Here is a 57,671-nt window from a genome sequence, read left to right as displayed (position 1 = left end):
GTGATCCGACCCTCGATCTTAGCAATTCCAGCAGCAGACGCATGGCGCGAATTTCCTGGAGCCGGCCGAATTCAAGGATATCCTCCCGGATCAGATCGGTATAATACTGATTCCGCCAGCGCGCCGCCTCGGTCTCGGAGCCGGACAGGAACGGCTCCGGAAATCCACCCAGACGATTCAGTTGCGCCAGCGCTTCGTCGGGCGTCAGTTGCCCTTGCAGTTCCCTCATGGAGATCGGATGCAGACGAAAATGGAAATAACGGCCGGCCAAGGATTCGCCGACCTGCCGGAACGTATCCAGCCGGGCACTGCCGGTTATCATGATGGCCTGATTTTCGGGACGGGTGTCATAAATGCCTTTCATGAACATCTTCCATCCGTTCATCTTGTGGATTTCATCCAGGACAAGCATGTCGGCATTGAGCGGCCAGGAGTTGGCGCGGATGATCCGGGCATCATCTACATGGTCATAATTCAGATACTGGGGGCGCTGGAATTCGGCCATGAGTTCCTTGGCGAGCCAGGTTTTCCCGATCTGCCGGGGCCCCGTCAGGATGACCATTTTTCGGGGCAAGTCCGTTTTGATAGGATCGTAGAGATAACGCTTCATGGGCGACTATTTAGCAACGCTTTGCGCGATAGTCAAGACTTTTCCGCAAGGTCATGCGTGTTTTTTGTTAATGTTTTGGTTCAATCTGCAAGATTGAACCAGCCAGAGCCCCGCAGGTCATTCCGGCGGAGGCCGGAATCCAGAAATTTAAATGTGTTACAAGCGCGCTGGACGCCGGTTTTTCCCCATCAAGCGAAAACTTAACAGAGCACCGGTGTGACGAGTTTTGCAATTGGCTCAAGGAGATTGAAAGCTCTTTCTGGGGCTGCAAGCCTGAACCACCCAAGGGAGACCAAGCTGTGGACTTTTGCGCATCAAATCCCCCTTACTCCCCCTTTGCTAAAGGGGGAAAGTATGATTCCCCTCTTTAGCAAAGGAGTGACATTATTATTCCCCTCTTTGTCAAAGAGGGGTTAGGGGAGATTTTCAAAGGTCTCCCGATATGTCAGACGCAGTCATCCAGGGGGATGAGAAAAGCCTTTATTCCCGCCCGGGGATGTTCCAGTTTCAGTTTTTTGAGAAGGTTTCTGGCCGGCGGCACTGCACCATCTTCCATGACCAGAAACAGGATATTATTCATGCCCGGCCAGATATGGGTTCCGAGCTTGGGCTCTGTCTCCTTGCCCTCACCGCAAACTTCCTGCATTTTGGTGTATCCCGTGATCCCGGAGCTTTTGAAGGCGGCCAGGATGTCTTCATCCGCCTCGCGGGAATAGACAATCAAAAACATTTTCATAGACCGCACCCCCCGTAAACTAATGTTTTTTGTTTATCGCATCGCGAAGAGTTTGCTTCTCCAGACCGGGGTGAGGATATCACTATACCACCCTTCTCTCAAGCAAATTCAACAGTGAATTATGATCCCGGCTCGGGAAAAGTTTAAAAATATTCGCCTTCCTGCCCAGTTTGTAGTATGCTCACCACGATTGATACTTATGAAAAATACCACGGGACTTATTTGGGGGGATTGATTCAATAAAGTGGTCATCGGTAATTACATATCATTTCTGCTCGGAATTAAGGTGAAAGCACCATGAAGAGCCTTGGTATTTGCATCGGCGCCTCCACCTTGTCGGTTGTGGAAGCCGTGATATCAGATACGGGCCGGATTACTGCCCGTCCCCTTATAGCCCGGCTCCACAACGGTGATCCGCGTGCCGCTCTCTTGGATGTACTCGCTGATTTGCCTTGGTATGAGCGCCTCAAGGTTGCCGTGACGGGTAGAAAGCTGCGCCAGGCGGTGAATTTTTCTACCATTTCGGAGCCGGAGGCGGTCGAGGCGGCCCTTTACCATCTGAACGGACGCGGACGCGGTATTGATGCCGTGATTAGTGCTGGCGGGGAAAATTTTCTGGTTTATGTGCTGGGCAAGGATGGGAGGATATGCGCCGTTAAAACCGGGAACAAATGCGCCTCCGGAACGGGTGAATTTTTTGTGCAGCAGTTGCGCCGTATCGGCCTGTCGCTGGAAGAGGCCGTCCCTTTTGCGCAGCAGGAAAAACCGTACCGGGTATCGGGACGTTGCAGTGTTTTTTGTAAAAGCGATTGCACCCATGCCATGAACAAGGGTATTCCCAAAGGGCGGATCGTCGCCGGCTTATGCGAGATGATCGCCGGCAAGATCCTGGAGGTCGTCCGCCAGATCCCGGGCAGTGAGAGAATCATGATCATCGGCGGCCTGACCCGGAACCAGGTCGTCATTGATTATCTGCGCGGTAGAATAGCAGATTTGGTTGTTCCGGAAGAGGCTTCCTATTTCGAAGCCCTGGGCGCCGCCGTCTGGGCCCTGGAACATGAAACGCTGCCCTTTCCCGAAAGCCGGCAGGCATTTAAAGAGATCGGGCATACCTTTTCCTGCCTGGCGCCCTTGCGTAATTATGAGGAGTTAGTGGAATTCAAGACCCTGGAAAGAGGCAGCGTCTGCGCCGGCGACCGTTGCCTGCTGGGGTTGGATGTCGGATCAACGACTACAAAAGCCGTCCTCGTGAGAATATCCGATGACAAGATACTGAAATCCGTTTATTTGCGGACGAACGGCAATCCCGTGGAGGCCTCGCGCGCCTGTTTCACTTCTCTTTATGAGCAACTGGGCGGACTGGCGGATCGGATCGTCATCGCCGGGGTGGGGGTGACCGGTTCGGGCCGTCAGATAGCCGGGCTCTACGCCATGACGGAGGGCGTCATTAACGAGATCATCGCCCATGCCACAGGGGCGCTTTTCTTTGATGCCGCGGTGGATACCATTTTTGAGATCGGCGGCCAGGACGCGAAATATACATACATATATCAAGGGGTGCCGTCGGATTACGCCATGAACGATGCCTGCAGCGCCGGTACCGGCTCTTTCCTCGAGGAAGTGGCCCGGGAAACCATGGGCGTGGAGATGGAGGTGATCGGTCCGCTGGCCCTGCAAGGAGAGCGACCGCCCAACTTTAGTGATCAATGTGCGGCCTTCATCAGCAGCGATATCAAGCATGCCTTCCAGATGGTTTAACGAAAGAAGATATCCTGGCGGGTCTGGTTTATTCCATCTGCATGAACTACAACAACCGCGTCAAGGGGAATCGGCCGGTGGGGAGCAAGGTCTTCATGCAGGGGGGGGTCTGCTATAATCGGGCCGTGCCCCTGGCGATGGCGGCCCTGACGGGAAAACGCATTATTGTACCGCCCGAACCGGGTTTGGTGGGTGCCTTCGGCGTCGCTCTGGAGGTTAAACAACGTCTGAATATCGGCATGCTGGCGGAAAAGCAATTTTCGCTGGCGATTCTGAAGGCCAGGACTTTCGAACATCACGAACCGTTCAACTGTCACGGCGGCAAAAGCGGTTGCGACCGCAAATGCGAGATTACGAGGGTCCGGATCGAAGGTAAGACCTATCCTTTCGGTGGCGCCTGCAACCGTTGGTACAATGCCCGTTCCCACATTCTGGTGGATACGGAAAAATTTGACCTCGTCAAAAAATATGAAAAACTCATTTTCCCCGATCATCCCGCGGCGCTTGGGGAGACGGAAGGCGGACCGGCAGCGCCCACGGTCGGCATCAACAAATCTTTTCATGTCAACACCTTTTATCCTCTCTATCGCCATTTTTTCCAGCGGTTGGGATTTCGCGTCAAGCTTCCGGAGGCCCTGGAAACGGACGGCATTGATTACAAGGGCGCGGCCTTTTGCTATCCTGCCGAAATAGCGCATGGTTTCTTCCTGAATCTGTTAAACCGTAAGCCGGACTACCTTTTTATTCCCCATTTGAAGGGACTAAGCGGCGATGACGACGGCCGGGCGGGCGTCACTTGTCCCTTCTCTCAGGGAGAACCATATTATCTGTCCACGGCATTTAAAGATAACGCGCTGCTGACTTCCTTGCAGGAGCAGGGCAGGGTGCTGAAGCCCGTTCTGGATTTTTCCCTGGGTCAAAAGCAGGCGGCGGCAGTCATGGTGGGCATGGCAAGGAAGATGGGAGTGGGGCGCAAAAAAGCGCTGGCGGCTTTTCAGGAAGCGCAGGGCGTTCAGGACGGGATAACGGCAGAAATGAAAGCGCATTGCCGGAATGTCCTGCAGGAACTGGAAAATGATCCGGATCGCCATGCCATCGTTATCGTCGGGAGATCCTATAACGCCTTTGTCTCCGAGGCCAACATGGGGATTCCGCTAAAAATTGCCTCCCGGGGAGTAGCGGTCCTGCCCTTTGCCTTCCTCCCACTGGCCGGCGCGACGGCCCCGGAGGAGATGTACTGGGCGGCGGGTCAGACGATCCTCAAAAGCTCGCAATTTATTGCCCGGCACCCGCAGCTATTTCCCTGTTATATCAGCAATTTTTCCTGCGGACCGGATTCTTTCCTGGTCGAGTATTTCCGTCATGCCATGGGCAAGAAGCCGTTCCTGATCCTGGAGTTAGACAGCCACGTCGCCGATGCGGGTCTGGAGACGCGGATTGATGCCTTTCTGGACATAATCAGGAATTACCGGGGGCTGGACCGCCAGGGGAAAAATTTGGCAACCCGTCCGGCTACGACTTTCGTACCGGCTCATTTCGACCAGCGGCGGCAGGTTTATATTGACTCCCGGGGACTGGAACACGATCTGCGTGACCCCCGCATCAATGTCCTGATCCCCTCCATGGGCAAGCTGGGCAACCAGACCTTGGCCGCCGTTTTCCGCAGCGTCGGCATCCGGGCTACGGCCCTGCCGCCGGCGGATGAAGAGACGCTGAAACTCGGACGCGGCAACACGAGCTGTAAAGAATGCCTGCCCCTCCTGCTCACTCTGGGTGGTCTTCTCCAGTATGTGCAGGCGGAGGGGAAAAATGGCGATCTGCTCTTGTATTTTATGCCCACGGCCTCCGGACCCTGCCGTTTCGGTCAATATTCCTTCTTTATCCGTCATATGATGGAAAAATTAGGCATCCCGGATGTGGCCCTTTTTTCCCTGCAGGCGGAAAACAGCTATCGGGATTTTGGCGGCCAGGACTTCAGTTTGAAGCTCTGGTCGGGCACGATTCTGGCCGATATCTTCCAGGACATTTATTCCCTGCTTATCGTCAATGCGGCGGATAAACAAGCCGCCCTCCGCATTTACGGCGAGGCCTGGGAGAAGATCACGGTGGTCTTGGCAGACGCACCGGATTTTAAAAATATAAAGCATATTCTTGCGGAAGAGGTGAAAAAACTCAAGACTATCAAGGGAATAAAGCCCTGGTCAACGGTGCCTGCCGTTCTGCTTACCGGGGAGATATTCGTCCGTCATGACGACCTGTCGCGGCAATCCCTCGTGGAAAAGCTTGCGGAGCACGGATTGGCCGTGAAAACAGCCGGGGTTATGGAATGGATTTACTACACCGATTATTGCTTTAACAAGAATTTGGCCGGCTGCCGGCCGGCTTTACATGAGCGGCCGGGGCTCCTTTTGCGATCCCTGTGGATGAGAAACTACGAGAGGGCCTATAAAAAGATTGCGGCCGGCTCCGGTTTGATGCCCTGCCGCTATGATGACATACCCAACCTGATCGCCAGCGCCCGTGATTTGATCAGTCCCCAACTGACGGGTGAAGCCATCCTGACCGTAGGCAGTGCGATTTATGAAGTGCCGCGTCATTACTGCGGCGTCATTGCCATCGGTCCCTTCGGTTGCATGCCCAATCGCTTGTCGGAAGCTATCTTGTCGAAGGCGATGGGTCGCGGATGGCAGTTGTCCGCCGGAGACGGTAACGGGGCGCGGCGGCAGGAAATCGCCAATATCTCCGAACTTCCATTCCTGGCTATTGAAAGCGACGGCAATCCTTTCCCCCAGGTAATCACGGCGAAGATGGAGGTTTTCCTGTCGCAGGCGGCGCGACTCCATGAGGCGATGAAGGGTGAAAGGTGAGAGGTGGGCTATGTACGACTTGCTCGATCAATATCTTAATTTTCTGACGGTGGAGAAGGGCGCTGCTGCTAACACGCTGGACGCCTACAGTCGGGATCTGCATAGTTATGCCGCCTTCATGGAACAAAACGGAATAAAGACTGTCGGCGACATTACCCCTGAGCAGGTGATAGCCTACCTGACGGCTCGGAGACGAGGGGGTCTGACTGCTAATTCCCTGAACAGGGCGCTTGCCGCCATCCGGGGGTTTCATAAATTTATTCTGGCAGAAAAGATGACCGATCATAACCCGCTGGCGAATATTGAATTGGCTAAGGTCGGCCTGCGTCTGCCCGATGCTGTCAGCCGGGAGGAAATGAATGCGATCTTAAGCCAGCCCGGCGGAGCAACGAAACCAGCCCGGCGCGACCAGGCGATGCTGGAGCTGCTCTATGCCACTGGGCTACGGGTTTCCGAGTTGATTTCCCTGACGATGGGCAGCATCAACTGGCAGGTAGGTTACCTGTTGACGATGGGCAAGGGGAACAAGGAGCGGATTGTGCCCATCGGCAAAGTGGCTTACGACTGTCTGCACGGTTATGTTCAAGAGGTCAGGCCGTTATATTTGAAAGGACGTCCCAGCGAGACGCTTTTTTTGAATAAATCGGGGAATAAATTTTCGCGGCAGGGCTTCTGGAAGCTTGTGAAGAAGTATGCCGCCCAGGCGGGGCTGCAAAATAAAGTGCATCCGCACACCTTCCGTCATTCTTTTGCCTCCCATCTGCTGGCGGGCGGCGCTGATTTACGTTCCGTGCAGATGATGCTGGGTCATGCCGATATTTCCACCACCCAGATCTACACCCATATTACCCGTGAGGGCTTAAAAGAAATTCACCGCCGCTACCATCCCAGGGGATAAGCTATGAAGATACAATATAGTCCGGGGGCAGCACGAAGCCGGAAAATTTGGCTGGTTTTGCCAGTTGCGGCCCTGATCGGCGCATTAATCGGAGCAGGCATTGCTTTTTTCCCGGAGAAATTTTCGCCTTTTCTTTCAGGCGCCAAGCGGGTTGCCGGCAGTTTTTCGTTCCTGTTTCTGGGTGAGCCGCCGCACTTCTATTACCTGAATATGGAAAAAAACGGCCAGGAATTGACATTAAAACCCGGCGATTCCCTGGAACTTTCCTATAAGGACGAATTTGTCATCAAGGGCGTTTCCTCCGATGCCTTCTTTGGCCGCGGCATTGCCGTTGACGTGGAAGGCATGGGGACCGGCAACGATTATGGGGTGTTGCTCCGGGGCATTGAGCTGATAGATCACATCGTGCAAAAAGAAAAGGATGCGGCCGGAAGAGGGGGCGCGGAAAAATACCGGATCGTGGTCATATACCGGGGTAAAGAGATTGCCGCCTTGCCGCTTAACGTCAACGTCCTGCCCCAGGACTGGCTGCGCTATGCCCGCAGCACGGATAATCGCCAGTTGCAGATCGAGTACCTGAAGCGGGCGATTGCGATGAACGACAAGGATGCCAACGTCGTCAAGATGCTGGCCGGGGTTTATGCAAGGGCGGGATTGCCGGAGGATGCCATTGTCCAATATCGCCGCGCCCTTTCGATCGTCCCGAATGATCTTAATGTCCTGGTGGAGTTGTCCAAGTGTTATATGACGACCAAGGATTATCAACAAGTGGTAGAAACGGGCCGGCAGATATTAAGGTTCAGCCCCAGGGATGCCGCGACCTTTATGGATATTGCCCTGGCCTACAGCGGGCTGGGACAGTGGGAAAAAGCGATTGCCAATTACAAGGAGTCACTGCAATTGAATCCCGACAATCCCCTGGGACGCTTCAAGCTGGGAGAGGCCTACGAAAAAACGGACCGGCTGGCGGCCGCCATTGAGCAATACAAAGTAGTCCTCGCGAAGGCGCCCACCGCCCATCATGCCATGGCCGCCCTGGCCGGAGCGGCGCTCCGGACGGGTAATTACGACGAGGCCATTAAATGGTATACGCAGGTAGTCGGCAAGCAGCCCCGCAATGCCGCACTGTGGGCAAATCTGGGCCTGGCTTACGGAGGGAAAGGGCTCTGGAAGGAAGAAGTGGAAAATTACCGGAAATCGCTGACTTTGGCCCCCAACGATCCGGTCGTTCACTTCAATCTGGCGACGGCTTATGAGAAAGGGAAAAAAGAGCCGGAAGCGGCGGCGGAGTATCAGAAAGTATTGACCCTGAAGCCCGATGATCTGGACACCCTGCAAAGGTTGGCGGACATGGACCTGCGGGCGAAAAGATTTGCGCAGGCCATCAAACGCTACGAAAGGATTGTCAAGATTGCCCCCAAAAGGGCCGCCGGCTATGCGAATCTCGGTTTTGCCTATGGTGAGCTGAACAAGTATCAGCAGGCGGTGGAAAATTATGAAAAGGCGATAAAAAACGGCGCCAAGGAACCGCAATTACTGTATAACCTGGCCTATGCCTATGAGCAGTTGGGCCGGACGAAAGAGGCCATCCGGGGATACGAAAAATACGCGGCGCTCCACCCCACGGCGCCGGTGCTGAACATCCTGGCGGAATACTATCTGAAGGAAAAACAATACGACAGCGCCCTCAAACAATACAAGAAAATAACGGAGCTTGATCCCAAGAATGCTGCCGCCTATGCCGGCAGCGGTTATGTTTATGCCCTGAAAGGCGATGTGGATAAAGAGATAGAACACTATAAATTAGCCGTCCGTTACGATCCGGAAGACGATGCGTCTCATCTGAATTTAGGCGTTGCCTATGAAAGCAAGGAAATGTACGCCGAGGCCTACCGGTCCTATGTCAAGGCCTATGAATTAAATCCCGAGGCGACCAAGGCCAGGACCAAGATCCCGCAGATGCGGATCAGGATGCTGGAAAAAAAGTATAAAGAATGAGACCTTTGCACAACTACATAAAACCAGCAACTATGTCATACCGGCGAAGGCCGGTATCCAGTATTATCAGCCACTTCCTGGATTCCGGTTTTCACCGGAATGACGAATAAGGGAGTTGTGCAAAGGTCTAACAATGATGATAGATCATCGGTGATGAGGGAAAAATGAAACAGATATTATTAAATGATTTTATTATCGGCGGCGGGGCGCCCTTTGTGCTGATTGCAGGCCCTTGCGTTATTGAGGACGAGCGGCAAACAATGGAAATTGCCCTGTATTTAAAAAACCTGACCCAGGCGCTGGCCATACCTTTCATATTTAAAGCCTCCTATGACAAGGCGAACCGGACGTCCTTCGCATCTTTCCGCGGGCCGGGTTGCAAGGAAGGCCTTGCGATATTGGCGAATATCAAAAAGGAATTGCAGATACCTGTCCTTTCCGATGTGCATCGCTTTGAAGAAATTGAGGCTGCCTGCGCCGTTCTCGACGTGGTGCAGGTTCCGGCTTTTCTCTGCCGGCAGACGGATTTTGTAGCCGAGATTGCGCGGCAGGCCCAAATTATTAACATCAAGAAGGGACAATTCCTGGCTCCCTGGGATGCGGGCAATATCATCAAGAAGGCGGAAGCGGCCGGCAACAGCAATATCATGGTTACGGAAAGGGGCGCCTCGTTCGGCTATAATAATCTGGTCGTGGATTTCCGTTCTCTACCCATCCTCAGGGGCATGGGGCATCCCGTAATCTTTGACGGCACGCACAGCGTGCAACTGCCGGGCGGCGCCGGGACTGCTTCCGGCGGTCAGAGGGAAATGGCGCTCTATTTATGCCGGGCGGCGGTGGCGGCCGGGGTGGACGGCATTTTTCTGGAGGTCCATCCCGATCCGGAGCGCGCCCTTTGCGATGGTCCCAATTCTTTATACCTCTCAACCCTTTCGGACCTTCTGGCCATCCTGAAAGCGATTGACGGGCTGGTGAAACAGGGGCCGGGCGCGCTGACCGTCTAAACAATCCAAGAGGTGTATATGAGAGAAATGATAACTGAGGCATTGCAGGAGAAGATTAAGCCTGTCCGGGTCTTGATCCTTGATGTGGATGGAGTTCTTACCGACGGGGAAATAATTATTGATGATGCCGGTCGGGAAACAAAGCATTTTAATGTTCGTGACGGACACGGATTGATAATGTTGATGAGATATGGGGTGGAAGTGGTCCTTTTGACGGGCCGGACTTCCCAGGTGGTGAGCCATCGCGCCCTGGACCTTGGCATCAAAGAGATCTACCAGGGCGTTTTCAATAAGCTTACCGTATTTGAGGAGATTCTCCGGAAAAAAAATATTTCGCCGGCGGCAACGGCTTTTGTGGGGGACGATGTGGTGGATGTGCCAGTCCTGAGAAGGGTCGGGTTTTCCGCTACCGTGGCCGATGCGTCCGCTGATCTGAAAAATGTGGTTGATTACGTCACGGAGCAAAAGGGTGGGCGAGGGGCAGTACGGGAGATTTGCGAGATTATCCTGAAGGCGCAAGGGAAGTGGCCGGAGGTGGCCGCGAGGTATGAGTTAATATAACATACTCAAATCAATCGGAAATACGTTTAATCTTTACATATTGGGCGGTGGGTGATATAAAAAATCATGAGGTTCCAGAAAAGAACTTTAATAATAGCCGTCCTTGGCGGGGTGCTAGTTTTAGTGGCGGTATTGATAATCTTCTTTGACAAATTTTCCCCGCTCTCACCGACAACCATGCTGAAAATCATGTCTGATCGGGCCGACCTCGAGGTGAAAAATGTTCTTTACCGGGAAGTGGGAGGTGATGGCAACAAGTGGGAGATCAGAGCGAAAAAAGCCAGTTATCTGAGGAAGCAAAATCTGGCCTACTTTGACCAGGTGGAGGTGAAACTCTTTTTTCCGGATGGCAAGGTGATGGTGTTGGCAGCAGAAAAGGGGCAATTGGACACCGCGACCAGGGATATGAAAATATCCGGTAATGTAAGCGTTACTTCCGTGAGTGGCGAGCGTTTTGCTACCGATGACCTGCAATATTCCGCTGCCGGGCAGCGGTTGCATACTGACGCGGCGGTCTTGATGGAAACCCCGCGCCTGCAGATCCGCGGGGTGGGTATGTCTCTTTCCCTGCCGAATAAGGATATCGTGCTGTTCTCCAGGGTCCGGGCCCGGGTTAAGTAGCCAGAACCAGGTAAATGGGGGGTAAATGAAAGGTCGGCTATTGTGTTTGTTGTTTATCGGCTGGGGATTATTCGTTCCCTGTGCCGCTCCTGTTGCCCAGGGGGCCGAGCTCGCCAGGAAATCACCGGCCGATAGCCATCCCATAGAGATCAGCGCCGACCGCCTGGAGGCTTATGATGCGAAAAAGGTGGTGCTATTTTCCGGCAATGCCGTTGCTACCCAGGGTGACAGGGTCATAAAGGCGGATAAAATCTTTCTTTATTACAAAAAGGAGGAACGGGATCCCGGTCGGGAGGGCTTGCGTGACGTTGGGAAGACCGGAGACCTGGAAAAAATAGAGGCCAGGGGTCATGTCTCTGTCAGCCAGGGCGACAGGTTGGTGACGGGAGATCAGGCCGTTTATTACCAGGAATCCCAAAAGATTGTGATGACCGGGAGCGCGGTGATGCAACAGGGGAACAATATTTTGCGCGGCGACAAGATAGAGGTTTTCCTCAATGAAAACAGAGGTGTGGTCGAAGCTGCCGAGAATAAAAGGGTGAAGGCGACGATATATCCGGTGGAGAAGAAGTAATCCATAATGAGAAAACTGTCCACATCCGGGTTGATGAAAATTTACGGCGGCCGGAAGGTCGTCAACAGCATCTCGCTGGAGATAAATCCCGGTGAGGTGGTCGGTCTTTTGGGACCAAACGGGGCCGGCAAAACCACCACTTTCTATATGATTGTCGGTCTGACTAGGCCGGATGACGGCCATATTTTGTTGGACGGGGAAGACATAACAGACTGCGCCATCTATATCCGGGCCAGAAAGGGTTTGAATTATCTGCCGCAGGAAGCCTCCATCTTCAGAAACATGACGGTGGAAGAAAACATCATGGCCATACTGGAAACGCTGAAGATCGGTGCGGAAGAGAGAAAACAGCGTCTCGGTGAGTTATTAAGGGAGCTGGATATTACTGCTCTGGCCCGGAATCAGGCCCATTCGCTTTCGGGAGGTGAAAGGCGCCGCGTGGAAATTACGAGGGCGCTTGTAACATCGCCCAAGTATATGCTGCTCGATGAGCCCTTCGCCGGCATTGATCCCTTAGCCGTGGCGGATATTCAGAAGATTATCGGGAAACTCAAAGCCAGGGGCATCGGCGTGCTGATCTCCGATCATAATGTCCGGGAGACGCTTTCCGTGTGCGACCGGGCCTATATCGTAAACGAAGGCAATGTTCTGGTGACGGGGACGCCGGTAGAGATCGCCGGGTCGGAGCAGGCCAGAAAAATTTATTTTGGTGAAGGTTTCAGTCTTTAAAAAACTTTAGAAATACAGGAAAAATGGCCTTCGAACTTAGACAAAACCTTAAACTTTCCCAACAACTGATCATGACGCCGCAGCTCCAGCAAGCGATTAAGCTTCTCCAGCTTTCCCGGCTGGAGATGATGGACGTCGTCAATCAGGAGCTCGAAGAAAATCCGCTCCTGGAAGAGACTCCCCCCGATGATTATGTCGGCTCGGAAAGCGAGGTAGCCGGAGATGAGGCGGTCGTGCTCGATAGTGACGATCTCAAGCACGTGGATCGGACCGAGGAACTTACGGGGGAAGGCGACGGTAAAGAAGAGTTTGACTGGAACAACTACCTGGAAGACTATCGGCCAACCAGCCAGATTTACGAACGCCGGGATGGCGAAGCTCCCACCATGGATAATTTGCAGAGCGCCAAGCCGTCCCTGATGGATCACCTGATGTGGCAACTCAAGCTTTCCCGTTGCACGAAACAGGAAATGATGGCGGGCGAGCAGATTATCGGCAACATTGATCAGGATGGTTATTTAAGGGCCAGCCTGGAGGAGTTGGCCCTGCAGGAAAAAATGGAAATCGGGTTATTGGAGAATGTCCTGCGCCGGGTGCAGGAGTTTGACCCTCCCGGCGTCGCCGCGCGTGACCTGAAAGAATGTCTTTTAATCCAGGGTAAAATGTTGGGGGTGTCCCAGGAACTGGTATTGGCAATTATTCAGGAACACCTGCACGATCTCGAAAAAAAGGATTACCGTCATATCGCCAAAAAACTGAAGGTTTCTTTAAACGATGTAATAGCGGCGGTAGTGACGATTACCCATATGGATCCCAAGCCGGGCAGTATTTATACGGAAGAAAGGGCGCAAAGCATCATCCCGGATGTTTATATTTTTAAGGTGGGGGACGAATACAAGATAGTTCTCAATGATGATGGCCTGCCCAGGTTGCGGATCAGTAATTACTACCGGGAAATGATGACCGGCAGGGACGATAAGAGCACGGGCGAAAGCAACAAAAAATATATGCGGGAAAGGGTGCAGGCTGCCAGTTGGTTGATAAAAAGCATCCAGCAGCGTCAGAAGACGATTTTTAAGGTGGCGGAAGGTATTGTCAGGCATCAGAGGGATTTTTTTGATGGTGGCATCAAGTATTTAAAGCCACTGGTGCTGAGGGACATCGCGGATGATGTGGAGATGCATGAGTCAACGATCAGCCGGGTGGTTACCAATAAGTACATGCATACACCGCGCGGCGTCTTTGAATTAAAGTACTTTTTCAGCAGCAGCATCCAGAAGACGGACGGCGATGCCATTGCCTCCAAGAGTGTCAAGGATGCCATCAAAAAGATCATTGCCGACGAAAGCGCCCTCCATCCCTTCAGCGACAAGGAAATAGTCAAGCGTCTTAATAATGAGGCCGGGGTAAGAATTGCGCGGCGCACCGTGGCCAAATACAGAGAGATGATGCGTATTCTGCCTTCCTCGCGGCGGAAAAAATATTTTTAACAGTTCCGAGTGAATATTAAGTCTTTATCTATGCACCGGCCAAGCGGCTGGAAATAACAACAGGAGGATTAATCATGATAGTTTCTGTTACATTCAGGAATGCAGAGGGTGAATCATGGCAGAAGGGATATGTTGACGAGAAACTGCAAAAATTGAAGAAATATGTGGACAACGCTGTAGAAGCCCGGGTCATTCTTTCCGTCGAGAAGTTCAGGAATGTGGCTGAAATCAATCTGGCGGCCAATGGCCTGAATATCAATGCCAAGGAAGAAGAAAAAGACATGCATCTGGCCATTGACAATGCGGTTGTCAAGATTGAGAGGCAGTTGAAAAAACACAAGGAGAAAATCAGGGAACACAAGAACAATTCAATGCGTGAGGATGGGGCTGCGGGGGGTGGAACTGCGGCCGAGGATCTGGAAGATTCGTCGGGTATTGAGGTTGTGTCGGTGCGAAGTCTCGTTTTGAAGCCCATGTCCATGGATGATGCGGTCATGGAGCTGGAAACGGCAAAAAATCGGTTTGTCGTTTATCGGGATTCGACAACAGAGAATATCAACGTCCTGTATCGTCAAGAAGATGGGAAGTTTGCCCTGATAGAGACGACTGGTTGAAATCAGAGGGGATCTTCATGAAGATAACGACGTTCTTAAAGCGCGAATTCATTATTGAAGAATTGCAGGCGGCGACCAAAGAAGCGGTTCTGGCGGAACTGGCGGCGGTTCTGATGCCTGCCGGCAGCACTGATGACCGGGGCAATATGGTTAAGGTGCTAATGGACAGGGAAAGACTGGGTAGCACGGGCATCGGAGACGGCATCGCCATACCGCACGGCAAGATCGGCGGTCTCGATGACTTGAGGATTGCCATCGGCAGAAGTCACCAGGGTGTTGATTTTAATGCCCTGGATGGTAAACCGGCACATCTTTTTTTTCTGCTGATGGTGCCCGAGAATTCCGCCGGTCAACATTTGAAGGTTTTGGCCAGAATATCGCGACTGCTGAAGGATAACGTCTTGAGAAAGAACCTCATGGAAGCCAAATCTGCCGCTGAATTATTTAATTTGCTGGTGGAACAGGATAACCTGATCAGTCTGACCTGATTGACCATTATTTTTGTGATGGAAACCTTAACGTTAAAATACCTGCTGGCCGGGAGTAAAGCCCGGCTCGGTATAACGAGCCGGGCCGGGTTCGCCGGTCTGACAAAAAGGGTGAACCGTGTTCAGGGCGAAAGCGGCCTTACTGATGAGCATTTTACACCGGAGGTTTTGCCGGGGACCGTCAGGGAAATTGTTCCGGGTACCATTCTGGTCATGGCCCCGCAGGTCGCTGTCGGGCTTGATAACGCATCGTGGCAGAGGCGGCGCAAGTTTTTTGATAATTTAGTGGCAGCGGGCATTCCTTGTCTGGCGCTATCCGGAGTTGACGACCTGCCTGATTTTCTTGTTCGCTTTGCCGAGCGGACGTCAACTTTTATTTTCGGTTCCCGCTTTGATGAAAATCTCTTAGCCAGCCGTCTTTCCGGCTTGCTGCGCGAAAAGCTGCACCGGCGTCTTTCGGTACAAGGGGCGCTCGTCAATGTTTGCGGCCGGGGCGTCTTGATCACCGGGGTTAGCGGCGCCGGAAAGACGACTCTGGCGTTAGAACTGGCCGGGCGGGGGCATAAATGGATTGCCGATGATGCCGTGGAAATTGAAAAACGCCAGGGCGGACGTCTCTATGGAAGCAGCCAGGCATTGGTTAAAAATCTCCTGGAAATTAAAGGAACTGGTGTTTTGCCGGTACAAGACTTACTGCCTGCTACCTGTATTGCTGATGAAACACCTGTAGACATGGTTGCGGAGATTTGTAGAGACGCACGGCCGTTCGTCCCTGCGCCGTATGATGGACGGTCAGGCAGGAGAATCATGGGGGTCAGGCTTCCTCTTTTCAGAATCCCCTGGGCAAATGATCGGGGCGGGCGGCTCGAAAGTATCGTCCGAATTATAAGTGGGGGAGCAGCATGAAAGAATTGCGGGTGGTGATCATCACGGGCCTTTCCGGTTCCGGAAAAAGTACGGCACTGCGGGCGCTGGAGGATATCGGCTTTTTTTGCGTTGATAATCTACCCGTTGTGCTGCTGCCGCGTTTTCTCAAGCTGCAAGCCGAAGAGTTTCAGGGCATAGCCAATGTGGCGATGGTGATGGACCTGAGACAGCAGAGTTTTCTGGGAAAATATGAAAGAATATTCAAGCGGCTCAAAGATCATGGCTATGGCATTGAAATCATTTTTCTCGATGCCGGCGACGACGCCCTGATTAATCGTTTCAGTGAAACCAGGCGGGTGCACCCGCTGTCAGGCCGGGGGTCCGTTTTAGATGGTATCTTATTGGAAAGAAACAGCTTATCGCCACTCAAACAGATGGCGGCCCAGGTCATTGACACCACCTCCATCAATGTCCATCAATTGAAAGATGCGGTCCAACGGCACTTTCTTTCCTCCGCAGCAAAGGGGAAAGCGCTGGTGCTGCATGTTTCTTCTTTCGGTTTTCGCTACGGTGTACCTGTTGACGCCGATATGGTGCTTGATGTCCGGTTTCTTCCCAACCCCTATTATGTGGAACATCTGAAGAATTACGATGGTCTCAACCAAAATGTACGGGACTTTGTGCTGGAGGATGAGAGAAGTAAAGTGTTTATGGAGAAACTAATTGACTTGATGGCGTTTCTGCTGCCACTTTATGAAAAGGAGGGGAAGGTCAGATTCAATGTAGCGTTAGGTTGCACGGGTGGCAAGCACCGTTCCGCAGTCGTGGCTAACCAACTGGGCTTATATTTCATAGACAGAAATTACCAGGTGACGATCAACCACCGTGATATCGGGAAGTTATAAAATTTAACCCTTAACTCCCAACCCATCCAATTTATCAGTGATATTGTCCTTTATCCAGTGCGGGTCCCACCATTCGACCGGGTTGACAAACTGTCCGCCTACGAGGAGACCGAAGTGCAGGTGGTCGCCGGCGGCCAGACCGGTGGCGCCTGTTTTACCCATGACATCGCCTTTTTTGAGACGCTGCCCGGCCTGCACATTGATAACCGACAGATGGCCGTAGATGCTGAAAATTCCCTGGCCATGATCAACGAGAATTGCATTGCCATAAATGCCGAGGTTGCCGGCATATTTGACGATGCCGTTATTGCTGGCTTCCACAGGCGCATTCACCAGTGAAGCCAGATCTACACCCAGATGAACACTTTCCCCGATGACCCTTTTCTCATAAATATACGTTCTCCTGTCGCCGAACTGGGCCATGGGGGAGGCATCCTTCATCCTGAGGAAGGTTCCTTCCCAGAGCTGGCGGGGATCCGATTGCCGGCAAAGTTCACGCAGAGTGGTCTCGTTGGCCAGGCGTAGCTGTCCATTTACGTAGCCAAAGATTTCCAGCGGACTTTTCCCCTGTAACTCTGGCGGCAAGGGCTGAAAATCGGGCATCTTTTGATTGAGAAACTTATCGGACAACTGCATCTTGTCGTTGCGGAACTTTTTCATTCTGATGAGGGTGGGCAGCGTGATGGAGGTTTCATTCTCGCCTGCGTCACGCGCGACGATCCTGATGTTTATCCCCTCTCCGCGGGCGACCATCGGCAGACCAAAATAGGCCACATTGGCCGGCTTACCGGTAAAAGTGGCCGGATAAGCCGACGAAAAGTTATTATTCACCTGTACGCCGCTGGTCACGGTTGGTTCCGAGGTGCGGAAGGCAACTAGGCAGCAGCCGCCGGGGTTAATGTTGTTGGTGGACGTTAACAGGTATATCTGGGGGGGGATCAGATCAATAGATATGGGCCTTTCTATGGCGATTTCATTTTTAAACACGGAGTAATCCACGGCAACTACTCTCAGTGTTGCCTGGCCGCCGTGGAGTTTCAAGTCCGATACCACCACGGGCAGGGAAAGTTTTTTCTGCTTTATGCCTTTATGCGGAAAGGCTTCCGCGGCCAGGACATGGGACTTGTTATCCTGAATAATGGCGACCGAGATATTGCGCAACCCGGAATTAAGGTCGGCAAAAGTGATGTTGATGGTTTTTTGCCTGCCCATTGTCCGTAAGTCCCCGCCTAACAATGCCAGCGGCTTTTCTGTTTCTCCCCAAGTGGCAAAAAACCACCAGCCCGCACCCAGCAGAAACATTACCGACAATACAATTGCCGTGAGATACTTTTTTAAGTTTTTCATATGCAGAGACTTATAATAAAATATTTACGTGTATGCAAGTTAATTCCCCAGATTCCTGTACATCTTTTGAGCTGAGCGACGCGATTAGCCAAGCTCTGGTCAACAAGATGAATTATTAGTATTCTGCTTGATAATTTGCGTCATCTGTGTTAGACGCACGGTAATTCACACACCCTGGGATTGGCGGCGTGTTGCTTTGGTAAGCTGACCGTCAAGATGAAAGGGGTGGCGGAAAAAACACAATTGAAAAGGAGTTATTTATGGCGAGTATTTCAATGAAGTTGCTGCTGGAGGCGGGCGTTCACTTTGGTCACCAGACCAATAAGTGGAATCCCAAGATGAAGCCCTATATTTTCGGGGCGAGAAACAACATCTACATTATTGATCTTCAGCAGACGGTGGGGCTGTTTCAGACGGCCTATAATTTCGTCGTCAACATGGTGGCGGAAGGCGGCGAGCTGCTCTTTATCGGTACAAAAAAGCAGGCGCAGGAGTCTATCCGCGAAGAGGCGACCCGCTGCGGCATGCCCTATGTCAACCAGAGATGGCTGGGCGGGATGCTGACCAATTTTGCGACCATCAAAAAAAGCATAGACAGGTTGAATTACTTGGATAAGCTGTTTGCTGATGACAGCATCAAGGCTTTTCCCAAGAAGGAAATTTTAAAACTGCAGAAGGAACGGGACAAATTGGACAATGTTCTGGGCGGCATCCGGCGCATGCGCGGCTTTCCGGGCGGGCTGTTCGTTGTTGATCCCAAGCGGGAAACGATCGGCGTGAAGGAATCGCGGAAATTGAAGATCCCCATTGTGGGCATTGTTGATTCCAACTGCGATCCCGATGAGATAGATTATATCATCCCGGGGAACGATGACGCCATCAGAGCCATCAAATTGTTTGCCTCCAAGTTTGCCGATGCCGTCATCGAAGGCCGGAAGCTGTTTGAAGAACGGTTACAGGCGGAAAGTAACAAGGAAACAGCTATCGTATTGCCCCCAATTGATATTTCCGCGCCGGAGTATGCTGAGGCAGATGTCCCGGAGAGTGTCGAAACAAAAGATGCGTTTTCAGATAATCAGGCAAGTTCCTGAAGCCTTAATCGTATTGAAATAGAATAAAGGAGGTTGAATAAATTGGATATTACATCTGCAATGGTAAAACAGTTAAGAGATAAAACGGGCGCCGGGATGATGGATTGCAAGGAAGCCCTGACGGCAGCCGGTGGCGATTTTGATCATGCGATTGATAATTTGCGGAAAAAAGGCATGGCCGCAGCGACCAAGAGGTCTTCCAAGGCCGCCAAGGAAGGCATGGTTGCTTCCTATATTCATATGGGCGGCAGAATCGGCGTGATGGTGGAAGTGAATTGCGAAACGGACTTCGTCGCCAAGACCGCTGATTTCCAGACTTTGGCGAAAGATCTGGCCATGCATGTCGCGGCGGCTAATCCGCTTTATCTGAGATCGGAAGATATTCCCGCCGAGGCCCTGGAAAGGGAAAAAGAAATCTATCGCAGCCAGGCATCGCAAGAAGGAAAGCCCGAAAAGATCTGGGAGAAGATCATGGAGGGCAAATTGAAAAAGTATTATGAGGATGTCTGCTTTCTCGAGCAGAAGTTCGTTAAAAACCAGGACATTACGATCGGAACGCTGGTAAAGGATATGATGGCCAAAACGGGAGAAAATATCATTGTCCGAAGATTTGCCCGCTTTCAGTTAGGTGAGGAATTAAAATAACATATGGATCAACCGGTATATAAAAGAGTGCTTTTAAAATTAAGCGGTGAAGCCCTGACGGGCAAGCGCTCTTTTGGCATTGACTATGAAACGGTCAATAAGATTGCCGGGGAAATCAAGGAAGTGGTCCGGATGGGCGTAGAGCTGGGCATCGTCGTGGGCGGCGGCAATATCTTCCGCGGCGCCGAGGCCCACGCCCTGGGTATGGAAAGGGCTTCGGCCGACTATATGGGGATGCTGGCCACGGTTATCAATAGCCTGGCTCTGCAAAGCGTCCTGGAAAGGATGGACGTTTATACCCGTGTGCAATCGGCAATAGAGATGAAAGAAGTAGCGGAGCCGTATATTCACAGGAGGGCCATCCGTCACCTGGAGAAGGGCAGGGTAGTAATATTTGCCGCGGGCACCGGCAATCCTTTTTTTACCACGGACACGGCTGCATCTCTCCGGGCGATGGAGATCAAGGCGGATGTCATAATGAAGGCCACCAAGGTTGACGGTGTTTACGATAAAGATCCGGTGCTGAATAAGGATGCGAAGAAATTTGACCGCATAAGTTACACGGATGTCCTGACCAGAGACCTGAAAGTTATGGATGCTACCGCCATCTCGCTGTGTCGCGATAATCAACTGCGCATCGTGGTTTTCAATCTGCAGGAGGAAGGCAATATAAAAAAAGTAATTTGTGGTCATGCAGTTGGAACCACCGTGGGTAATTGACTTTTATAACTTTGTTTGCCAAAGGTGTGAGCTATGAGTGATTTGGTAATTGAAGAACTGAATGAGGAGATGGAGGGCGCCTTGCATGCCCTGGATAAATCATTGAGCAAGGTCAGGACGGGCCGGGCATCGCTGGCGCTGCTCGATGGCATCAAGATTGATTATTACGGAGTGCCCACGCCGCTCAACCAGGCCGCCACCCTTTCCGTGCCGGAGAGCCGGCTGATAGTTATTTCTCCCTGGGACAGCAGTATTATAAGCGCCATTGAAAAGGCTATTCAAAAATCAGACTTGGGATTGATGCCGTCCAATGATGGCAAGACAGTGCGTATCGCCATCCCCCCGTTGACGGAAGAGCGTCGGAAGGAACTCGTAAAGATAGTCAAGAGAATGGCGGAGGAATGCAAAATAAAGCAGCGCAATGCCCGTCGTGATGCCAATGAAAAATTCAAGAACATGAAAAAAGCCAATGAAATCTCTGAGGACGTTATGTTTCAATACCAGGAAAAGGTACAGAAACTGACCGACAAAGCTATCGAAAAAACCGATGCCGTTCTGGGGGCGAAGGAAAAAGAGATCATGGAGATATAAACCATCCTTATTCCCGACCCCGATAATATGAACGAAATTGATCTTAAAAAACTTCCCCGGCACATTGCTATCATCATGGATGGTAACGGGCGGTGGGCTCAGTCTCATGCCCTCGGCCGTATCGCAGGGCATCAGAAGGGCGCCGAGGCAGTGCGTGCCACGGTAGAGATATGCCGGGAGATCGGGATCAAGTATCTCACGCTGTACGCCTTCTCCGTCGAAAACTGGATCCGCCCGACGCAGGAAGTGGATGCGCTGATGGGGCTCCTGGAGAACTATCTTCGCTCCGAGCTTAAGGAGATGCTTGAGCACGGCATCCGTTTGACCAGTATCGGCAACACGGAAGCGCTGCAAGGTCGTATCAGGCGAACCTTGCGGGAAGTAATGGACCTGACGGCCGGCAATCAGGGTATGGTGCTTAACCTGGCCTTGAGTTATGGCGGTCGGGATGAGATCATCAAGGCTGTCAATGGCCTCATTAAGGACATCCGGCTCGGCAAGCTAACGGATGATGAGGTAACAAAAAAACTGTTCGCTTCTTATCTCTATACCGCAGACCTTCCTGACCCGGATTTGCTGATCAGAACCAGCGGGGAATACCGTTTGAGCAATTTCCTGTTATGGCAAATGGCCTATACGGAATTCTATTTCACGGACGTTTTGTGGCCTGATTTTAGTCGCCATGATCTACTGGAGGCCATTATCAGCTTTCAGAAAAGGGAAAGAAGGTATGGCTTGACAAGCGACCAACTGCAACAGGTTGACTTGACATGAACCACCACTTGCAGAGCCACCACTTGCAGAGATTGATCACGGGTGTCGTTGCTGCGCCGTTACTAATAATATTCATATATTACAGCTCTGAACAATTATTTTCCCTGTTAATATTTGCGGCCATTCAAATGGCCGTATGGGAATATAACAGTTTAGCCTTTGGCAAGGATGGATTTGTCCGGGAGAAGGGTGAGGTATTCTTTTTTGCCGCAGTGATTGCCATTTCCACATATATATCAGGCAATGCCATGATTACTTCCGTCTTGACATTTTGTTTGCTGCTTTGTTTTATGGCCTTTCTTTCTCAAATTACAGATCAGGCGATTGACATGTCAAGGGTGGGGAAAGTCGTCCTGGGGTTCATGTACATGCCCTTGCTGATGTCTTCTTTCATTCTGCTGCGCCACTTGCCGCAGGGTGTAAGCTGGATATTTCTTACTCTCGTCCTGGCTTTTTGCGGCGATGTATTTGGATATTATACCGGCAAAACGCTGGGAAAAAGGAAATTATTCCCCGCTTTGAGTCCCGGCAAAACCGTAGCAGGAACCATTGGGCTGATGTGCGGCAGCCTGCTGGGCGGCGTTATTTTTCAACAGCTCATCTTCACGGAATTACCCCTCATCCATGCTCTGATTATGGGCGCTGGCGGCGGTATTCTGGGGCAGTTAGGAGATCTATTTGAGTCGGCCCTGAAAAGATCGGCCGGGGTTAAGGACGCCGGTTTTATTTTCCCCGGTCATGGCGGTATCTTGGATCGTCTCGACAGCCTCAGCTTCATTGCTCCTTTTGTATTTTACTATCAGCATTTTATAATAACATGAAATATTTGACTATCTTAGGTTCCACAGGTTCAATCGGCGTTAATACCTTGCGTGTGGTGCGGGGAAATCCGCAGCGCTACAAGATTGTGGCGCTGGCGGCAGGTGAAAATGCGGAGCTCTTACGGGAGCAGATAATCGAATTTGAGCCCCCAATGGTTGCCGTTAAGGATGAGACTGTGGCTGCCCGCTTGCAGAAATTGCTCCCCTCTTCTCCTCGGCCGGAGATCCTTTGCGGCCCCGAGGGATATCGAGATGTCGCAGCAGCTCAAAGCGTTGATATGGTTGTTTCCGCTTTGGCAGGCGCGGCCGGGCTGCTTCCCACGTGGGAGGCCATTGCCGCCGGCAAGGAAATTGCCCTGGCCAATAAAGAAGTTATGGTCATGGCGGGTGATCTTGTCATGGCGAAGGCGCAGGCCACCGGCAGCAAGATATTGCCGGTTGACAGTGAACATAGCGCGATCTTCCAGTGCCTGTTAGGACATCGTCGGCAGGACGTGAAGCGGATCATCCTGACTGCCTCGGGCGGGCCATTCTTACGTCTGCCGACGGAGAAACTGGTGAAAGTGACGCCGGCACAAGCCTTGAATCATCCCAACTGGCGGATGGGCAAAAAAATCAGCGTGGATTCGGCAACCATGATGAACAAAGGCCTGGAGGTCATTGAGGCCAGATGGCTCTTTGATATTGATTTTGATAATATTCATATTTACATCCACCCGCAGAGTATCGTCCACTCTCTGGTGGAATATGTTGACGGCTGTATTCTGGCGCAACTTGGCACACCGGATATGAAGGCGCCAATCTCTTACGCCCTGTCCTTTCCGGAAAGGTCAGCCTCACTCGGGGCCAGCCTGGACCTGCCGGCCATGAGAAACTGGGAATTCTTGGCGCCTGATTTTGACAAGTTTCCCAGCATGCAACTGGCCTATCAAGCCGGGAGACAAGGCGGGACGATGCCGGCCGTTTTGAGCGCCGCCAATGAAATAGCCGTTCAAGCGTTTCTGGAGGGGAAAATTCTTTTCACGCAAATTACGGAGATTACAGAAGAAACGCTTTCGTTACATTCCGTTAAAGCGGGTCATCACACCATCGCCGACATCCTGACGGCTGATCATTGGGCCCGGGAGACATGTCACGAGATTATCAACATGCAGGGATAATGCATTGATAGAAGTAAGGAAAGGGGTTAGAACTTGGTAAGTATTTTGTCGGTTATTGTGCTTTTGGGCGTACTTATTTTCGTACATGAGCTGGGCCATTTTCTGACGGCTAAATTTGCCGGGGTGGGCGTCCTGAAATTTTCCCTGGGCTTCGGCCCGCGTATCATCGGCAAGAAAGTCGGTGAGACGGAGTATCTCCTTTCCCTCGTACCTTTGGGCGGCTACGTTAAGCTCCTGGGTGAATCGGAAGACGACGATTTATCCGAGGCCGATCAAGCAAGGTCCTTCCTGGTGCAGCCAGTATGGAAAAGGATGCTGATTGTCGCGACCGGACCGATATTTAATTTTTTGCTGGCGCTGGTAATCTTTACTCTTGTTCATATTTGGGGTTTACCGGTATTGCTGCCGACGATAGGCAACGTTCAGGAAGGTTCTGCTGCCTTGAGGGCAGGTCTGCTGAAGGCGGACACAATTACGGCGATTGACGGCCGGCAGATAGGGCGCTGGACGGACATGGCCGAGGCGATCAATGGCAGCGGCGGTAAGATCCTTAATTTAACGATAAAACGAGGCGAAAAAACGCAAAGTGTCTCACTGACGCCCACCCTGTTCAAGGTAAAGGACATTTTCGGTGAAGAGGTCAATTCCTACAAGATCGGCATCTCACCGTCATTAGAAACAAAAATTGAGCGCCTGAACCCCTTTTCAGCATTAGTCGAGGGTGCAAAACAGACTTGGGTGGTTACCAAGCTCACCTTGCTGAGCGTAGTCAAGATCTTTCAGGGGGTCATTTCCCCGAAGACCCTGGGCGGGCCGATTATGATCGCCCAATTGGCAGGCGCCCAGGTCAGGGAAGGCCTGATACCTTTTCTTCTCTTTATGGCGCTGCTCAGTATCAACCTCGCCGTGCTGAATCTCTTGCCCATACCAATTCTGGATGGCGGCCACCTGTTTTTTTACCTGATCGAGGCCATAACGGGCCGGGAAATCAATCTTAAGTGGCGGGAAAGGGCGCAGCAGGTAGGGTTTGCGCTGCTGATTGTTTTGATGGTATTCGTGCTGGTAATGGATTTGGACCGGCTGAATATAAAATTCCTTCAGGACATCAGCCAGGACATCGGCAAAATGTTTTCCAGGTAATTAATTTACAGGATGATTAACAATGCTGATTCTCGCTCTCGATACAACCGGCGCCACGCTGAGTGTGGCATTACTTGAGGATCAGACAATCCGTGCCGAGGTCTTTGTCAACACCGGCGATAACCATTCGTTGCATCTGTTGACCGCTATCAAGCATGTTTATGATCTTGTCGGCGCTTCTCCGGAGACGACGGATCTTTTTGTCTGTACACTGGGACCTGGTTCTTTTACAGGGGTGCGCATCGGTGTTGCTACCATCAAGGGGCTGGCGATGGCGACCGGTAAACCGGTGGTTGGTTTCTCTACGCTTTTGGCTTTATCTGCCAACATAGGATCGTTTACCGGACGTATCTGTCCCATCCTGGACGCCCAGCGTAAACAGGTGTATGCTGCCATTTACAAGCTGGACGGCAATTTTATTCCTCAATTGATGCATGAGGAAAGGCTGACTGATTTAGAGGCATTGATCTCTCAAGTAAAGGATGAGGGTAGGGTGTTATTTCTCGGATCAGGGGCGGTAAAATATGCCGACCTGATCAACCGGATGCTGCCGGAAGCGATTATTGCGCCGGTGCAATTTTCTCATGTCCGGGCAAGTATGGTTGGCTTGCTGGGCTTTAGGAAATTCCATGAGGGATACAGTCTGGATGTTCTGACTTTTACTCCCCGCTATTTGCGACTTTCTGAAGCCGAAAGGAAGTTTTTAATGGCTGAAAGCAGCGGCAATATGGAAGTTGACAAGAGTTAGAAATTATTATAAAGCGCGAACGGTTAGCATATAGAGAACAGGGCAATGAAGTTAACATGAGTCACAAGAGCATTATAGCGCCGGAAGGCCTTCCCTTTATCATCGCGGCTGGCGTATTAACCCTCGTTTTATCCGGTTTTTGTTTTCTCAAGACGGCTGCTTTTACTCTGGCTGCTACACTTTTCATTGCCTGGTTTTTTCGCAACCCCGAACGGAAGATACCGACGGACAGGAGCGCTGTAGTTTCGCCTGCCGACGGCAGGATTATTAAAATTGAAGAGGCGCGCCGGGATGACCTCGCCTCCGGGAGCTTCCTCAAAATCAGTATCTTCATGAATGTTTTTAATGTTCATGTTAACAGGATACCGTATTCTGGCACGATAAAATTGATCCGCTATACCAAGGGAAGGTTTATTTCAGCCAATCTTGATAAAGCGGCTGCGGAAAATGAACAAAATGCTATCGTTATCGCGACGGATAAGGGCAGGGAGATTATTACGGTCCAGATAGCCGGGCTGATTGCCAGAAGAATCGTCTGCTGGATAAAAGAGGGGATGCCGGTCGCCAAAGGCGAAAGATTCGGTCTGATACGCTTTGGCTCACGCCTTGATGTCTATCTGCCGCCGGAAACAAGCATTACTGTAAAGCTTGGCGATAAGGTAAGGTCCGGTGAGACGATTATGGGAGAACTACCGTGAAAAATGAAGGCGCCGCCAAAAAGGCCCCTCGCAAACGGGGGATCTATCTGTTACCCAATATTCTTACGACAGCCAACCTTTTTTGTGGCTTTTATGGCATCCTGGCCTCCATGCAGGGGGGGTATGAACTGTCCGCCGTCCTCCTCGTGGCAGCCATGATCCTGGATAGCCTGGATGGTCGCATTGCCAGGATGACCAATACGATGAGCAAATTTGGAGCGGAATTTGATTCGCTGGCCGATCTTGTTACTTTCGGAGTTGCGCCGGCGGTCCTCACTTATTCCTGGGCGCTTTCCGCGTATGGCAAGTGGGGTTGGCTCGTCGCGTTCTTATTCGTTGTGTGCGGAGCACTGCGACTGGCCCGTTTCAATATCCAGATCGGCATAATCGAGAGCAAAGTCTTTAATGGCCTCCCCATACCCGGAGCCGCTTCCGTCATTGCGACCGGAATCATGCTTTATTTTTATTTGGGAGGACAAGGTAAATATCATGATTTTTCCATTCTAATGACCACTGTCGCCTTGGCGCTTCTGATGGTAAGCAACGTAAAATATTACAGTTTTAAAGATCTAAATTTCTTTTCGCGCAAGCCCTTCATGTCTTTTGTCTTGATAGTAATTGTTCTGATCATCGTCGCTGCAGAGCCGCAGATCACCCTTTTTACTTTTTCTGTGGGCTACAGTTTGTCGGGACCCTGTTGGTGGTTGATCAGACTTTGCCGGACGACGCCTAAGGAGAAGCAGGAAGGAAGTTTAAAAGAAAAATGATAATACGGAGGTAGAATATGAAGAAATGGAATGTGGCCGTTGTGGGCGCCACTGGCGCCGTGGGTAACGAAATGATCAAGATTTTGCATGAACGTCAATTCCCCGTGGCCGAATTGACCTTACTGGCTTCAGCGCGTTCCGCCGGCAAGATGCTGAAATACGGAGATCAGGAAATAAAGGTAAAAGTATTGAATGACGATTCATTTCCAGGGATCCAGATTGGTCTCTTCTCGGCCGGCGGCAGCATCAGTGAGCGCTTTGCTCCGCTTGCCGCCCAGGCCGGATGCGTGGTCGTTGATAACACCAGCGCCTTCCGGATGGTGCCGGAAATCCCGCTGGTAGTGCCGGAGGTGAATCCGGAGGCCATCAGCATGTATAAAAATCGCGGTATAATCGCCAATCCGAACTGTTCTACGATTCAGATGGTGGTCGCCTTGAAGCCCATCCACGATCTCGTGAAAATTAAGCGCATCGTCGTTTCCACGTATCAAGCCGTTTCCGGTACGGGAAAAAGGGCGATCGAGGAGCTGAGAGAACAGACCAGGGCTATTTTGAATGATGCAGAGCCTAAAGTGGATGTATATCCGTATCAGATCGCCTTTAACTGCTTGCCGCAGATAGATGTTTTCCTGGATAACGGCTACACAAAAGAAGAAATGAAAATGGTCAACGAGACGAAAAAGATTTTTTCTGACCCATTCATAGGCGTTACGGCGACGACGGTCAGGGTTCCGGTCTTTTACGGGCATTCTGAATCGGTAAACATTGAAACAGAAAAGAAAATAACGGCCCGGGAAGTCAAGGAACTGCTGATGCGGTCGCCCGGCATTACGGTAATTGATGATCCGCAATTAAAACAATATCCGCTGGCCATTATGGCTGCCGGCAAGGATGATACCTTTGTCGGGCGGATCAGGGAAGACGAGTCAATCAAGAACGGTATTAATATGTGGATTGTCGCCGATAACCTGAGAAAGGGCGCGGCCCTGAATGCCGTGCAAATTGCCGAAAAGCTGATCAACGGCTACCTATGAGGGTCATCTCTGGTCATGCGAAAGGCCGGCGCCTCCTGTTTCCACCCCAGAGCAAGGCCAGACCGACCTCAGACCGGATTAAAGAAGCTCTTTTCAATATCCTGGCGCCGGTGACCGGCAAAATATTTCTGGATGTCTTTGCCGGGTCGGGGAGTGTCGGCATAGAAGCCCTCAGTCGCGGTGCAGCCTCGGTCGCTTTCATCGAAAAAGATGCCGCCTACTGTGATTACATTGAAAAAAATATATTGCGGTGCGGATTTACGGGCAATTATGATATATTAAGCGCCGAGGTAAAAAAAGCCCTCCCGGCACTGCAAAAAAAAGGCGCGCGTTTTGATATCATTTTTGCCGATCCGCCTTATGAGGCCGGGCTCGTTTCCGAAACGTCGGGATATTTAGCTGCCGGGAAATTATTTGCCTCGGACGGCATGATTATTTTTCAGCATTCAGTAAGAGAGGAACCGGATTGGGAACAGGGCAGGGGGCTTATCGTATTAGAGCAGCGCAAATATGGCGATACGCTATTGACTTTTTTGAAATCAAATTAGAGGTATAGAAAGAAACGTATGATAAGGTTAGCCGTATATCCAGGTTCATTCGACCCGTTTACCAATGGTCATGTTGATATTGTCAAGCGTGGCTTGGGGATGTTTGATGAAGTTATCGTTCTCATTGCCGCCAACCCCGAAAAAAAATCGCTTTTTTCGATCGCCGAGAGATTGGAGATGATCGGTGCAATATATAAAGACAATGACCGGGTAACGGTAGATACTTACCCTGGTTTATTGATAGATTACATGAAGAAATGTGAGGCCAAAGTCATCTTCCGGGGATTGAGAGCCTTGTCTGATTTTGAGTATGAATTTCAGATGGCCTTGATGAATCGCAGGCTGTATCGGGAAGTGGAAACGGTTTTCCTCATGGCAGGCTTTAAATGGTTCTATACCAGCTCCAGTATCATTAAGGAAGCTGCCAGCATGGGAGGTTCCGTGAAGGGCATGGTTCCGGAAATCGTATGCCGCAGATTATATGAAAAGTATAACGAATTAAGGATGAAAAAGGAGAATCCATGAAATTATCGTCAAGAATATCTCAAATTAAACCATCTCCTACCTTGGCCATTACGGCTAAGGCTAATGCGCTGCGGGCGGCAGGTAAGGATATTATAGGTTTTGGCGCCGGCGAACCTGATTTTGATACACCGGATACGATCAAGGGGGCCGCGATCAGGGCCATCGAGGCGGGATTTACTAAATACACCCCCGTAGGCGGCACCGATGAACTTAAAGATGCGATTATCAACAAGCTCAAAAGAGATAATAACTTGAGCTATAAGCGGTCTGAGGTTGTGGTCTCCTGCGGCGCCAAGCATACCCTCTATAACCTGGCCCAGGTTCTTTTTGAGGAAGGGGATGAAGTTCTTATCCCGGCCCCGTACTGGGTGTCCTATATTGATATTGTTGTGCTCTCGGGCGCCAAACCGGTAGTTATCGAAACGAGCGCTGCCGCCGGATTCAAACTGCAACCGAAACAACTGGCAGATGCCATCACCAGCCGCACGAAGGCGCTGATAATGAACACCCCTTCCAATCCCACCGGCATCTCCTATACGAAAGCAGAGCTTTTAGCCTTGGCCACCGTGCTGGGCGATAAGGGGATATTGGTCATCTCGGACGACATCTACGAGAAGATTATTTATGACGGCTTAATATTTTCTTCCATAGCATCCGTTAACGAAGACATCAAAAAACTCGCCGTCGTGGTCAACGGCGTTTCGAAGGCCTATGCCATGACCGGTTGGCGGATAGGCTATGCCGCCGGGCCGGAAGACATCATAGCGGCCGTGAATAAGTTGCAGAGTCAGAATACCTCCAATCCCGCCTCAATTTCCCAGAAGGCTGCCGTGGAGGCGCTGAACGGAAAGCAGGACAGTGTGACGGCAATGGTGCGGGAATTTGAGAAAAGAAGAAACATCGTCGTAGAGGGACTAAATGCCATCCCCGGAGTGAAATGCCTGCTGCCCCAAGGTGCGTTTTATGTCTTTCCTGATTTCTCTTACTTCTATGGTCGTTCCTATGGAGGAAAGGTAATAACGAACTCCACCGATCTGACTACCTATCTTCTCGAAGAAGCTAATGTCGCCGTAGTTCCCGGTGTGGAATTCGGACAGGACAATCACATCCGTCTCTCCTATCCTACGTCTATGGATCAGATTGTTGAGGGGGTGGCAAGGATTAAGCGCGCGGTCATGAATCTTTCCTGATTGTATTCAGGATAACAGGAGAATAATTATGAGAGTTGAAAAAGGCCGGTTTAAAGAAAAGCATGCGTCCGCAGGGGCGGGTTTCAAACCCGCCCCGGAAATAGCGCTCGCGGTCAAACAGAAGATCATAAACGGCACGGTGTCTTGCGCCGATGCGGCAACCATTGCTGCCGATCTGCACAAAACTATGCCCGAGATAGGCGTTGTGCTTGACATCCTCGAGGTTTCACTGACAAAGTGCCAATTGGGCCTCTTCGGCTACGAGAACCCCAAAAAAATTGTCACGCCGGCATTATCTGTCGAGAAGGAAATGGAGGCCGCTATTACAAAAGGGCTCTTAAACGGTCGCCTTCCCTGCAACTCGGCCTGGAAGATAGCAGCAGAGCTTGCCCTGCCGAAAATTCAAGTATCTGCGGCCTGCGAAGCGCTCAAAATCAAGATAAAACCCTGCCAGTTGGGCGCTTTTTAGTAATAATGACTGACATCAGTTTCCGCGATCTGCATTTTCAATTTCGGCCGCATAAATTCTAAAAAGCAGCGTCGCGGTGGTCAACTTGCCGGGCGTGGCCACCCGCTTGCCCCGCAGGTCCGCCAAGGTGCGGTATTTTTTCAGGCATCTTCTCCCCCCTCTTAATCTCAGGTCGGCAACAGAGTCTGAGTATTTCACCGCCGCAGCCGGGCGGTAGCAGGCACCTTACCCTTTAGCAACATTTCCGTCAAGAACCTTGTGTAAAGGACGTTGTGTTAAAGATAGTTGTATTTCCTCAATAATTATAGTATGAAGCAAACCATGGACAATGAGATTGCAACCCAAATTGAAACAATCGAGCAGGCGTTGGTAAAGGACTCCGTCCTTGGTTTTGACCCGGCCATACTCAGCGTGTTGGACAATGTCGAAAGCGGACAATCCGAAATTGAAAATCTAAAATCCAGGCTGGGGCCTGACGTTTTTACCTATCTATTTAATATTGCCAATTCTGCTTATCATGGCAGCTTGAAAGTTGGTCCGGTGAAGCATTTTTTCGACGTTGTCAACCGCCTCGGTATGCAATACACAAAAGTGTCAATCCTGCAGTATGCCATGCATCATCTGGCCCGGGGCGGTCATGACGCTGAGATCATCTTTGCCAAAAGTTTCAGTGCTTCCGTTCTGGGAAGAATAATGGCGCGCGGTTTTGGATATCGGGATGATGTGGCGCGACAGGTAGAACTCGCCTGTCTCCTGGCGAACGTTGGCGCCCTGATGATGACGGTGTATAGAAATCATTATCACACCGCAGATTTTGTCTTATCCGATGACTTTATCGAACAGTATCATTTATATCTTACGGAAAGGATCATACGCAGATTTCAATTTCCTGAATATCTCAATGAAATGATTCTGACTAATTACTTCGTCCTGGACCGCATGGGAATCGGTCTGCCGGCAGTGGTAAAAATGGCCATCGGCGCTGTGGACTGGTCCTTTAGAAACATGAATAACAGGCTGGTGTTTCGATCGCCAACTTCTTCACTGGATAACAGATTTGCCCCTTCCCTGGCGGGAATGATTGAAGATCAGTTTGCCGCCGCCGGCCTGAAAAAATACCTGGTTATCATACCCGGATTAGTTGAAGGGCCTCAATTAATGCTATAAATTTCACCCCCAGCTTATAAGGAGGACGCCATGAGCCGAGAGAAGAAACATACTGGTATCGGACGGAGAGAATTTCTGAGGGTTGGTCTGGCTGGAACGGGCACGGTTCTCTTAGATTTTGAAGGCCTTGCCGATGCCATGCAGGTCGCGGCAGCGGGGCCCTTCGTTTTTCCCGCGCCGGTCTATCGAACCCTGGGCCGCACGGGATTAAAGATTACCATCGTCAGCTTCGGGGCCATGCTGACGCCGGAGTCGGAGGTGATGACAGTCGCCTTTGATCATGGCGTCAACTATGTTGATACGGCGCGGCGATACATGGGCGGCAAGAACGAGGAAATCGTTGCCAGGGCATTGAAAGGCAAACGTGACAAGGTCTATGTGGCAACGAAGATCGCTCCGGCTTCACTGTCAAAAGAGGCCATTTTCAAGGATGTGGAAACCAGTCTGAAGGCGCTGGGTACTGACTATGTTGATGTTATCCAGCTCCACAATGTGACCGGCAAGGAAGATCGCATCCATAATCCGGAGATTCGAGAGACCTTGGTCAAGCTGAAAGGGCAGGGGAAGGTGCGTTTCTTCGGAGTTACCTCGCACACGAATGAAGCCGAGGTGCTCAATGCGCTTGCGGACGATAAAGACCGCTTTTTCGACACGGCCCTCGTGAAGTACAACTTCACCAGCAGCCCGGAGACGAAAGAGGCAGTCGCCCGGGCCGCCAGCGCCAACATCGGGGTTATAGCGATGAAGACGCAGGCCGGCGGTTACAAAACGGACACGCTGGGTCCCTTCAGCCCCCATCAGGCCGCCCTCAAATGGGTACTGCAGGACAATAATGTCACGGCTGCCATTCCCGGAATGAGGGATGTCGCCCAGCTCCGGGAAGACATTGCCGTCATGGGGATGCGCTTCGGCTACCTCGATGAGCTCATCCTGAAACGCTATGGCGCAGCCGTAGCGCCATATTACTGCCACCTCTGCGGTCAATGCGAGCCAACCTGTCCCCAGGGCGCGGCCATCAGCACCATCAACCGCTGCCTGATGTATGCCGAGGCCTACCGCAGCCCCGCGCTAGCCAGATCCACTTACCAGGAGATCCCTTCGTCCCAATCCGCCGCCGCCTGTCTGGACTGTTCGGACTGCGAGGCAAGATGCGTCAACGGGCTTGATATTCCCGCAAAAATGAGGCTGGCCAGAAAATTGCTGGCCTGAGGAAACCATGCCCGGTCATCATCTTCAAAAAAGAATGCCATCCCTGTGGCGATCGGCTGTAATCGCTGCCGCGCTCCTGTGCTGCCTTGCGCTCACTCTTAATGCGCCAGTTGCTGTCTTTGCTGCCGAGGATTCCCTGAAGCAAATCCTCCCCACACCGGGGTTTGCTCCCGACTGGGTAATGAAGGATGCGGTCACCCTTTACAATAGTGAAAATCTTTTCGATCACATCAACGGCGAGGGGGAGCTCTATCTTCCCTATGGTTTCGACAGGCTCGCCACGGCCACCTATCTGAATAAAAAGAACCCCGAGGTGTGGGTCGTGGTAGATGTTTACCGGATGGGTTCTGTGCTTGACGCCTTCGGGATTTACTCCAACTACCGCAAGCCGGATGCGGCGGCAGCCATGATTGGCGCCGAAGGGTTTGTCTCCGCGTCTCAATTGATGTTCTACCAGGACAGGTATTTTGTGAGGATTCAGGTCACGGGGGCGATGAGTTTGGAGCAGGATCTGTTTGTTGCCTGCGGACTTGCCGTCTCACGTAATCTCCCACCCCCCGCCGGCCGTCCCCGAGAGCTGGATGTAATGGCGGGGATACCGGGTATGGTGGCGAAAAGCGAACGGTATCTCGCGCAAAGTCTCCTGGGGTATGCCTTTTTCCGCCGGGGGATGATCGCCGACGTGATGCTGGGAGGCGAACGGTTGCAGGCCTTTGTGGTGTTGGAGAACTCGAAGGATGCGGCCCGCAAGGCCTTTGATGCCTACCGTTCCTATCTGCAGGCAGAAGGGCAGGGGATGAACGTGACCGGGACAACCGACCGGCGCTCCCTGACCGCTGACGATCCTCTGTATGGAGGCGTGCTTGTGGAACAGTCCGGCCCCAATCTCATCGGCGCGGTCCGGATGAAAAAGGCTAACGCCGCAAAACCGATCATTGAACAACTGCGGATGTTTTAAGAGGCGACTCAAGGATATCTATGCGTGCCGTGCGAGGCAGGCGCGGAAATATTATTCCAGCCGGCCTTCCTGTCTTAGTCTGGCGATCAAGCTCTGGATGGCGGGCAACACTTCCTGGGCGGCTTTCTCACCTTCCATGATGGCCTCATGCCTCTTTTGCAGATCGGTCGAACCGATATGACCGGCTTGGGGTTTTATGACCACATCGGCCCTGATAAGCTGCGTGGCAGCGAGGCGGGAATACATGATATTGATGGACTGCAAGATGGTATCAATGGTGCCTTCGGGCTGTTTTTTATCGAGATCAGCAGAAATATCAACGGCAATGACCACATCGGCCCCGAACCTGCGGGCGACATCAACCGCAACGGGACTTACGACACCGCCGTCAACGTACATTTTGTCGGCAATTTTTGCCGGTCTGAATATGCCGGGGATGGAGCAGCTCGCCCGGACAGCCTTACCGGCATTGCCCTGCCCGAATACTACCTCCTGGCCATTCGGCAGGCTTGTTGCGACGGCATAAAAGGGTATCCTGAATTTTTCGATCGGGGTGTTCTTAAATATGTTGTTTAAATATTCTTCAAGTTTATCACCCTTGATGAACCCGTTATCAGGGATAGTGTAGTCGATTATATCGCCTTTCTCAACGGACAGTGCCATTTTCTGTAGCTGAAAGCCATTCAATCCGTATGCATGCAGACCGCCGACGAAACTGCCGGCACTGGTGCCGATGATCATATGTATCGGTACTCTGTTGGCTTCCATAACTTTGATGACACCGATGTGCGCAAAGCCTCGCGCGGCGCCGGCGCCCAGCACCAAGGCGACCTTCGCCTGCCGGAGTGGCGGAGTTGTGGGGACAGTGGGAGGCAGGACAGTTTCCTTCGGTACGCATGAACACGTCAGCAAGAGGATAATAGATATGAATATTAGCCATCTGAATTGTTTCATGAAGGCAGTATAGCACCTTCTTTTCCCGCGCGTCAAGGCAATCTGTCTTGCCGACAGGACGCTGGGTCTGATGCTTTAATCTCATTAGTGTCTGAAGCAATCAGCAGGCATTTCTTACTACGCTCCATCTTTTTGATGCCGGCTTCTTTCCGGATTGCGGTACTCCGGTTGTGTCCGCTTTCTAAATAAATCAGCTTTACAGGCTGACGACCCCGAAAATACTTGGCCCCCCGTCCGGATTGGTGTTGCCTCAAGCGTCTTTCAACATCCGTTGTGACGCCGGTGTAAAGTGTGTTGTCTGAACATATAACGATGTATACCTGCCAGTTCATTTGAGAAGTTCGTGCCATGAATTGTTTTCCATTAACCCCCATGCCCGGAGCGGGCTCAACGAAGTATGAATCCCCTCCTTTACCCCCCTTTAGTAAAGGGGGGATGGGGGGGGCATCTAAAATCTATACCTGGATATTGGCGCAGGAGCATAAAGCAGCAACCAGTTTGTCATGTATCTTGCCGTTTGTGGCCACAATATTGGGAGAGGTGAGGTCATAACCATGCCCGTGCAGATCGCTCACTCCGCCTCCCGCTTCTGTGATCATCAGCCAGCCGGCAGCGGTATCCCAGGGCATGAGTTTCAATTCCCAGAAGCCGTCAAACCGGCCTGCCGCTACATAGGCAAGGTCAAGGGCCGCCGATCCGGCGCGGCGTATCGCCTGGGCCTGGAGGGCCATTCCGATAAAGTAATTGATATTGTTATCTTTGCTTTCTCTGATGTCGTAAGGAAATCCCGTCGCTAGGAGGCTCCGGGAGAGTTCCTGCGTTTTTGATACGCAAAGAGGCCTGCCGTTTAAAAAAGCGCCTTCGTGCTTTTCAGCGATGAACATTTCGTCGGTCATGGGGTTGTAGATGGCGCCGCAACGAATTTCCGCTGCTATCTCCAAAGCTACGGAGACGCAGAAAACCGGATAGCCGTGGGCGTAGTTGGTGGTGCCGTCCAGGGGGTCTATGATCCAGCGATAAGTAGAACCACATTGAAATCCCGCCGATTCTTCCGTCATGATGTCGTGCCGGGGAAAGCTTTGCCGTATCCTGCGCACGAGCAATTCCTCAGACATCTGATCGGTTTCGGTAACAATGTTGATCTCTCCCTTGAAGGCGATTCGATGTTCTTTGGGCAGCTCCTCTTTGAGCAGTTCTCCAGCCTCTCGGGCTATGGTTTCGGCAAATTTAAGATATTCAGACGTCATAAGGTTGTCTCCAGAAAAGAATTGTCCTTAGAGGTAATTGCAAAACGTTTTGTCATGCCCGAATGCTTCTATTTTTTGTCATCCCCGATAAGAGCATTCGGGGATGACATTCTATAGCACGAGCATTAGGGGATGACATCCATTAATTTACCCACTTGAAATGGGAAGAGCAATAAATAGTGATTGCCTGGAAGTTGTCATGTTTTTGTTGCTTGCCCGTTTAATAAGTGTTAGAAAAGGCAAAATTCCACAAGGTTGGTTTTAAGCGATGATGGCGAAATCTCTTCAGGAGAATTCCATTATTACCAAGGGGGGCGAGGCTCTGGATATCAAGTCTCTCCGGGAGGCCCGGGGCCTTACCCTTGCTGATATTTGCCAGGCGACAAAAATAAGCGTGAAAAATCTGGAAGCGTTGGAAAATGGTGAATTTCATCGCCTGCCGCCGCCGGTTTATACCAGATCCTACCTCAAAGCCTATGCCAGGCTGCTGGGCGAGGACGAAGGGCTGATTGCCAGCGGCTACGAAAAAAATTTAGCTATATCTGCCCCGGCCGTTGAAGAAGAGACTGGGGAAGTTTCAGAGAGGCGTAGTTATTTTTCCAGGAGAATCATTGTCAATGCTGCCCTTGTCCTGGTTTTATGCGTGCTGGTGTTCTTTATTTATAGTTATTTTAATTTTCAGGCAACTGACGTGGCGATAGATGCTTTTTTGCCTGTGAAGTCAAATGACAAGCCTGTGGCTGATATTAATAAAGTTGATCCGACCAAGGGCGGTCCTGGCGATGCAGGAAGTGGAGTGGAGAATAAGCACCAGGAGACAGAAGCACTGCCGGCTGCTGGCATTTCCGCGCCGACGACAGTAACAGGCGAGTCAGCCAAAGCCCTGCCGACTCAGGCGCCCATCGTGAAACCGCCGCTGCTGATTATCATCGCCCGGGAAAAGACTTGGCTGCGGGTTACGGAAGACCAGAAAGAAGCATATGAGCTGATTATGCAACCGGGGGAAAGGATGGAACGTTCGGCATCGCAGTATAAAATTGATATTGGGAATGCCGGCGGCGTCAGCGTTCAGTTTCAGAAAAACATTCTGAAAACATTGGGTAAATCAGGGGAGGTGGTGCATTTGCGCCTTCCTTAGCAAGTCATATTTGGTTGAGGTAAAAAAACTTAGAGAAGCGAGGTATTACGTATGTTTGGTATAGGGATGCCTGAATTATTGGTGATCATGGTTATTGTATTGATTATTTTTGGGGCCGGCAAGCTTCCAGAGATCGGCGGCGCCATTGGCAAAGGCATAAAAAATTTCAAGAAATCAGTCCGGGAAGGGGATGAAATCAACGTAACTCCGGATAACAAAAAGATTGATCCCAAGCTGTAAACGACGGTCTCGTAAAAGGAGATTCAGTCCTCATCTCTGCCAGCTACGAGGCTCATTCCTTTGTTGTTTAAAAAGGAACGTCATCAGGCATCGTCTCACCGTCTGGAAATTGCGGAGCTGCATCGTAGGCCGGAGTTTCATCACCCTTTGCCGTTCCCGCTCCCCTGGAATCCAACATCTGCATATTATAGGCGATAATCTCCGTCGTGTAGTGTTTTTTTCCCTCCTTGTCATCCCAGGAACGGGTCTGGATTTTTCCTTCGATGAAGACGAGTTTCCCTTTGACAAGATATTTCCCGCAAATCTCCGCCAGCTTTCGATAGGTTACAATCCGGTGCCACTCCGTTTTCTGTACCTTTTCACCGTTCTTATCCTTCCAGACTTCATCCGTAGCCACGCTAAAACTGGTCACCATCGTGCCGTCCGGCGTGTATCTGATTTCCGGATCTTTACCAAGTCTGCCTACCAGGATTGCCTTATTGATCATTGTCTCCCCCTCTTATTTTTCTGACGGGACTATATGAAAACGGAGCCTTTACGTCAAGGAGAAATTGATAACAGCGGCAAGTTCAGTATATCCTTCATCTGTCCTATGGATTCTGCGGAGGCAAAGCGCTCCCAAATCTTCCCAAATTTCCCCTGGCGCTCATCGGCAATTGTCCTCTGTAACTGGTATAGTTCGCCCAGAATGAATACCAGCTCGGGACCGACGAGTTTGCGCTTCCATTCTGTAAATACGTTTTCAATGAATTCCTGCGTGAAAACGGCGTCCTGAATCTCTCCGAGACAGTCCTGGATAGCGATAGTGCGTTCGATAAAAGGTTCGAGGACGCCATCGTAGGCGGGCGCCATGAACTCGCAGGCATAGCGCAGTTTTTTCATCTGTATCCGGAGGCGGTGGAACTCTTTTTGCTGCGGATTGGCGATCACTTTATGCCCTTGTGCGATGACCGCCTCAAATTTATCGTTGATGATCGCCGGCGCTATGTCACGAACAAGCTTCATGGCGAGCGGCGCCCGGGGACGAATGGCGAGCGGGCTTTCCAGAAAACGGCGGCAGCGTCGCTCAAAATTTGCGTACCGCGTCGAGGCTAGGGCCTGAATGAGTGATGAAAGCGGAGTGAGACGTCGCTCCTGGATCCATTGCTCAAAAACTTTTTTCCTCTTGTCCGGAAAACGTTCAATCTGTTCTTGAAACCGGGGCAGATTCAGGAGGAAGACATCGAGGTCGCGGACGGCTCCCAACATGCCGCCGAGCCACTGTAACTCGCCGGCCAGGAAGGCGCCGGTACTTTCGGGAACTGCCTCGCGGAACAGCCGCAGGGCGGAGCGCATCCGCCGCGTGGAGACCCGTGCCTGGTGCACGAACTCCGTATCAATGTCGCGCTGCAGGCCCGGAAGATGTTCCAGAAACCGTTCCAACTGAGAGGCAAGAATCTTCAGCACGGCGAGGTCAAGACGGTCATCGGGTCGCACCGCGTATCTCTCCGGCAGCTTCTTAGCGGGCGGTATAATATTGAAGCGCTTGATCGCCGCCTCGAGCTTCGATACGGTCGAAGGCGGATAGGCGAAGTTGTGAGCCAGTAGCGAGGCAAGAGCAGTTACTGCCGTTGCCTGACCGTCCAAGAGTTCTGCTTCCAGCTCGTAAAGTATTCGCGTGCGTCGTGGCCGGTGAAGTCCACGCAGCGAGAAAATCGCCGCATCGAAGGCCAACTCCATTTTTGTGCCGTCCGGCGAGAGGAGCCGATAACGCCGGCGATCGTTGCGAACCTGGATATGCTCGAGGAGTTTGCGCGGGGAAATTATCTCATCCACAACATCCCTGATCTCTCGCACCTGAATATCGGCCGGTACGTCGTTCGGTTCGTCAAGCGTGACCTCGGTTTCCAAACGCCGGGCTATGCCGGCTTCGATTTCACCCATGCTCTTGACCGTATACATGGCCTCGCCGTCGGAGATGCGGTAGCGGAGGGAGAGCATTTTTTTCAAAAGCAACCAATCGAACGTGTCTAAATAAATATCGGTATTCCTCACTGCTTTGAGTTTCTTGACCTTATAGTCCTGGGCAAGCAGGTACTCCACGACCGCCGCCTCGGCCTCGGGACCAGGGAGGGTGAGCTTCAGCTCTATCTCGACAGGTTGCTTGCCACTGCTCATGATAAAAATCTCCTTTTGCTGCCTTCCGTAAGATCCTTCTGCAGTCCTTTTGGCAGATATGTCTTCTCCAGCGCGGCAATCGTCCGCTTATGGTCGTAATCAAATCTGATAACGCGTCCACTCGGCGGTGCGCCCTGTTCCGTGTTGACCAGGACATAGGAAGGGCGCGGGTCGCCGTCTATCGGCTGACCTGCCGAACCGCAGTTCACGACGAGAATGCCATCAATCCGCCTCACAAAGGGGATATGCGTATGTCCGCAAACGAGAATGTCCGGCCTCAGATCGCCCAACTTCGCCGTCAGCCCCGGCCTGGTAATGCTCGGATAGATCACGTCGTCCATGGAAATGGGGCTGCCGTGGACGACCATGAGCATGTGTCCGCTGAAGAGTTGCATATCAAGCTGATCGGGCAGACCGGACAGGTAAAGCCGGGACTGATGGCTTAAGTTTTCCAGAGTCCAGAGGAGGATCTTGCGCTTTTTGGATTTCATGCCTTGCGCCGCTGACAATCCCTGCTCGGCTACGATGAGCACTTTCCGGTCGTAATTGCCGATTAGCGCCGGGATCGGCCGATTCTGAAGGAAGAGACAGACCTCATCCGGGAAGGGTCCATAGCCGGTCATATCGCCGGCGCAGATGAACCGTTCGGCCCCGCGCGCCGTCGCGTCGGCAACCGCGGCCTCCAAGGCGGGCATGTTGGCGTGCACATCGGACAGGAAGGCTATCAGCATCGGTAGGCAATCTTTCTTTGCGCTTTTTTCACTAACAGATCCTGCTTTTGAAAGGCTCTCTCCATCTCCCGCCGGCAGTCGCCCTTAACCTCAAGATGGATATGGAACGAATCGCCGCTTAATTTTCCGGTTAACCTTTTAATAAGACCGGCGTGCGTGCAGTCCAGACCGTCGGCGACGCGCAGCATCCCTGCGAGCCACTCGACAAGCGCACGGTGACGGCCATCCAGGGAGGCGAAGCGTCGGTGCCGCGCTGCATCGGGAAGAGCCTTCCGGTGATAACGGGCAACGAGCGCACAGGTAAGCCGATCCTGCTCATCGAGCCCGGGGATGTCGAGTTCTTGAATCAGGTCGCAACTGTGCTTGTGGTGTTTTCCTGACCGATCCCGGGACCAGCCGATGTCGTGCAGCCGACCGGCGATTTCCAGCAGGCGTCGTTCGCCTGCACCGTAGCCATGAAGAACACGGAGTTCGTCGAAAATGGCCAGCGCGATTATCGTAACCTGCTGATTGTGTGTCGGATCTGGATCATAAGTCTGCGCGGTTTTGCTGACATAGGACATTGTCCGATCCCCGTTGCCCTTGCTCACTCTCTATACCCCTTATCGCTTCAAACTCTTCTTGCCGATCTTCCGGACCAGTTCTTCGTACGGCGGAGATTTCACGCCCCCTTTCCGGGCAATCTCGATGAGCGCGCTTTGGCTCCGGATCGGCCTTTCCCCATCCTTCGGCTTGATCCGGAGGTACGATCCATCTGGCTGCATGAGACGAGCCTTCACATTGTCCTTCAGGTAGGTCATCATGATCTCGTCCATAATCTGGGTCTTGAGCTCGGTATTATTTATCGGATAGAGAATTTCCGCCCGTTTTTTGAAATTCCGCGGCATCCAATCTGCGCTGCCGGAATAGATCTCGGGATTCCCACTGTTATGAAAGTAGTAAACCCGCGAGTGTTCCAGGAACCGGTCGAGGATGCTGATGACACGGATATTTTCGCTGACTCCGGGTACGCCCGCCCGCAGGCAGCAAATGCCGCGGACGATGAGGTCAATACGGACGCCGGCCCGTGACGCCTCATAGAGTTTGCGGACCGTCGGCGCGTCAACGAGGGCATTCATCTTGGCGATGATCCGGCCCGGAGTCTTGGGGGTGGACTTCTTGATTTCCCGATCAATGAGGCGATGAATCGTCTCCTGGGTTGTCACGGGCGAGACCATGAATTTGCGGAACATGGAAGCGACTGTGGCCGGCGTAAACATGTCGCCGCCGGTCCAGGAGTTAAAGCCGGTGAGCACGTTGAAGAGCGCGGAGACGTCATTGCCGAAATCAGGATCGCAGGTCATCAGACCGATGTCGGTGTACAACTTGGCGGTAATGGTGTTGTAATTGCCGCTGGAGACATGGACATAACGGCGCAGTTGTCTGCCTTCCCGCCGGACGACAAGAGTCGCCTTGCAGTGCGTCTTCCAGCGGACAAATCCGTAAACTGCGTTGATGCCGGATTCTTCCATCAGCCGCGCCCAGTCTATGTTATGCTCTTCATCAAAACGGGCCTTCAGCTCGACGACCGCCGTCACTTGTTTGCCGTTCTCGGCTGCCCGTCTCAGCGCCGCAATGACCGGAGAATCCTTGCCCGTTCGATAAAGCGTCTGTTTTATCGCCAGCACGTCGGGATCATCGGCCGCCGTGTTGAGGAAATCCATGACTGCGGCGAAGGAGTCGTAGGGATGGTGCAGGAGCACATCACCCTCGCGAATGGTCGTAAAGATATCCTTATCCACAGCGAACCGTTGCGGGATGCGCGGGTTGAAGGGGAGGTCCTTGAGGGTGGCGTCGCCGGGAAGCTCATAGAGGGCCAGAAAATCGCAAATATTTATCGGCCCTTTAATTTCATAGACAAAGCGCTCCTCAATGTGGAGCTTCTGCGAGAGCAGGTTAACGATCTTCTTCGGCGCCCCGGGTTCAATCTCAAGCCGGACGGCGACCTGGTTGTCGCGATCTTTCAGTTCCGCCTCGACCGACTTGACGAGATCCATCACTTCATTTTCCTGGAGATCGTAGTCGTGACAACGCGTGACGCGGAAGGCGATGACATTTTTGATATCCATGCCGGGAAACAATAGCTGGATGTGCCGGCGGACAAGCGCCTCGAGGAGAATAAACTGGTACCCCCTGCCTTCTACGTTCACGGGAATAAGCCTGGGCAGTACGGAAGGCACCTCGACGAAGGCATAGGCCTGGGGAACCTTTATCCCGCTTGCCTCTTTGAAGACAACCATCAGATTAAGGCGCAGGTTACCGAGAAAAGGGAAGGGGTGACCGGCATCTACCGCCAGCGGCGTCAGAATGGGGAATATCTGCCCCTCAAAGTACTCATCGAGTCGCTTGATCTCTTTGCGATCAAGTTTTTCGATTTGACGGATGAATATCCCTGCTTTCTCCAGTTGCGGCAGGACCTCCTCCATGATGCACCCGTACTGTTCCGTCACGAGCGCGCGCGCTTTTTCCGCGATTTCATCGAGCTCCTGTCGGGGCGTCCGGCCGCTGGCATCAATGTGATCGAGATCGGCCTCAATAATGCGGAAGATCCCGCCGACACGAACCATAAAGTATTCGTCCAGGTTAGAGCTGAAAATCGAGGCAAATTTTAGTTTCTCCAGGGGCGGGGTGAGAGGATCCTGCGCCTCTTCAAGGACGCGGCGATTGAAATCGAGCCACGATAATTCGCGATTGATATAGAGGGACGGATCATCGAGACTGATCGAAACTGGTCGCGCCACTGCGGGGGACGGTTTTGCCTGTGCCATGATTATGATACCTCGATTAAATTGCCGCTTCCAGGCGCCGGCAGATTTCCTTGAGAATCTTGACCCGCGCGAAATACTTGTTGTTGGCTTCCACTACTGTCCAGGGAGCGATGTCCGTACTCGTGCGATCAATCATTTCAGCTACCGCGAGTTCATACTTATTCCATCTCTTGCGGTTGCGCCAGTCCTCCTCGGTAATCTTGAATTGCTTGAATCCCGTAACTTCCCGCTCCTTAAACCTCCGGAGCTGCTCATCTTTGGTAATACTGAGCCAGAACTTGATGATCAAACCACCGCTCTGGGCGAGCTGATGCTCGAAGTCGTTGATTTCCCCATAGGCGCGCTTCCAGTCTGCCTCCGAGCAAAAGCCTTCAACCCTTTCCACAAGCACTCGACCGTACCAGGAGCGGTCGAAGATGGTGAATTGGCCGTTCCTCGGCATATGCTTCCAGAATCGCCAGAGGTAGGGGTGGGCCCTCTCCTCCTGAGTCGGCGCGGCAACCGGGGTTACTCTATATATCCTCGGGTCGAGCGCGCCGGTGATGCGCCTGATACCGCCGCCCTTGCCGGCAGCGTCTGAGCCCTCAAAGACAAGAATAGCCGGTGTCTTACTGAACTTGGGACTGCGGGCGAGCAAATTGAGTTTTCTCTGGTATTTCTCTATTTTCCCCTCGTACTCTTCTTTCGTCATCTTCTGGGAGAAATCAAGGGATTTAAACTGGAAACCATCAGCTATCGGCGGTAGCGCCGGCGCTTGTTTGGGGGCTTCCCGAGGCGCCGTCGCGTCGAGTCGCTGGCGGAGGGCGTTAAGTATCGTTTGACCGATCGTGAAATAGCGGTAACGGGGATTAGTGCCCTCGACGATGATCCAGGGCGCCTCCTCCGTGCTGGTATGGTGCAAGGCGTGCTCGGAGACCTTGCGGAACTTGTCGTAGAGCTTGAAATGCGCCCATTCTATTTCCGTTGCCCGCCAGCGCGTCTCGGGGTTCTTCTCAAAGCTTTCGAGACGTTTCTTTTGCGTGTCCTTCGACAGGTGCAACCAGAACTTCAGGATCAGGGCGCCCTCATCAACAAGCATCTTCTCGAAGCGTATGACGCGGTCCATTGCCTGATCGAGAGCCGGGCCCGTTATCTCACCATGAACCCTGCTGACAATGGGCGCCGTGTACCAGGAACCAAAGAATATCCCGATCTTGCCTTTGGGAGGCAGGGCGCGCCAGAATCTCCACATCGGCGGGTGTGCGATCTCCTCTTCGGTAGGAAGCCCCATGGCGTTCGTTTCAATGAAGCGTGGGTCCATCCACTCGCTAAGTATCTTTACGGTCTCGCTTTTACCGGCGCCGTCAACCCCACCGATCAAGATGATTACCTGGAATTTACCGGATCGGCCCAAATCGAACTGTGTCTGGAGGAGGGCCTCCCTCAATTCCGGGACAGCCTGGGCATAGGCAACTTTACTGATTTTATTCCCTATTTCGGCGGATTCAAACATGTTTTATCTCCTTTCCGAAGGTCTGCTCTTGGACATGGGTAGCAAATTGGATTGAGTGCTGAGGACTGAGTGATGCGGACTCAGCACTCAGCACTGAGCACTCTGTTCTCCCTACAAGCAAAAACAGAAATAATAATTGTAGATAATGAGGAGTCGGAAGGTAGGGGCACGTTGCAACGTGCCCCTACCTTATAATGTCACTCTTTGTCATTACCGAGTGCTTCTATCTCCGATAACGGCATTCGGGAACGGATATGGTTTTTACAGTCTGTTTTTCACAATATCATCAACAACCGACGGATCAGCGAGGGTGCTGGTGTCTCCGAGTTCGTCTACGACATTGGCGGCGACCTTCTTGAGAATCCTTCGCATGATCTTGCCGCTTCTCGTTTTTGGCAGGCCGTCCGCCCATTGGATCTTCTCCGGCGTAGCGATGGGTCCGATCAAGGTGCGGACATGGGCTGTTAATTCCTTCTTCAGCGCCTCCGATTTTTCCACACCGCTATTTAAGGTAACAAAGGCGTATATGGACTGCCCCTTAAGATCATGGGGGTAACCGACCACAGCTGCTTCAGCGACCTTCGGGTGGGCAACGAGGGCGCTTTCTACCTCCGCAGTTCCCATCCGGTGACCGGAAACATTGATTACGTCGTCGTTGCGGCCCGTTATCTGATAATACCCGTCTTCATCCCGGTGGCTGCCATCGCCCGCCACGTAATAACCGGGAAACTGCTCAAAGTAGGTTTCCTGAAATCTTTTTGCGTCGCCGTAAACACCTCTCATGATGCCGGGCCAGGGTTTTTTTATGCACAGGGAGCCGCTTTTCCATGCTTCTGTAATCACCTTGCCATCATCATCGAGCAGCGCCGGCAAGACGCCCATGAAGGGCAGGGAGGCCATGCCGGGTTTGGTGTCAATGGCGCCGGGCAGGGGCGTAATAAGGATGCCGCCGGTCTCGGTCTGCCACCAGGTATCCATGATGGGGCACTTTGCCTTCCCGATAACGTTGTAATACCAGTTCCAGGCCTCGGGGTTGAGCGGTTCACCCACCGAACCCAGGATGCGCAGCGATGATATATCAGCCTTGTTGACCCACTCATCACCCTCCCGGGCAATAGCTCTGATGGCTGTGGGCGCCGTATAGAATATGGTTACCTTGTATTTTTCTACGACCTGCCAGAAACGGCTGTAGGTGGGATAGCTCGGAACACCTTCAAAAATGATAGTGGTGGCCCCATTGGCCAGCGGTCCATAGACGATATAACTGTGGCCGGTAACCCAGCCGATGTCGGCGGTGCACCAGTAAATGTCTTTTTCGTGGTAATCAAAAATCATCTTGTGGGTATAGGCAGCATAGAGTAAATAGCCACCGGTGGTGTGCATCACGCCCTTCGGCTTTCCCGTGGAGCCGGAGGTGTAAAGAATGAACAAGGGATCCTCGGCGTCCATCCACTCCGGTTCACACTTGTCATCCGCCTTGGCCATTTCATCGTGCCACCAGAGATCCCGCCCGGGCTGCATGTCGCATTTTACCTGGTCGCCGACACGTTTGACGACGATCATTTTTTCCACGGAAGGACATTCCTTTAAAGCTTCATCGGCATTTACTTTCTGGGAGATGGCCTTGGCGCCGCGAAAGGTACCGTCACAGGTAACCAGCAGCTTGACACCCGAGTCCTGGATACGTCCCTGAAGGGCATCGGCGCTGAATCCGCCGAAAACAATGCTATGAACGGCGCCAATCCTCGTACAGGCCAGCATCCCGATGGCCAGTTCGGTGATCATGGGGAGATAAAAGCAGACCCGATCTCCCTTCTTGATGCCCAGTTTTTTCAGAACATTGGCAAACTTGCAAACCTCTCGATGGAGTTCCTTATAAGTAAGGGCCAGGGACTCAGAGGGATCATTGCCTTCCCACAGGATCGCGACCTTGTCTCCCCTGTCCTTCAGGTGTCTGTCAATGCAGTTGTATGATACATTCAACTTGGCACCGATGAAATACTTGACAGATATCGGTCCCTTGCGGACATCGAAATTAGACTCTTCAACCTTATCCCATTCCTTGAACCAACTAATCTCTTGCCGCGCCACATCGCCCCAAAATCCTTCCGGGTCTTCCATGGAACGGCGGTAAAGCTTGTCATAGGCCTCCCTGCCTCCAATATAAGCGCTTTTACGCAGGCCTTCCGGTACCGGATAACTCCCTTTCAATGCAATTTTTTCTGTCGAACCCATCTCAATCCTCCTGTCACTGTTAATCAGCTAATTGCTGTCCTGTCATTACTGTCTCATCATTATTTACCTGTACTTCATCGTTTTTTAATCGCTTTTGATATTTTTCTCCTTTCGCCGTACACCAATCTCTGTACGATTGATAGTGCAACTTGTATATAAACTCATCCAACTGTATTTTCAACTAATTTTTTAATAAAAAAACGCTTTTCGCATTTTCAATTGATCATCGTTCATTCTTTCAGGCCGTATTTTTTCAGTTTGTAACGCAGCATCCGTTCGCTGATACCAAGGGCCTCGGCGGCCCTGGTCTGGTGATCGCCGGCCTTTTCCATGGCCGTTATGATCAGTTGGCGCTCCAGGGCTTCGATAGACTGCCTGAGAATGCCGGCATCAGACTTGAAACCGGATCGGCCGTGATCATCCGTATCACGAAAGGGGAGATCTTCCAAAGAGATCAGGTCCTCACGCGCAATGACCACCGCTCTTTCCATAACATTTCCCAGTTCCCGCACAGTGCCCGGATAGTCATATTTCAAGAGCATATCCTGAGCTTCGCTTGTTAGACCAATCATCTCCTTGCCGTTGGCCAGGGAATATTTTTTCAGGAAATGATCTATCAGGGCAGGAATGTCCTCCTTCCTCTCGCGGAGCGGGGGCAGGGACATTACCACCACGTTGAGGCGATAGAAAAGGTCTTCGCGGAAGGCGCCTTCTTTGACCCGTGCTTCCAGATTCTGGTTCGTCGCACTGATAATCCGCACATCGGCATGAATGGTTTGATTGCCGCCCAGAGGTTGGAACTCGCGTTCCTGTAAAAACCGGAGTAATTTTACTTGTACAGACAAAGAAATATCACCGATTTCATCCAGAAAAAGCGTCCCCTCCTCGGCCATCTCAAATCGGCCTTTACGCCGCACCGCCGCGCCAGTGAAGGCACCTTTTACATGCCCAAAAAGCTCACTCTCTAACAGTGTCTCGGAAAGGGCGCCGCAATTAACTACGATAAACGGTTTGTCCAACCGGGGGCTCAATTGGTGAATCAATCTGGCCATCAGTTCCTTCCCCGTCCCGCTTTCACCTTGAAGGAGAACGGTGGCGTGGCTCGGGGCGATCCTGCCGGCCATGTTGATCATCTCTCTCATCTTATCGCCGCGATAAATAATTTCATCTGTTGTAACGCCCGTTTCTTTTAATTGCTGCCGCATGATTTCGTTTTCCCGGATCAGAAGGCGCCGCTCGGCGACCCGGTCAACAAGGAGCAGCAGTTCATCAAGTTCAATCGGTTTGGTAATGTAATCAATCGCCCCGGCCTTCAGGGCTTCTACCGCGGTTTCGATAGTACCATAGGCCGTGATGATGACGATATCAATTTGCGGATTGATTGCTTTTATTTGCCGCAATACCTCCATTCCATCCATACCCGGCATCTTGTAGTCCAGCAGGATGAGGTCGAAATGTCCGTTTTGAACCGTCCTGATCCCAACTTCCCCATTTTCCGCGCCGGCCACAGTGTGACCCTCTTTTAAGAGAAAATCCCTCAGCATTTCCCGCTGTGATTGACCGTCCTCAATAACCAGGATATGCAATTTCTTCATCAGAAACCCCCCTAACCCCTAACTGCCCGGTTGTTTGATGCCTCCGTCGCCTTTGCTGTCGGCAGCATTATCTCAAACGTCGTCCCTACCTGCGGAGTGCTGAAAATCCGGATTTCCCCTCCGTGTCCCCGAATGATTTCATGAGCCAGGGCGAGACCCAGCCCTAATCCTTTTTCCTTGGTGGTGTACTCCGGATTAAATATTTGTTCCATTTCTTCCGGACTAATGCCGCAGCCAGTGTCCGCGATACTGATGACGACATGGCCCTTGTCCATTCTTTTCACGGCGATGGTTATTTCACCTGCGCCCGTGATAGATTCCATGGCATTCTTGAAAAAATTCAGCAGGGCTTGCTGAAGCTTGTCCATATCCATGGGAAAAATTACCGGTGGCTCAAATCCCTCGGTCTTGATTGTAATGCCTTTTGAACCGGCTTCTTCGCGGATAAGATTAATGATTTTTTGCAGAACTTCCGTAACTGGATAATTACGCAGTTCCAGCCGGCGGGTCTTGGAGAAAGAAAGAAACTCCTCAATTATGCCGTTCAGACGCCTGATTTCATCGCGGATAACTCCGGAAAGCAACTGAAATTCACGCCCCTTTTCTTCATCGGCGGGCGTAAAGTCCCTCTTCAACCTTTGACTGGCCATGCTGATGGCATTCAAGGGATTGCGGATTTCATGCGCTACGCCGGCGGCGAGCTGACCCAGCGCCGATAATCTCTCCGCCTTTTCGAGCCTTCTTTCGATCTCTACAATGCCGGCCAGATGCCTGTTCTGGTTGTGATATAAAAACCACATGGAGAAGATGGTGATAAAAACCACGATAATCATGAAGAAAATCAGATTGCGGGTATTTTCTTTCAGAATGCTGTCCGTGCTTTCCTTGTCGAGACCAATTCTGACGATACCGGCCACCTTGCCATTGATGTAAAGCGGCGCGGCCATGTCGAGAATGTTTTTCTTCAGATACAAGACTTGGCGACTTTCCATTTTAATAGCGCCGGCCAAAAGTTCATAGATATGCATGTCGTTGGGGCGCCACTTTTCCGGCTGGCGACCTGATTTCCCGAGTAACATGCCCTTTTTGTTCGTAATCGTCATATAGATTAAGCCCTGTTTTCGATCTTCACCTTTTTTTTGACCTTCGCCCAATTTTTCAATAGCCTTTTGTACGGAAACCTTTAAGCCCCGGTAGATTAAACCTTCCTTGTCCAAAGCGATGATAATAATGCCGCTGCCATTTTTCTGCTTCAGGGCGATGTAGCCGCCGATCTTCTTCATCTGTGCCAACTGGGTGAGCAGATCCAGGGTGATTTGCTGCGGTTTGGCATTCGTGTCCGCCGCGGGGAAAAAATCGGCCGGCAGGAAGCGATTTTGAAATACCACCTGTTGCTGTTTATTCATGACGATTACCAGCCAGAGTCCTCTTTCGGTGGCAAATTGCTTTAAAGCTACATCGCCTAAGTGATCGGCTTGCCAGATATTATCTACTTCCCGACCCAATTCCAACAATTCCGTGGTCAGCCAGGTTTTAGGGTATAAGGCCTCTTCCCGCTGCGGTGCGGAGGTTGAAGCATCGCTCCCTTGATCACCGGCTTGTACGATAAGGTCAAGGTTTTCCTGACTCAGCCGCTGCACTACTTCAATAATCGCCAGACCCTGGTTCTCAAGAAAACTGACCAAACCTTTTTCGCTTCTCCTGAGATCCAGAATACCCATCGTCAGGATCAAAACAATGAACAAGGCGCAGGCCATACCGATCGCCAGCGGCGGAACAAAAATGCGTTGGGCGCGGCTGGTATGGTGCCGCCAGATAATTTTTCCACTTGCCATTATAATATGCAATCCCGTTTCTCGACATTATTGTCGTTTATGGTCATAATAATGTTTACCTCATAAGTATCGGATATGCCGATTGTATCCAAATTGAACCGTCCCCGGGGCGACAATTTTTGCCTTACGGGACTACAATCAAGATCGCGAACGCAGCCTCATGGTCTTCATTGACGGAATGAATGACAATAGCATCTAAATTTTATTTTATCGTGTCGGCAACTGCTAAAATCAATAACATACCGGTAATAAAAGCATTTCCGCGTCCATGAGCAAGCACGAGTTCGTATAGGGAAGACTTTAGTGGTTCCCAAATAGTAAATTCACGTCCCTGCGTCTCCTTTGGCATACTTTGTGTAAACATATCAAACGAAATTATCGGATAAGTAGAACGGGCATGCTTAGCCGATAGTTGAATACCGAGATCAGAAGGTTCAGTCCTTCACTCCTCCCTGAGCCGGAGGGCCATTGTGGCCTTCCGGCTCCTCCTTTTTCAGGCCTTCTTTTTTAGCGTGGCGCATTTTTTCCCAGTAGAGCATTCTTTCCTTAATTGTTTTCTCATAGCCACGGTCGGATGGAATATAATATTGCTGGCCATTTATGCCTTCCGGCATATATTCTTGCGGGACGTAGGCATTGTCGAAGTTATGGGCGTATTGGTATCCGCGGCCGTAATCCAGCTCGCGCATCAATTTCGTGGGGGCATTCCTGATGTGGAGCGGCACCGGCAGGTAACCGGTCTTACGGATGGTCTCCTTTATGCGGCCATAGGCTGTGTAAAGGGCGTTGCTTTTTGGCGCCGTAGCCAGGTAAACCGCCGCCTGGGCGAGGGCCAGCTCTCCCTCCGGTGGTCCGAGCAATTGAAAGGCCTGGACAGCGGCCATGGCAACGAGGAGGGCATGCGGATCGGCATTGCCGATATCTTCCGAGGCAAATCTTACCATCCGGCGGGCGACATATAGAGGCGGCTCACCGGCTGCGAGCATACGGGTCATCCAGTAGAGAGCGGCATCGGGATCGCTGCCGCGCAGGCTTTTATGTAGAGCGGAGATCAGATTGTAATGTTCTTCACCGGCCTTGTCATATTGCAGGGCCTTTTTTTGGATGGCCTCTTCCACAATGGACAGCGTAATGGTATTATTTTCTTTAAGATGGCCGTTAACATGAGATGAGGCGATCGAGGCAGCGGCCTCCAGACTGTTCAGCGCTGTGCGGGCGTCACCATCTGCGGACCAGACGATATGCTGCAGGGCCGCTTCTTCTATCTTTATATCCAGCATTCCGAGGCCCCGGTCCTGGTCAGTTATTGCTCTGGTAATAATAATCGCCAGCTCCTCAGCCGAAAAAGGCTTCAGCAGCAGGACGCGCGCCCGTGACAAAAGAGGGGCAATGACCTCAAAGGAAGGGTTTTCCGTCGTCGCGCCGATCAGGGTAATCAGGCCGCTTTCCACATGCTGCAAAAAGGCGTCCTGTTGAGCTTTGTTAAAGCGGTGAATTTCATCAACAAAAAGAATGGTATGCCTTTGGTGATAGCGTAATTGGCTTTGAGCCTCTTCTACAACGCCGCGGATTTCCTTGACGCCGGAAAGCACTGCCGAAAAGCTCATGAAATGCGCCTGCGACTCCCTGGCGATTAGTCTCGCCAGCGTCGTCTTGCCGGATCCGGGCGGTCCCCAGAAAATCATGGAAATAATGCGGTCTTCGGCGATGAGACCGCGCAGCAGGCATCCTTCGTCCAGGAGGTGTGATTGTCCGATAAACTCCTGCAGGGTGCGCGGTCTCATCCGGTCGGCGAGAGGTCGGGAGGAGGCGAAATTATCTGGCTGGTCAAAAAGATCCATATTCCCTTTGCCTATTGCTTAAAGGCGATTCGCAGCTTATAGCCGCCGTCTGCGTTTTTTTCACGGTCTCAGGTTACCTTTACCAGATAAGTAACGGGCGTCAATTGTTTTTTTGACTAACCGTTTGTTTCGCCACTCCGGGAGCTCGAAGTTAAAAACAATTTCCAGAAAACTTATGATGACAAAAAAAGTCGCGCCCCAGAGGACATGATCCGCCCCGGTCTGATCGTGATAAATCAAACAGGGCATTAATAGCGGTTCTGTCTCTCTTCGGCCGAGCCCGCTATCAACCTCACGGATCAAGGTGGCATAATTTTCCTGATCAGAAAAAGCAGCCACGGGGATATCAACAAGGGATTCCACCTCAAAATTGGGACGGAAGCGGGAAATATTTGGCACCAGGCCGACCATCGGGAAAATTATCCGTTGAAAGAGTTGCAGGGAATAGGCCGGCAGGGGCCCCAGAAAATGAACCGAAAAAGGATTAAGGCGAATTTCTTCCCAGGCTTCGCGCAGGGCGTTGGCGAGAAACAGGGACAGGGTCTGAAAAGTTTCCGCGTCCCTCTGCCGGGATAACTGGCCGGCTTTGTTTCGCAGCACCGGAATGACCCCGCTGGTGACCAACCCCCTGATAATCATGTCCCAGCGGTCATGCAGAAGGCCGCCCGGGCAGCTGAGATCGCCCGCCTGGGGAATCCCGTGGGAACGTTTACTGAGCCGGAAAAAAAACTCTCCTGCGCTGTAGAAAAGGGGGAGCAGAACTCCGGCCGCCTGGAAGGGAGCAGGGGAGGGGGCGGACTTCCTGATCAGGCCTTGTTTTTCCGCAAAGTTGAGCTGATTGCTGCCCAATTTATCAACAACCATTTCCAGAAAAAGTTCTTTATTGGTCGGTATTAGTTCATCCATATGACTGCCGGTAACGGAATATCTTTAAAAATTAGGCGTAAATCAAATATACATTCATCCAGTGCTTTAACGTTACGAATCAAGTGCGAAATGCCTTCCGCTTTTAGCAGACGCCTTTGTTATTAGAAAGTTAGAAATTATTATTAGTCCTTTGTGATTAGTAAGTTAGAAATCATATTCTGCGTATTTTTGCAGGATATGATTTCGTTAACGCACTTATCCCGTTTATCGGGGTAAGTTTTGACTATAACTCATTGATGTTCCCGTTATCATAACGTGCCTTACTTGACAAGAGCGGCGATTCGGGAAGTATGCCTTGACTATGAACAAAGAGTAAAGTACAAGCTGACCAAATACTGACGGCGACTTCCACCAGTCGTGAGCGTAAAGATGACTAAAACAGGAGCTGAAAATGGGAAGATCCATGTACAACTTTGGCAAACAGACGAAAGAAAAGGCAAGACAGCAGAAACAATTAGACAAGGCGTCAAAACGCATGGCGGCCAAGCAGCAGAAGGCTAATATGGGAACGAGCGCCCCGAACGCGGATGCAGAGATAACTGAATCGGGTTTGGTGGAGGACAATGTCAAAAGCACCGCATAAAGTCTAATCCGCAATGATTAAAATTATGAGATTTTGAGAATTAAAATCAGCGAGATTTCTCTTTTCCAGTAAACATCAGGCAATCCATTCCAGAGCTTACGTGTACCTCTGCTGTCGGCAACAATCTTTCCTTGACTTAAAAAGAAAATAAATATAGCTATTCGCACCTTATGGCCATAAAGGAAATGTGTATGGAAGATAATGAGTTGCTGCGGAAACGCAAAGAAAAAATCCTTTCCCTTCAGACCGAGGGGGTGGACCTATATCCCAACGATGTGCGCGTCCATGATAACTCAGCTGACCTCCTCGACCGCTTTTCCCCCCTCGAAACGGACGCCTTGGCGCAGATAGCTGAGCGGTTTACCTTAGCCGGCCGTCTGATGGCGATCCGTGACTTCGGCAAAGGCGCCTTTGTCATTATCCAGGACCGGAAAGGCAAAATCCAGGCCTTTCTCCGGAAGGATAAAATCGGCGAGAAGTCTTTCCTGATCTTTAAACGTCTGGATGTGGGCGATATTATTTATTTAGCCGGTAAAGTATTCAAAACCAGGACGGGCGAGCTGACCATTGACGTGGACGAATTCAAGCTCTTAGCCAAGGCGGTGCGTCCCCTGCCCGAGAAATGGCATGGCCTGACGGACGTAGAAACGAGATACCGTCAACGTCATCTGGATCTGATAACAAACCCGAAGGTAACAGAGCTGTTCTACCGGCGCAGCCGCATCATCCAACTGATGCGCAAGTTCATGGAGGACCACGAGTATCTGGAGGTGGAGACTCCCATGATGCAGCCCCAGGCCGGTGGCGCTGTAGCCAGGCCCTTTAAAACCCATCATAATGCCCTGGGGATGGACCTCTACCTGCGCATTGCCCCGGAATTATATTTAAAACGGCTGATTACGGGCGGCATGGAGCGGGTTTTTGAAATAAACCGTAACTTTCGCAATGAAGGCACCTCTGCTTTTAACAATCCCGAATTCACGATGATGGAATTTTACTGTGCCTATGCCACTTATGAGGATCTGATGACCTTTACGGAGGAGATGTTTACCTTCCTGGGCCGGGAGATCTTCGGTGCTCTCCGGTTTACTTATCAGGGGCAGGATATAGACATGCAGCCGCCCTGGGAACGCATATCAGTTAAGGAGGCTATCGTCCGCTATACCCTGCTTGATCCCGCTATCCTCGAAGATGAGCAAAAGGCCCGTGATTATTCCCGTAGTATGCGACTTGAGGTAGAGGACGGAGATCCCCTGGGAAAGATCATCATGACCATTTTTGAGGGGCTGGTGGAGGATAAGCTCATCCAACCCACATTTGTGACCCATTACCCTCTGGAGGTTTCGCCCCTCTCCAGAAAAAATACTGCCGATCCCCGGTTCACCGATCGCTTTGAGCTTTATATCTGCGGCCGGGAGATTGCCAATGCCTTTTCAGAATTAAATGATCCGGTTGATCAGCGGGAACGATTCGTAATGCAGTTGCAAGACCGCGCGGCCGGCGATGATGAAGCCCATGAGATGGATGAGGATTATATCAGCACCCTCGAATATGCCATGCCGCCCACGGCGGGTGAGGGGATCGGCATTGACCGTCTGGTCATGTTATTCACGGATTCAGCCTCGATCAGGGACGTTATCCTTTTCCCGCACATGAGAAAAAAAGAGTGACTATGTCCTACGAATTATTCATCAGTCTGCGCTATCTCCGGGCCAGGCGCAAGCAGGTCTTTGTGTCCGTAATTACCATGTTTTCGATTGCCGGGATTTTTCTGGGCGTGGCGGCCCTGATTATTGTTCTGGCCGTTATGAATGGCTTTGAGACGGACCTCCGAACCAAGATCCTCGGCATTAACGCCCATGTCGTCCTGATGCAATACGGCGGGGTTCTGCGCGACTATGATAAGGTGCTGCAACAAGTCGCCCGTGAAAAAGAAGTAGTCGCTGTTACGCCTTTTATTTACTCGCAGGCCATGTTGAAAAAGGGTGAAAGCGTCAGTGGTGTCATCTTGAGGGGGATGGATACCGAAACAGCTTCCCGGGTCATCAATCTGGGCAAGATGCAGGAAGGTAAGATCGCCTACCTGGAAGGAAAAAACCGTCTCCAGCTCCGACTTACCCCGGAAGGCGTCAAGATGCCGGGTGTAGTTCTGGGGAAGGAACTGGCGAAAAATCTGGGGATATTTCTTTTCGACACCGTTTTCATTATGTCCCCCCAGGGTATTTCCTCGCCCATGGGGATGATGCCGCGTCTGAAGAAATTCATCGTGGTCGGCGTTTTTGACTCCGGCTTTTACGAATATGATTCCACTATTGCCTTTCTGGCTCTTGGCGATGCCCAGGAATTCCTGAATATGGGTGAGCTGGTTACGGGGTTGGAGGTTAAAGTCAACGATATCTATCAGGCCGGGAGCATCGCCCGGCAATTGGAAAAGAAGCTCGGCTATCCATACTGGGCCCGGCATTGGATGGAAATGAACAAAAATCTCTTTGCCGCGCTGAGAATGGAAAAGCGCGTCATGTTTATCATTCTCAGCCTGATTGTGCTGGTCGCGATGTTCAATATTATTACTACGCTGATCATGGTGGTTATGGAGAAAAACCGTGATATTGCCATCTTGAAGGCGATGGGCGCCACTTCGCGCAGCATTATGAAGATATTTATTTATCAGGGGTTGATTATCGGCGTCATCGGCACCTTCCTCGGCGCCATCGGCGGCCTGGCCGTTGCCTATAACCTGGAGAAGCTGTCGCTTTTCGTAGAAAGAATATTTGGTTTCAAGATTCTTCCGGCTGACGTCTATTATTTGAGCGCTCTGCCCTCTTTGGTTAATTACAGGGATGTGGCGACAATTATTCTGGGCACTCTCTTCATTAGCCTGCTGGCGACTATATATCCTTCCTGGCGTGCCTCACGTCTGGATCCGGCCGAGACTCTGCGTTATGATTAGTGAAAAGTATATAAGGGAGATATGGGAGCGGCGATAGAGATAAAAAATCTGACGAAGACCTATGTGAAAGATGCCCAGAGAATTGAGGTATTGCAGGGCCTCGATCTTACCGTGTCCGCCGGGGAATCGCTGGCGGTGCTGGGAGTGTCGGGAGCGGGCAAAAGCACCCTGATCCATATTCTGGGCGCCCTGGATCGTCCGACTTCCGGCGCGGTGCTCTTCGATGGTGTGGATGTTTTTCAATGGGACGAAAATAGAATGGCCCGTTTCCGCAACCGCAGCATTGGTTTTATCTTTCAATTCTTTAATCTCTTGCCGGAATTTACGAGTCTGGAAAATACGATGATGCCCGCCTTATTGCAGGGTATGTCCCGTCGTGAGGCTAAGGAACGGGCACAAATTATCTTGAACGAAGTAGGGCTTGGTGATAGGATGACGCACAAACCCGGCGAGTTGTCCGGCGGAGAGCAGCAGCGTGCCGCCGTGGCCAGGGCATTGATGATGGAGCCGGAAATTCTTCTGGCTGACGAACCGACCGGCAACCTGGACAGGTCAACGGGAATAAAAATTGAAGATATGCTCGTCAATTTGAATCAAACCAAAAGTGTTACTTTAAT

Annotated in this window: 57 protein-coding genes (2 of these 57 cut by a window edge); 39 read left to right on the top strand and 18 right to left on the bottom strand. The window is 51.6% G+C overall.

Annotated elements, in window-relative coordinates; genetic code table 11:
* Together NT140_00810 and NT140_00805 are read right to left on the bottom strand one after the other, a co-directional pair.
* Positions 1-610, bottom strand: partial view of an ATP-binding protein gene (locus tag NT140_00810; protein MCX5830433.1) — the 5' portion only. Its footprint begins 518 nt before the window's first position; the window shows 610 of its 1,128 coding nt (coding positions 1-610); it begins with the start codon at positions 608-610; the stop codon falls past the left edge of the window.
* Positions 611-1,055: 445 nt separating this feature from the next.
* Positions 1,056-1,346, bottom strand: a complete 291-nt coding sequence (locus NT140_00805; protein ID MCX5830432.1) for a hypothetical protein — start codon at positions 1,344-1,346, stop codon at positions 1,056-1,058.
* Between the two features lie 297 nt (positions 1,347-1,643).
* On the opposite strand from NT140_00805, the gene NT140_00800 reads away from it, so the two are divergent.
* The 14 genes from NT140_00800 to rapZ all read left to right on the top strand — a co-directional run bounded on the left by NT140_00800 (position 1,644) and on the right by rapZ (position 16,720).
* On the top strand, positions 1,644-3,104 hold the full coding sequence (locus tag NT140_00800) for a hypothetical protein (protein ID MCX5830431.1): 1,461 nt from the start codon (positions 1,644-1,646) through the stop codon (positions 3,102-3,104).
* Positions 3,105-3,145: 41 nt separating this feature from the next.
* Complete coding sequence (locus tag NT140_00795) at positions 3,146-5,971, top strand: acyl-CoA dehydratase activase-related protein (GenBank protein MCX5830430.1); 2,826 nt, start codon at positions 3,146-3,148, stop codon at positions 5,969-5,971.
* A gap of 10 nt (positions 5,972-5,981) precedes the next feature.
* A complete protein-coding gene (gene xerD, locus NT140_00790) occupies positions 5,982-6,869 on the top strand; it encodes a site-specific tyrosine recombinase XerD (GenBank protein ID MCX5830429.1) in 888 nt (295 codons plus the stop codon).
* Positions 6,870-6,872: 3 nt separating this feature from the next.
* Complete coding sequence (locus tag NT140_00785) at positions 6,873-8,867, top strand: tetratricopeptide repeat protein (protein ID MCX5830428.1); 1,995 nt, start codon at positions 6,873-6,875, stop codon at positions 8,865-8,867.
* 164 nt (positions 8,868-9,031) lie between these two features.
* Positions 9,032-9,871 (top strand): 3-deoxy-8-phosphooctulonate synthase, encoded by an 840-nt coding sequence (gene kdsA / locus NT140_00780; protein MCX5830427.1) that lies wholly within the window; start codon positions 9,032-9,034, stop codon positions 9,869-9,871.
* An 18-nt stretch (positions 9,872-9,889) separates the two neighbouring features.
* Positions 9,890-10,432 (top strand): HAD hydrolase family protein, encoded by a 543-nt coding sequence (locus tag NT140_00775; protein ID MCX5830426.1) that lies wholly within the window; start codon positions 9,890-9,892, stop codon positions 10,430-10,432.
* Between the two features lie 66 nt (positions 10,433-10,498).
* Entirely contained in the window at positions 10,499-11,053 is a 555-nt protein-coding gene (gene lptC, locus NT140_00770; protein ID MCX5830425.1) for an LPS export ABC transporter periplasmic protein LptC, read from the top strand.
* Between the two features lie 25 nt (positions 11,054-11,078).
* Positions 11,079-11,627, top strand: a complete 549-nt coding sequence (gene lptA / locus NT140_00765) for a lipopolysaccharide transport periplasmic protein LptA (protein MCX5830424.1) — start codon at positions 11,079-11,081, stop codon at positions 11,625-11,627.
* Positions 11,628-11,633: 6 nt separating this feature from the next.
* Complete coding sequence (lptB, locus tag NT140_00760) at positions 11,634-12,356, top strand: LPS export ABC transporter ATP-binding protein (GenBank protein ID MCX5830423.1); 723 nt, start codon at positions 11,634-11,636, stop codon at positions 12,354-12,356.
* A 23-nt stretch (positions 12,357-12,379) separates the two neighbouring features.
* Positions 12,380-13,846, top strand: a complete 1,467-nt coding sequence (gene rpoN / locus NT140_00755) for an RNA polymerase factor sigma-54 (GenBank protein ID MCX5830422.1) — start codon at positions 12,380-12,382, stop codon at positions 13,844-13,846.
* Between the two features lie 74 nt (positions 13,847-13,920).
* Positions 13,921-14,460, top strand: a complete 540-nt coding sequence (gene raiA / locus NT140_00750) for a ribosome-associated translation inhibitor RaiA (GenBank protein ID MCX5830421.1) — start codon at positions 13,921-13,923, stop codon at positions 14,458-14,460.
* 17 nt (positions 14,461-14,477) lie between these two features.
* Positions 14,478-14,948, top strand: a complete 471-nt coding sequence (locus NT140_00745; GenBank protein ID MCX5830420.1) for a PTS sugar transporter subunit IIA — start codon at positions 14,478-14,480, stop codon at positions 14,946-14,948.
* On the top strand, positions 14,949-15,854 hold the full coding sequence (locus tag NT140_00740) for a hypothetical protein (GenBank protein MCX5830419.1): 906 nt from the start codon (positions 14,949-14,951) through the stop codon (positions 15,852-15,854). It begins immediately after the preceding gene.
* The gene (rapZ, locus tag NT140_00735) at positions 15,851-16,720 is read left to right on the top strand and encodes an RNase adapter RapZ (protein ID MCX5830418.1); all 870 of its coding nucleotides are present in this window, start codon (positions 15,851-15,853) and stop codon (positions 16,718-16,720) included. Before NT140_00740 ends, rapZ begins: the two co-directional genes overlap by 4 nt.
* Positions 16,721-16,723: 3 nt before the next feature.
* Here the strand turns inward: rapZ and NT140_00730 are convergent, their stop codons facing one another.
* Positions 16,724-18,067 carry a M23 family metallopeptidase gene (locus NT140_00730; protein MCX5830417.1) on the bottom strand — a complete coding sequence of 448 codons (1,344 nt, stop codon included), beginning with the start codon at positions 18,065-18,067 and terminating at the stop codon, positions 16,724-16,726.
* 260 nt (positions 18,068-18,327) lie between these two features.
* Here NT140_00730 and rpsB point away from each other — a divergent pair, with 260 nt between their 5' ends.
* From rpsB to NT140_00650, 16 genes are read left to right on the top strand one after another with little or no spacing between them, the layout of a single operon-like run.
* Entirely contained in the window at positions 18,328-19,158 is an 831-nt protein-coding gene (gene rpsB, locus NT140_00725; GenBank protein MCX5830416.1) for a 30S ribosomal protein S2, read from the top strand.
* A gap of 42 nt (positions 19,159-19,200) precedes the next feature.
* On the top strand, positions 19,201-19,803 hold the full coding sequence (gene tsf, locus NT140_00720) for a translation elongation factor Ts (GenBank protein MCX5830415.1): 603 nt from the start codon (positions 19,201-19,203) through the stop codon (positions 19,801-19,803).
* 3 nt (positions 19,804-19,806) lie between these two features.
* Positions 19,807-20,523 carry a UMP kinase gene (gene pyrH / locus NT140_00715; protein ID MCX5830414.1) on the top strand — a complete coding sequence of 239 codons (717 nt, stop codon included), beginning with the start codon at positions 19,807-19,809 and terminating at the stop codon, positions 20,521-20,523.
* A gap of 33 nt (positions 20,524-20,556) precedes the next feature.
* Positions 20,557-21,114, top strand: coding sequence for a ribosome recycling factor (gene frr, locus NT140_00710; protein MCX5830413.1), 558 nt, complete (start codon positions 20,557-20,559; stop codon positions 21,112-21,114).
* A 27-nt stretch (positions 21,115-21,141) separates the two neighbouring features.
* Positions 21,142-21,888, top strand: coding sequence for an isoprenyl transferase (locus tag NT140_00705; GenBank protein ID MCX5830412.1), 747 nt, complete (start codon positions 21,142-21,144; stop codon positions 21,886-21,888).
* Positions 21,885-22,709, top strand: coding sequence for a phosphatidate cytidylyltransferase (locus tag NT140_00700; GenBank protein ID MCX5830411.1), 825 nt, complete (start codon positions 21,885-21,887; stop codon positions 22,707-22,709). The genes NT140_00705 and NT140_00700 overlap by 4 nt, the downstream gene beginning before the upstream one ends.
* Entirely contained in the window at positions 22,706-23,869 is a 1,164-nt protein-coding gene (locus NT140_00695) for a 1-deoxy-D-xylulose-5-phosphate reductoisomerase (protein MCX5830410.1), read from the top strand. The genes NT140_00700 and NT140_00695 overlap by 4 nt, the downstream gene beginning before the upstream one ends.
* Before the next feature lie 33 nt (positions 23,870-23,902).
* Entirely contained in the window at positions 23,903-25,009 is a 1,107-nt protein-coding gene (gene rseP, locus NT140_00690) for an RIP metalloprotease RseP (GenBank protein ID MCX5830409.1), read from the top strand.
* Between the two features lie 22 nt (positions 25,010-25,031).
* Entirely contained in the window at positions 25,032-25,757 is a 726-nt protein-coding gene (tsaB, locus tag NT140_00685; GenBank protein MCX5830408.1) for a tRNA (adenosine(37)-N6)-threonylcarbamoyltransferase complex dimerization subunit type 1 TsaB, read from the top strand.
* Between the two features lie 56 nt (positions 25,758-25,813).
* Entirely contained in the window at positions 25,814-26,455 is a 642-nt protein-coding gene (locus NT140_00680; protein MCX5830407.1) for a phosphatidylserine decarboxylase family protein, read from the top strand.
* Positions 26,452-27,222, top strand: coding sequence for a CDP-diacylglycerol--serine O-phosphatidyltransferase (gene pssA / locus NT140_00675; protein ID MCX5830406.1), 771 nt, complete (start codon positions 26,452-26,454; stop codon positions 27,220-27,222). The genes NT140_00680 and pssA overlap by 4 nt, the downstream gene beginning before the upstream one ends.
* A gap of 17 nt (positions 27,223-27,239) precedes the next feature.
* Complete coding sequence (locus NT140_00670) at positions 27,240-28,256, top strand: aspartate-semialdehyde dehydrogenase (protein ID MCX5830405.1); 1,017 nt, start codon at positions 27,240-27,242, stop codon at positions 28,254-28,256.
* Positions 28,253-28,804 (top strand): 16S rRNA (guanine(966)-N(2))-methyltransferase RsmD, encoded by a 552-nt coding sequence (gene rsmD / locus NT140_00665; GenBank protein ID MCX5830404.1) that lies wholly within the window; start codon positions 28,253-28,255, stop codon positions 28,802-28,804. Before NT140_00670 ends, rsmD begins: the two co-directional genes overlap by 4 nt.
* A gap of 18 nt (positions 28,805-28,822) precedes the next feature.
* Positions 28,823-29,329 (top strand): pantetheine-phosphate adenylyltransferase, encoded by a 507-nt coding sequence (coaD, locus tag NT140_00660; GenBank protein ID MCX5830403.1) that lies wholly within the window; start codon positions 28,823-28,825, stop codon positions 29,327-29,329.
* Positions 29,326-30,519 carry a pyridoxal phosphate-dependent aminotransferase gene (locus NT140_00655; protein ID MCX5830402.1) on the top strand — a complete coding sequence of 398 codons (1,194 nt, stop codon included), beginning with the start codon at positions 29,326-29,328 and terminating at the stop codon, positions 30,517-30,519. The genes coaD and NT140_00655 overlap by 4 nt, the downstream gene beginning before the upstream one ends.
* Positions 30,520-30,547: 28 nt before the next feature.
* The gene (locus NT140_00650) at positions 30,548-30,988 is read left to right on the top strand and encodes a hypothetical protein (GenBank protein MCX5830401.1); all 441 of its coding nucleotides are present in this window, start codon (positions 30,548-30,550) and stop codon (positions 30,986-30,988) included.
* Positions 30,989-31,003: 15 nt separating this feature from the next.
* Here NT140_00650 and NT140_00645 read toward each other — a convergent pair whose 3' ends face one another.
* The gene (locus tag NT140_00645) at positions 31,004-31,186 is read right to left on the bottom strand and encodes a hypothetical protein (protein MCX5830400.1); all 183 of its coding nucleotides are present in this window, start codon (positions 31,184-31,186) and stop codon (positions 31,004-31,006) included.
* A 123-nt stretch (positions 31,187-31,309) separates the two neighbouring features.
* Between NT140_00645 and NT140_00640 the strand changes: the two genes are divergently transcribed.
* The 3 genes from NT140_00640 to NT140_00630 are packed head-to-tail and all read left to right on the top strand — an operon-like array spanning position 31,310 to position 34,322.
* Complete coding sequence (locus tag NT140_00640) at positions 31,310-32,155, top strand: HDOD domain-containing protein (protein ID MCX5830399.1); 846 nt, start codon at positions 31,310-31,312, stop codon at positions 32,153-32,155.
* Between the two features lie 30 nt (positions 32,156-32,185).
* Positions 32,186-33,364 (top strand): aldo/keto reductase, encoded by a 1,179-nt coding sequence (locus NT140_00635; GenBank protein MCX5830398.1) that lies wholly within the window; start codon positions 32,186-32,188, stop codon positions 33,362-33,364.
* 7 nt (positions 33,365-33,371) lie between these two features.
* Positions 33,372-34,322, top strand: coding sequence for a hypothetical protein (locus NT140_00630; protein MCX5830397.1), 951 nt, complete (start codon positions 33,372-33,374; stop codon positions 34,320-34,322).
* A gap of 51 nt (positions 34,323-34,373) precedes the next feature.
* Here NT140_00630 and NT140_00625 read toward each other — a convergent pair whose 3' ends face one another.
* From NT140_00625 to NT140_00615, 3 genes are all read right to left on the bottom strand, one after another.
* The gene (locus tag NT140_00625) at positions 34,374-35,276 is read right to left on the bottom strand and encodes a patatin-like phospholipase family protein (GenBank protein MCX5830396.1); all 903 of its coding nucleotides are present in this window, start codon (positions 35,274-35,276) and stop codon (positions 34,374-34,376) included.
* 32 nt (positions 35,277-35,308) lie between these two features.
* Positions 35,309-35,608, bottom strand: a complete 300-nt coding sequence (locus tag NT140_00620; GenBank protein MCX5830395.1) for a GIY-YIG nuclease family protein — start codon at positions 35,606-35,608, stop codon at positions 35,309-35,311.
* A gap of 123 nt (positions 35,609-35,731) precedes the next feature.
* Complete coding sequence (locus NT140_00615; protein MCX5830394.1) at positions 35,732-36,523, bottom strand: inositol monophosphatase family protein; 792 nt, start codon at positions 36,521-36,523, stop codon at positions 35,732-35,734.
* Positions 36,524-36,791: 268 nt separating this feature from the next.
* Here NT140_00615 and NT140_00610 point away from each other — a divergent pair, with 268 nt between their 5' ends.
* Both NT140_00610 and NT140_00605 read left to right on the top strand, forming a co-directional pair.
* Positions 36,792-37,661 carry a DUF4115 domain-containing protein gene (locus tag NT140_00610; protein ID MCX5830393.1) on the top strand — a complete coding sequence of 290 codons (870 nt, stop codon included), beginning with the start codon at positions 36,792-36,794 and terminating at the stop codon, positions 37,659-37,661.
* Between the two features lie 51 nt (positions 37,662-37,712).
* Positions 37,713-37,901: a twin-arginine translocase TatA/TatE family subunit gene (locus tag NT140_00605; protein ID MCX5830392.1), complete on the top strand. Its 189-nt coding sequence runs from the start codon at positions 37,713-37,715 to the stop codon at positions 37,899-37,901.
* A 67-nt stretch (positions 37,902-37,968) separates the two neighbouring features.
* On the opposite strand, the gene NT140_00600 is transcribed toward NT140_00605, so the two are convergent.
* The 11 genes from NT140_00600 to NT140_00550 all read right to left on the bottom strand — a co-directional run bounded on the left by NT140_00600 (position 37,969) and on the right by NT140_00550 (position 53,500).
* The gene (locus tag NT140_00600) at positions 37,969-38,388 is read right to left on the bottom strand and encodes a single-stranded DNA-binding protein (protein ID MCX5830391.1); all 420 of its coding nucleotides are present in this window, start codon (positions 38,386-38,388) and stop codon (positions 37,969-37,971) included.
* 53 nt (positions 38,389-38,441) lie between these two features.
* Complete coding sequence (locus NT140_00595; GenBank protein ID MCX5830390.1) at positions 38,442-40,058, bottom strand: CHAD domain-containing protein; 1,617 nt, start codon at positions 40,056-40,058, stop codon at positions 38,442-38,444.
* Positions 40,055-40,789 (bottom strand): metallophosphoesterase family protein, encoded by a 735-nt coding sequence (locus NT140_00590; GenBank protein ID MCX5830389.1) that lies wholly within the window; start codon positions 40,787-40,789, stop codon positions 40,055-40,057. The genes NT140_00595 and NT140_00590 overlap by 4 nt, the downstream gene beginning before the upstream one ends.
* Positions 40,783-41,379, bottom strand: a complete 597-nt coding sequence (locus tag NT140_00585) for an HD domain-containing protein (protein MCX5830388.1) — start codon at positions 41,377-41,379, stop codon at positions 40,783-40,785. Before NT140_00585 ends, NT140_00590 begins: the two co-directional genes overlap by 7 nt.
* Positions 41,380-41,391: 12 nt before the next feature.
* A complete protein-coding gene (gene ppk1, locus NT140_00580; protein MCX5830387.1) occupies positions 41,392-43,596 on the bottom strand; it encodes a polyphosphate kinase 1 in 2,205 nt (734 codons plus the stop codon).
* A gap of 16 nt (positions 43,597-43,612) precedes the next feature.
* Positions 43,613-45,088, bottom strand: a complete 1,476-nt coding sequence (gene pap / locus NT140_00575) for a polyphosphate:AMP phosphotransferase (GenBank protein ID MCX5830386.1) — start codon at positions 45,086-45,088, stop codon at positions 43,613-43,615.
* Between the two features lie 261 nt (positions 45,089-45,349).
* Entirely contained in the window at positions 45,350-47,323 is a 1,974-nt protein-coding gene (gene acs, locus NT140_00570; GenBank protein MCX5830385.1) for an acetate--CoA ligase, read from the bottom strand.
* Positions 47,324-47,553: 230 nt separating this feature from the next.
* A complete protein-coding gene (locus NT140_00565; protein MCX5830384.1) occupies positions 47,554-48,918 on the bottom strand; it encodes a sigma-54 dependent transcriptional regulator in 1,365 nt (454 codons plus the stop codon).
* An 11-nt stretch (positions 48,919-48,929) separates the two neighbouring features.
* Positions 48,930-50,753, bottom strand: a complete 1,824-nt coding sequence (locus NT140_00560) for an ATP-binding protein (protein ID MCX5830383.1) — start codon at positions 50,751-50,753, stop codon at positions 48,930-48,932.
* A gap of 434 nt (positions 50,754-51,187) precedes the next feature.
* Complete coding sequence (locus NT140_00555) at positions 51,188-52,594, bottom strand: replication-associated recombination protein A (protein ID MCX5830382.1); 1,407 nt, start codon at positions 52,592-52,594, stop codon at positions 51,188-51,190.
* Positions 52,595-52,654: 60 nt separating this feature from the next.
* Positions 52,655-53,500 (bottom strand): CoA pyrophosphatase, encoded by an 846-nt coding sequence (locus NT140_00550; protein ID MCX5830381.1) that lies wholly within the window; start codon positions 53,498-53,500, stop codon positions 52,655-52,657.
* A gap of 412 nt (positions 53,501-53,912) precedes the next feature.
* On the opposite strand from NT140_00550, the gene NT140_00545 reads away from it, so the two are divergent.
* The 4 genes from NT140_00545 to NT140_00530 all read left to right on the top strand — a co-directional run.
* Positions 53,913-54,104 carry a hypothetical protein gene (locus tag NT140_00545; protein ID MCX5830380.1) on the top strand — a complete coding sequence of 64 codons (192 nt, stop codon included), beginning with the start codon at positions 53,913-53,915 and terminating at the stop codon, positions 54,102-54,104.
* 191 nt (positions 54,105-54,295) lie between these two features.
* The gene (gene lysS, locus NT140_00540; GenBank protein MCX5830379.1) at positions 54,296-55,774 is read left to right on the top strand and encodes a lysine--tRNA ligase; all 1,479 of its coding nucleotides are present in this window, start codon (positions 54,296-54,298) and stop codon (positions 55,772-55,774) included.
* A 2-nt stretch (positions 55,775-55,776) separates the two neighbouring features.
* Positions 55,777-57,054, top strand: a complete 1,278-nt coding sequence (locus tag NT140_00535) for a lipoprotein-releasing ABC transporter permease subunit (GenBank protein ID MCX5830378.1) — start codon at positions 55,777-55,779, stop codon at positions 57,052-57,054.
* 21 nt (positions 57,055-57,075) lie between these two features.
* Positions 57,076-57,671: the 5' portion of an ABC transporter ATP-binding protein gene (locus NT140_00530; protein MCX5830377.1), read on the top strand. The gene runs 85 nt beyond the window's last position; the window shows 596 of its 681 coding nt (coding positions 1-596); the start codon lies at positions 57,076-57,078; its stop codon lies off the right edge, out of view.

This window comes from Deltaproteobacteria bacterium, from assembly GCA_026388415.1.
Taxonomy (GTDB): Bacteria; Desulfobacterota; Syntrophia; order Syntrophales; family JACQWR01; genus JAPLJV01.
The sequence above is the reverse complement of the archived record's forward strand: the minus strand, read 5'-3'. Positions and strand labels throughout refer to the sequence as shown.

Coding starts and splice junctions, on each gene's coding strand:
- NT140_00805 (MCX5830432.1), bottom strand. CDS start 1,346: ATGAAAATGTTTTTGATTGTCTATTCCCGCGAGGCGGATGAAGACATC.
- NT140_00800 (MCX5830431.1), top strand. CDS start 1,644: ATGAAGAGCCTTGGTATTTGCATCGGCGCCTCCACCTTGTCGGTTGTG.
- NT140_00795 (MCX5830430.1), top strand. CDS start 3,146: ATGAACTACAACAACCGCGTCAAGGGGAATCGGCCGGTGGGGAGCAAG.
- xerD (MCX5830429.1), top strand. CDS start 5,982: ATGTACGACTTGCTCGATCAATATCTTAATTTTCTGACGGTGGAGAAG.
- NT140_00785 (MCX5830428.1), top strand. CDS start 6,873: ATGAAGATACAATATAGTCCGGGGGCAGCACGAAGCCGGAAAATTTGG.
- kdsA (MCX5830427.1), top strand. CDS start 9,032: ATGAAACAGATATTATTAAATGATTTTATTATCGGCGGCGGGGCGCCC.
- NT140_00775 (MCX5830426.1), top strand. CDS start 9,890: ATGAGAGAAATGATAACTGAGGCATTGCAGGAGAAGATTAAGCCTGTC.
- lptC (MCX5830425.1), top strand. CDS start 10,499: ATGAGGTTCCAGAAAAGAACTTTAATAATAGCCGTCCTTGGCGGGGTG.
- lptA (MCX5830424.1), top strand. CDS start 11,079: ATGAAAGGTCGGCTATTGTGTTTGTTGTTTATCGGCTGGGGATTATTC.
- lptB (MCX5830423.1), top strand. CDS start 11,634: ATGAGAAAACTGTCCACATCCGGGTTGATGAAAATTTACGGCGGCCGG.
- rpoN (MCX5830422.1), top strand. CDS start 12,380: ATGGCCTTCGAACTTAGACAAAACCTTAAACTTTCCCAACAACTGATC.
- raiA (MCX5830421.1), top strand. CDS start 13,921: ATGATAGTTTCTGTTACATTCAGGAATGCAGAGGGTGAATCATGGCAG.
- NT140_00745 (MCX5830420.1), top strand. CDS start 14,478: ATGAAGATAACGACGTTCTTAAAGCGCGAATTCATTATTGAAGAATTG.
- rapZ (MCX5830418.1), top strand. CDS start 15,851: ATGAAAGAATTGCGGGTGGTGATCATCACGGGCCTTTCCGGTTCCGGA.
- NT140_00730 (MCX5830417.1), bottom strand. CDS start 18,067: ATGAAAAACTTAAAAAAGTATCTCACGGCAATTGTATTGTCGGTAATG.
- rpsB (MCX5830416.1), top strand. CDS start 18,328: ATGGCGAGTATTTCAATGAAGTTGCTGCTGGAGGCGGGCGTTCACTTT.
- pyrH (MCX5830414.1), top strand. CDS start 19,807: ATGGATCAACCGGTATATAAAAGAGTGCTTTTAAAATTAAGCGGTGAA.
- frr (MCX5830413.1), top strand. CDS start 20,557: ATGAGTGATTTGGTAATTGAAGAACTGAATGAGGAGATGGAGGGCGCC.
- NT140_00705 (MCX5830412.1), top strand. CDS start 21,142: ATGAACGAAATTGATCTTAAAAAACTTCCCCGGCACATTGCTATCATC.
- NT140_00700 (MCX5830411.1), top strand. CDS start 21,885: ATGAACCACCACTTGCAGAGCCACCACTTGCAGAGATTGATCACGGGT.
- NT140_00695 (MCX5830410.1), top strand. CDS start 22,706: ATGAAATATTTGACTATCTTAGGTTCCACAGGTTCAATCGGCGTTAAT.
- tsaB (MCX5830408.1), top strand. CDS start 25,032: ATGCTGATTCTCGCTCTCGATACAACCGGCGCCACGCTGAGTGTGGCA.
- NT140_00680 (MCX5830407.1), top strand. CDS start 25,814: ATGAGTCACAAGAGCATTATAGCGCCGGAAGGCCTTCCCTTTATCATC.
- NT140_00670 (MCX5830405.1), top strand. CDS start 27,240: ATGAAGAAATGGAATGTGGCCGTTGTGGGCGCCACTGGCGCCGTGGGT.
- rsmD (MCX5830404.1), top strand. CDS start 28,253: ATGAGGGTCATCTCTGGTCATGCGAAAGGCCGGCGCCTCCTGTTTCCA.
- coaD (MCX5830403.1), top strand. CDS start 28,823: ATGATAAGGTTAGCCGTATATCCAGGTTCATTCGACCCGTTTACCAAT.
- NT140_00655 (MCX5830402.1), top strand. CDS start 29,326: ATGAAATTATCGTCAAGAATATCTCAAATTAAACCATCTCCTACCTTG.
- NT140_00650 (MCX5830401.1), top strand. CDS start 30,548: ATGAGAGTTGAAAAAGGCCGGTTTAAAGAAAAGCATGCGTCCGCAGGG.
- NT140_00640 (MCX5830399.1), top strand. CDS start 31,310: ATGGACAATGAGATTGCAACCCAAATTGAAACAATCGAGCAGGCGTTG.
- NT140_00635 (MCX5830398.1), top strand. CDS start 32,186: ATGAGCCGAGAGAAGAAACATACTGGTATCGGACGGAGAGAATTTCTG.
- NT140_00630 (MCX5830397.1), top strand. CDS start 33,372: ATGCCCGGTCATCATCTTCAAAAAAGAATGCCATCCCTGTGGCGATCG.
- NT140_00625 (MCX5830396.1), bottom strand. CDS start 35,276: ATGAAACAATTCAGATGGCTAATATTCATATCTATTATCCTCTTGCTG.
- NT140_00620 (MCX5830395.1), bottom strand. CDS start 35,608: ATGAACTGGCAGGTATACATCGTTATATGTTCAGACAACACACTTTAC.
- NT140_00615 (MCX5830394.1), bottom strand. CDS start 36,523: ATGACGTCTGAATATCTTAAATTTGCCGAAACCATAGCCCGAGAGGCT.
- NT140_00610 (MCX5830393.1), top strand. CDS start 36,792: ATGATGGCGAAATCTCTTCAGGAGAATTCCATTATTACCAAGGGGGGC.
- NT140_00605 (MCX5830392.1), top strand. CDS start 37,713: ATGTTTGGTATAGGGATGCCTGAATTATTGGTGATCATGGTTATTGTA.
- NT140_00600 (MCX5830391.1), bottom strand. CDS start 38,388: ATGATCAATAAGGCAATCCTGGTAGGCAGACTTGGTAAAGATCCGGAA.
- NT140_00595 (MCX5830390.1), bottom strand. CDS start 40,058: ATGAGCAGTGGCAAGCAACCTGTCGAGATAGAGCTGAAGCTCACCCTC.
- NT140_00590 (MCX5830389.1), bottom strand. CDS start 40,789: ATGCTGATAGCCTTCCTGTCCGATGTGCACGCCAACATGCCCGCCTTG.
- ppk1 (MCX5830387.1), bottom strand. CDS start 43,596: ATGGCACAGGCAAAACCGTCCCCCGCAGTGGCGCGACCAGTTTCGATC.
- pap (MCX5830386.1), bottom strand. CDS start 45,088: ATGTTTGAATCCGCCGAAATAGGGAATAAAATCAGTAAAGTTGCCTAT.
- acs (MCX5830385.1), bottom strand. CDS start 47,323: ATGGGTTCGACAGAAAAAATTGCATTGAAAGGGAGTTATCCGGTACCG.
- NT140_00565 (MCX5830384.1), bottom strand. CDS start 48,918: ATGAAGAAATTGCATATCCTGGTTATTGAGGACGGTCAATCACAGCGG.
- NT140_00560 (MCX5830383.1), bottom strand. CDS start 50,753: ATGGCAAGTGGAAAAATTATCTGGCGGCACCATACCAGCCGCGCCCAA.
- NT140_00555 (MCX5830382.1), bottom strand. CDS start 52,594: ATGGATCTTTTTGACCAGCCAGATAATTTCGCCTCCTCCCGACCTCTC.
- NT140_00550 (MCX5830381.1), bottom strand. CDS start 53,500: ATGGATGAACTAATACCGACCAATAAAGAACTTTTTCTGGAAATGGTT.
- NT140_00545 (MCX5830380.1), top strand. CDS start 53,913: ATGGGAAGATCCATGTACAACTTTGGCAAACAGACGAAAGAAAAGGCA.
- lysS (MCX5830379.1), top strand. CDS start 54,296: ATGGAAGATAATGAGTTGCTGCGGAAACGCAAAGAAAAAATCCTTTCC.
- NT140_00535 (MCX5830378.1), top strand. CDS start 55,777: ATGTCCTACGAATTATTCATCAGTCTGCGCTATCTCCGGGCCAGGCGC.